Annotated in this window: 48 protein-coding genes and 1 tRNA gene; 17 read left to right on the top strand and 32 right to left on the bottom strand. The window is 70.2% G+C overall.

Annotated features, from left to right (window positions below):
* Both N5D62_RS23505 and N5D62_RS23500 read right to left on the bottom strand, forming a co-directional pair.
* Positions 1-142 (bottom strand): DUF3391 domain-containing protein (locus tag N5D62_RS23505; protein WP_279760379.1); only part of this gene is annotated, 142 nt, incomplete at its 3' end.
* Positions 143-276: 134 nt separating this feature from the next.
* Complete coding sequence (locus N5D62_RS23500; RefSeq protein ID WP_279760373.1) at positions 277-990, bottom strand: c-type cytochrome; 714 nt, start codon at positions 988-990, stop codon at positions 277-279.
* 87 nt (positions 991-1,077) lie between these two features.
* Between N5D62_RS23500 and N5D62_RS23495 the strand changes: the two genes are divergently transcribed.
* The 4 genes from N5D62_RS23495 to N5D62_RS23480 all read left to right on the top strand — a co-directional run bounded on the left by N5D62_RS23495 (position 1,078) and on the right by N5D62_RS23480 (position 4,982).
* The gene (locus N5D62_RS23495; RefSeq protein WP_279760372.1) at positions 1,078-1,920 is read left to right on the top strand and encodes a MoxR family ATPase; all 843 of its coding nucleotides are present in this window, start codon (positions 1,078-1,080) and stop codon (positions 1,918-1,920) included.
* A 10-nt stretch (positions 1,921-1,930) separates the two neighbouring features.
* The gene (locus tag N5D62_RS23490) at positions 1,931-2,155 is read left to right on the top strand and encodes a hypothetical protein (RefSeq protein WP_279760371.1); all 225 of its coding nucleotides are present in this window, start codon (positions 1,931-1,933) and stop codon (positions 2,153-2,155) included.
* Positions 2,156-2,217: 62 nt separating this feature from the next.
* The gene (locus tag N5D62_RS23485; protein WP_279760370.1) at positions 2,218-2,826 is read left to right on the top strand and encodes a GNAT family protein; all 609 of its coding nucleotides are present in this window, start codon (positions 2,218-2,220) and stop codon (positions 2,824-2,826) included.
* Positions 2,826-4,982: a S9 family peptidase gene (locus N5D62_RS23480; protein ID WP_279760369.1), complete on the top strand. Its 2,157-nt coding sequence runs from the start codon at positions 2,826-2,828 to the stop codon at positions 4,980-4,982. The genes N5D62_RS23485 and N5D62_RS23480 overlap by 1 nt, the downstream gene beginning before the upstream one ends.
* Here the strand turns inward: N5D62_RS23480 and N5D62_RS23475 are convergent.
* Together N5D62_RS23475 and N5D62_RS23470 are read right to left on the bottom strand one after the other, a co-directional pair.
* Positions 4,906-5,775 carry an MHFG family PEP-CTERM protein gene (locus tag N5D62_RS23475; RefSeq protein ID WP_279760368.1) on the bottom strand — a complete coding sequence of 290 codons (870 nt, stop codon included), beginning with the start codon at positions 5,773-5,775 and terminating at the stop codon, positions 4,906-4,908. The two genes, N5D62_RS23480 and N5D62_RS23475, sit on opposite strands and share 77 nt — an antisense overlap.
* A gap of 140 nt (positions 5,776-5,915) precedes the next feature.
* Positions 5,916-7,208 (bottom strand): EAL domain-containing protein, encoded by a 1,293-nt coding sequence (locus tag N5D62_RS23470; RefSeq protein ID WP_279760367.1) that lies wholly within the window; start codon positions 7,206-7,208, stop codon positions 5,916-5,918.
* Positions 7,209-7,340: 132 nt separating this feature from the next.
* On the opposite strand from N5D62_RS23470, the gene N5D62_RS23465 reads away from it, so the two are divergent.
* The 4 genes from N5D62_RS23465 to N5D62_RS23450 all read left to right on the top strand — a co-directional run bounded on the left by N5D62_RS23465 (position 7,341) and on the right by N5D62_RS23450 (position 14,880).
* On the top strand, positions 7,341-8,522 hold the full coding sequence (locus N5D62_RS23465; RefSeq protein ID WP_279760366.1) for a VWA domain-containing protein: 1,182 nt from the start codon (positions 7,341-7,343) through the stop codon (positions 8,520-8,522).
* Positions 8,519-10,450, top strand: coding sequence for a BamA/TamA family outer membrane protein (locus N5D62_RS23460; RefSeq protein WP_279760365.1), 1,932 nt, complete (start codon positions 8,519-8,521; stop codon positions 10,448-10,450). The genes N5D62_RS23465 and N5D62_RS23460 overlap by 4 nt, the downstream gene beginning before the upstream one ends.
* A gap of 4 nt (positions 10,451-10,454) precedes the next feature.
* Complete coding sequence (locus N5D62_RS23455; RefSeq protein WP_279760364.1) at positions 10,455-14,741, top strand: translocation/assembly module TamB domain-containing protein; 4,287 nt, start codon at positions 10,455-10,457, stop codon at positions 14,739-14,741.
* Between the two features lie 64 nt (positions 14,742-14,805).
* Positions 14,806-14,880: transfer RNA gene (locus tag N5D62_RS23450), tRNA-Arg, on the top strand.
* Positions 14,881-14,882: 2 nt separating this feature from the next.
* Here N5D62_RS23450 and N5D62_RS23445 read toward each other — a convergent pair.
* Positions 14,883-15,224, bottom strand: a complete 342-nt coding sequence (locus N5D62_RS23445) for a cupin domain-containing protein (protein WP_279760363.1) — start codon at positions 15,222-15,224, stop codon at positions 14,883-14,885.
* A gap of 321 nt (positions 15,225-15,545) precedes the next feature.
* Here N5D62_RS23445 and N5D62_RS23440 point away from each other — a divergent pair, with 321 nt between their 5' ends.
* A complete protein-coding gene (locus tag N5D62_RS23440) occupies positions 15,546-16,991 on the top strand; it encodes a S41 family peptidase (protein WP_279760362.1) in 1,446 nt (481 codons plus the stop codon).
* Between the two features lie 105 nt (positions 16,992-17,096).
* Here N5D62_RS23440 and tatC read toward each other — a convergent pair whose 3' ends face one another.
* From tatC to argB, 12 genes are all read right to left on the bottom strand, one after another.
* Positions 17,097-17,894 carry a twin-arginine translocase subunit TatC gene (tatC, locus tag N5D62_RS23435; protein WP_279760361.1) on the bottom strand — a complete coding sequence of 266 codons (798 nt, stop codon included), beginning with the start codon at positions 17,892-17,894 and terminating at the stop codon, positions 17,097-17,099.
* Entirely contained in the window at positions 17,891-18,379 is a 489-nt protein-coding gene (gene tatB / locus N5D62_RS23430) for a Sec-independent protein translocase protein TatB (protein WP_279760360.1), read from the bottom strand. The genes tatC and tatB overlap by 4 nt, the downstream gene beginning before the upstream one ends.
* Before the next feature lie 11 nt (positions 18,380-18,390).
* Entirely contained in the window at positions 18,391-18,618 is a 228-nt protein-coding gene (gene tatA / locus N5D62_RS23425; RefSeq protein WP_279760359.1) for a Sec-independent protein translocase subunit TatA, read from the bottom strand.
* 193 nt (positions 18,619-18,811) lie between these two features.
* Positions 18,812-19,159: a histidine triad nucleotide-binding protein gene (locus N5D62_RS23420; RefSeq protein ID WP_279760358.1), complete on the bottom strand. Its 348-nt coding sequence runs from the start codon at positions 19,157-19,159 to the stop codon at positions 18,812-18,814.
* A gap of 73 nt (positions 19,160-19,232) precedes the next feature.
* Positions 19,233-19,634, bottom strand: a complete 402-nt coding sequence (locus tag N5D62_RS23415) for a hypothetical protein (RefSeq protein WP_279760357.1) — start codon at positions 19,632-19,634, stop codon at positions 19,233-19,235.
* Positions 19,631-19,969: a phosphoribosyl-ATP diphosphatase gene (locus N5D62_RS23410; protein WP_279760378.1), complete on the bottom strand. Its 339-nt coding sequence runs from the start codon at positions 19,967-19,969 to the stop codon at positions 19,631-19,633. Before N5D62_RS23410 ends, N5D62_RS23415 begins: the two co-directional genes overlap by 4 nt.
* Before the next feature lie 83 nt (positions 19,970-20,052).
* Positions 20,053-20,445, bottom strand: coding sequence for a phosphoribosyl-AMP cyclohydrolase (gene hisI / locus N5D62_RS23405; protein WP_279760377.1), 393 nt, complete (start codon positions 20,443-20,445; stop codon positions 20,053-20,055).
* Positions 20,446-20,491: 46 nt separating this feature from the next.
* Complete coding sequence (locus tag N5D62_RS23400; RefSeq protein WP_279760356.1) at positions 20,492-20,974, bottom strand: NUDIX domain-containing protein; 483 nt, start codon at positions 20,972-20,974, stop codon at positions 20,492-20,494.
* Positions 20,967-21,923, bottom strand: coding sequence for an ATP-binding protein (locus N5D62_RS23395; RefSeq protein WP_279760355.1), 957 nt, complete (start codon positions 21,921-21,923; stop codon positions 20,967-20,969). The genes N5D62_RS23400 and N5D62_RS23395 overlap by 8 nt, the downstream gene beginning before the upstream one ends.
* Before the next feature lie 58 nt (positions 21,924-21,981).
* The gene (gene slmA / locus N5D62_RS23390) at positions 21,982-22,620 is read right to left on the bottom strand and encodes a nucleoid occlusion factor SlmA (protein WP_279760354.1); all 639 of its coding nucleotides are present in this window, start codon (positions 22,618-22,620) and stop codon (positions 21,982-21,984) included.
* Positions 22,621-22,732: 112 nt separating this feature from the next.
* Positions 22,733-23,422: a response regulator transcription factor gene (locus N5D62_RS23385; RefSeq protein WP_279760353.1), complete on the bottom strand. Its 690-nt coding sequence runs from the start codon at positions 23,420-23,422 to the stop codon at positions 22,733-22,735.
* Positions 23,423-23,648: 226 nt separating this feature from the next.
* Positions 23,649-24,563, bottom strand: a complete 915-nt coding sequence (gene argB / locus N5D62_RS23380) for an acetylglutamate kinase (RefSeq protein ID WP_099862824.1) — start codon at positions 24,561-24,563, stop codon at positions 23,649-23,651.
* Positions 24,564-24,637: 74 nt separating this feature from the next.
* Here argB and N5D62_RS23375 point away from each other — a divergent pair, with 74 nt between their 5' ends.
* The gene (locus N5D62_RS23375; protein ID WP_279760352.1) at positions 24,638-25,546 is read left to right on the top strand and encodes a cation diffusion facilitator family transporter; all 909 of its coding nucleotides are present in this window, start codon (positions 24,638-24,640) and stop codon (positions 25,544-25,546) included.
* On the top strand, positions 25,543-25,980 hold the full coding sequence (gene dtd / locus N5D62_RS23370) for a D-aminoacyl-tRNA deacylase (protein ID WP_279760351.1): 438 nt from the start codon (positions 25,543-25,545) through the stop codon (positions 25,978-25,980). The genes N5D62_RS23375 and dtd overlap by 4 nt, the downstream gene beginning before the upstream one ends.
* Here the strand turns inward: dtd and N5D62_RS23365 are convergent.
* Both N5D62_RS23365 and N5D62_RS23360 read right to left on the bottom strand, forming a co-directional pair.
* Positions 25,958-26,995, bottom strand: a complete 1,038-nt coding sequence (locus tag N5D62_RS23365; protein ID WP_279760350.1) for a hypothetical protein — start codon at positions 26,993-26,995, stop codon at positions 25,958-25,960. The genes dtd and N5D62_RS23365 overlap by 23 nt on opposite strands.
* Before the next feature lie 46 nt (positions 26,996-27,041).
* Positions 27,042-27,566 (bottom strand): hypothetical protein, encoded by a 525-nt coding sequence (locus tag N5D62_RS23360; protein ID WP_279760349.1) that lies wholly within the window; start codon positions 27,564-27,566, stop codon positions 27,042-27,044.
* A 135-nt stretch (positions 27,567-27,701) separates the two neighbouring features.
* Between N5D62_RS23360 and N5D62_RS23355 the strand changes: the two genes are divergently transcribed.
* Positions 27,702-28,085: a VOC family protein gene (locus N5D62_RS23355; protein WP_279760348.1), complete on the top strand. Its 384-nt coding sequence runs from the start codon at positions 27,702-27,704 to the stop codon at positions 28,083-28,085.
* 120 nt (positions 28,086-28,205) lie between these two features.
* On the opposite strand, the gene N5D62_RS23350 is transcribed toward N5D62_RS23355, so the two are convergent.
* From N5D62_RS23350 to N5D62_RS23305, 10 genes are all read right to left on the bottom strand, one after another.
* Positions 28,206-30,176 carry a hypothetical protein gene (locus N5D62_RS23350; RefSeq protein WP_279760347.1) on the bottom strand — a complete coding sequence of 657 codons (1,971 nt, stop codon included), beginning with the start codon at positions 30,174-30,176 and terminating at the stop codon, positions 28,206-28,208.
* A 251-nt stretch (positions 30,177-30,427) separates the two neighbouring features.
* Entirely contained in the window at positions 30,428-31,393 is a 966-nt protein-coding gene (locus N5D62_RS23345) for a tripartite tricarboxylate transporter substrate-binding protein (RefSeq protein ID WP_279760346.1), read from the bottom strand.
* A gap of 309 nt (positions 31,394-31,702) precedes the next feature.
* Entirely contained in the window at positions 31,703-32,986 is a 1,284-nt protein-coding gene (locus N5D62_RS23340; protein ID WP_279760345.1) for an AMP-binding protein, read from the bottom strand.
* A 27-nt stretch (positions 32,987-33,013) separates the two neighbouring features.
* A complete protein-coding gene (locus N5D62_RS23335; RefSeq protein ID WP_279760344.1) occupies positions 33,014-33,304 on the bottom strand; it encodes a hypothetical protein in 291 nt (96 codons plus the stop codon).
* Positions 33,305-33,399: 95 nt separating this feature from the next.
* Positions 33,400-34,248: an ABC transporter ATP-binding protein gene (locus N5D62_RS23330; protein ID WP_279760343.1), complete on the bottom strand. Its 849-nt coding sequence runs from the start codon at positions 34,246-34,248 to the stop codon at positions 33,400-33,402.
* A 41-nt stretch (positions 34,249-34,289) separates the two neighbouring features.
* Positions 34,290-35,543, bottom strand: coding sequence for an ABC transporter substrate-binding protein (locus N5D62_RS23325; protein ID WP_279760376.1), 1,254 nt, complete (start codon positions 35,541-35,543; stop codon positions 34,290-34,292).
* Between the two features lie 220 nt (positions 35,544-35,763).
* Positions 35,764-36,828 carry a branched-chain amino acid ABC transporter permease gene (locus tag N5D62_RS23320; protein WP_279760342.1) on the bottom strand — a complete coding sequence of 355 codons (1,065 nt, stop codon included), beginning with the start codon at positions 36,826-36,828 and terminating at the stop codon, positions 35,764-35,766.
* 13 nt (positions 36,829-36,841) lie between these two features.
* On the bottom strand, positions 36,842-37,771 hold the full coding sequence (locus N5D62_RS23315; protein WP_279760341.1) for a branched-chain amino acid ABC transporter permease: 930 nt from the start codon (positions 37,769-37,771) through the stop codon (positions 36,842-36,844).
* A 22-nt stretch (positions 37,772-37,793) separates the two neighbouring features.
* Positions 37,794-38,705, bottom strand: a complete 912-nt coding sequence (locus N5D62_RS23310) for an ABC transporter ATP-binding protein (RefSeq protein WP_279760340.1) — start codon at positions 38,703-38,705, stop codon at positions 37,794-37,796.
* Complete coding sequence (locus tag N5D62_RS23305; RefSeq protein ID WP_279760339.1) at positions 38,705-40,651, bottom strand: AMP-binding protein; 1,947 nt, start codon at positions 40,649-40,651, stop codon at positions 38,705-38,707. The genes N5D62_RS23310 and N5D62_RS23305 overlap by 1 nt, the downstream gene beginning before the upstream one ends.
* A 329-nt stretch (positions 40,652-40,980) precedes the next feature.
* Here N5D62_RS23305 and N5D62_RS23300 point away from each other — a divergent pair, with 329 nt between their 5' ends.
* Positions 40,981-41,637 (top strand): Crp/Fnr family transcriptional regulator, encoded by a 657-nt coding sequence (locus N5D62_RS23300; protein WP_279760375.1) that lies wholly within the window; start codon positions 40,981-40,983, stop codon positions 41,635-41,637.
* Here N5D62_RS23300 and N5D62_RS23295 read toward each other — a convergent pair.
* From N5D62_RS23295 to N5D62_RS23285, 3 genes are all read right to left on the bottom strand, one after another.
* Positions 41,591-41,932, bottom strand: coding sequence for a hypothetical protein (locus N5D62_RS23295; protein WP_279760338.1), 342 nt, complete (start codon positions 41,930-41,932; stop codon positions 41,591-41,593). The two genes, N5D62_RS23300 and N5D62_RS23295, sit on opposite strands and share 47 nt — an antisense overlap.
* A gap of 60 nt (positions 41,933-41,992) precedes the next feature.
* Positions 41,993-42,322 carry a class IIb bacteriocin, lactobin A/cerein 7B family gene (locus N5D62_RS23290; RefSeq protein WP_279760337.1) on the bottom strand — a complete coding sequence of 110 codons (330 nt, stop codon included), beginning with the start codon at positions 42,320-42,322 and terminating at the stop codon, positions 41,993-41,995.
* A gap of 214 nt (positions 42,323-42,536) precedes the next feature.
* Complete coding sequence (locus N5D62_RS23285) at positions 42,537-43,127, bottom strand: GNAT family N-acetyltransferase (protein ID WP_279760336.1); 591 nt, start codon at positions 43,125-43,127, stop codon at positions 42,537-42,539.
* A 351-nt stretch (positions 43,128-43,478) separates the two neighbouring features.
* Here N5D62_RS23285 and N5D62_RS23280 point away from each other — a divergent pair, with 351 nt between their 5' ends.
* The 4 genes from N5D62_RS23280 to N5D62_RS23265 form a co-directional block, all read left to right on the top strand.
* The gene (locus tag N5D62_RS23280; RefSeq protein ID WP_279760374.1) at positions 43,479-44,162 is read left to right on the top strand and encodes a response regulator transcription factor; all 684 of its coding nucleotides are present in this window, start codon (positions 43,479-43,481) and stop codon (positions 44,160-44,162) included.
* Positions 44,152-45,492: a HAMP domain-containing sensor histidine kinase gene (locus tag N5D62_RS23275; RefSeq protein ID WP_279760335.1), complete on the top strand. Its 1,341-nt coding sequence runs from the start codon at positions 44,152-44,154 to the stop codon at positions 45,490-45,492. Before N5D62_RS23280 ends, N5D62_RS23275 begins: the two co-directional genes overlap by 11 nt.
* 106 nt (positions 45,493-45,598) lie before the next feature.
* Positions 45,599-46,495 (top strand): translesion DNA synthesis-associated protein ImuA, encoded by an 897-nt coding sequence (gene imuA, locus N5D62_RS23270; protein WP_279760334.1) that lies wholly within the window; start codon positions 45,599-45,601, stop codon positions 46,493-46,495.
* Positions 46,446-47,414, top strand: a 969-nt coding sequence (locus tag N5D62_RS23265; RefSeq protein WP_279760333.1) for a DNA polymerase Y family protein, incomplete at its 3' end; no start/stop codon positions are given. The genes imuA and N5D62_RS23265, both read left to right, overlap by 50 nt.

The raw sequence follows: 47,414 nt of genomic DNA, 5'->3' as shown, positions 1-47,414 counted from the left end.
CGCTGGCCTGGAGCGCCTTCAGGTCCTCGGGATCGGTCAGGACGAACTTGGTCTTCCAGAAGGGATGAGACAGCCAGGACCCCTCCATCCCTTGCAGGTACATGCCCAGCTTGACCTCGGTCGTGGGGATCTTCTTCAGCATGGCTGGCGTCTTCGTCCAGGACATCACAGTATGGCGGCCTCTCCCGCTCTGGCAAACCGCCATGAAAAAACCGCCCGAGGGCGGTTTGGCTCCTTCGATCCGCTGCGCCCCGGTGGTTCGCAGCCTGCCACGATTCAGCGGAACCGGGATTGCGGGACTGTACGGAGTTCCGACGGCAGGCTCGCCAGGTATTGGGACAGCTGCTTGAGCTCCGCGTGGCTGAACTGCTTGACCTGGCCCGCCATCACCGCGTTGGCGCGACCCAGGTACGGCTGCTTGCCGTCGGCCTGGTAGGACTTGAGCGCCACGTACAGGTAGTCCGCGTGCTGGCCGGCGATCTTCGGATAGGTCCCGTCGATCGGCTTGCTGAAGTTGGCGCCGTGACAGCTCGCGCAGGCGCCCTTGTCCAGCAGCTTCTTGATGTCGGCCGGGGCCTCCGCCACCGCCGGCACCGCGTCGACCTTGGCCAGGCCGGCGTAGTACTCGGAGATCTCGGCGATGTCCTGGTCCGCCAGCGGCAGCGCGATGCCGCGCATCGTCGGATGCTTGCGGTCGCCCTTGGCGTACGCCGTCAGCGCCGCGGCGATGTACTTGGCGTTCTGGCCCGCGATCATCGGGACCTTGTGGACCTCGGGGAAGGTCGCCTGGTAGCCCTGGATGCCGTGGCAGCCGATGCACATGGCCACCTTGGACTGCACCGGCGCCTGGGGGCCAGGTGTTGCGGCGGGGGCGGTCGTCGACGACGCCTGTCCCGGCGCGGGCGACGAGGAGGCGTTGGACTGGGCCGATACAACAAAAGCGCTTCCAGCCAGCATCAACGCGAGGGAGATCTGCAGTTGTCTTCTCATGGTCCCGATCTTCGAGGATTTGGGGCGGCGCGATTATAGGGGGGCCCCTATATACTGGTTTTCACCGCTGCGCTAGAGAAGACCCTCATGAAATTCAAAGGTTCCCAGGACTACGTCGCCACGCCCGACCTGATGCTGGCGGTGAACGCGGCGATCACGCTCAAGCGGCCGCTGCTGGTCAAGGGCGAACCGGGCACCGGCAAGACGCTGCTGGCCGAGGAAGTCGCCAAGTCCCTGGACCTGCCGCTGCTGCAGTGGCACGTGAAGAGCACGACCAAGGCCCAGCAGGGCCTGTACGAGTACGACGCCGTCTCCCGGCTGCGCGACAGCCAGCTCGGCGACGACAAGGTCCGCGACATCCGCAACTACATCGTCCAGGGCACGCTGTGGCAGGCCTTCGCGTCGGACACGCCGGTGGCGCTGCTGATCGACGAGATCGACAAGGCGGACATCGAGTTCCCCAACGACCTGCTGCGCGAGCTCGACCGGATGGAGTTCTACGTCTACGAGACCCGCGAATGGGTCCGGGCCAAACACCGGCCGCTGGTGTTCATCACCTCCAACAACGAGAAGGAGCTGCCCGACGCCTTCCTGCGCCGCTGCTTCTTCCACTACATCAAGTTCCCCGAGGCCGACACGATGCAGGCCATCGTCGACGTCCACTTCCCCGGCCTCAAGCAGGAACTGCTGGCCGCCGCGCTGAAGACCTTCTACGACGTGCGCAAGCTGCCCGGGCTGAAGAAGAAGCCCTCGACCTCGGAACTGATCGACTGGCTCAAGCTGCTGCTGGCCGAGGACATCCCGCTCGAGGCGCTGCAGACGCAGGACGACAAGGTCGCCATCCCGCCGCTGGTGGGCGCGCTGCTGAAGAACGAGCAGGACCTGACCCTGTTCGAGAAGCTCGTGTACATGCAGAGCCGCAACCGCTGAGGCCCCGACGATGAGCCAGGACTTCAACGCCGCCTGGCGCGCCGCGCTGGCGGACGCGCTCGGATTCGTCGGCGGCGGCGTGATCGGCCTGCTGGTCGGCCGCGCGCTGGGCTGGGAGTTCATCGGCGCCCCCGGCTGGGGCACGCCGCAGATCCTGGGCCTGCTGCTGATCCTCGCCGGCATGGGCGGCTGCCGCTGGCTGCTGCGCCGGCTGCTGCTCGGCGGCAAGGGCTGAGCCCCGCCGCCCGCGCCGATTCCCGTTCCCCCCACTCCCGGCCGGTGGGCCGGCACGACCGAATGACCGCTCCCAACCCGTTCACCGCGCCGGTCACGCTGACCGGCCCGCACGCCCGGCTCGAGCCGCTGTCCCGCGAGCACCTCGCCGCCCTCGCCGAGGCCGCCGACGACGGCCAGCTCTGGCAGCTCTGGTACACCTCGGTCCCCGCGCCCGAGCGCATGGCCGCCGAGATCGACCGGCGCCTGGCGCTGCGCGAGGCCGGCTCGATGCACCCCTTCGTCGTGTTCGACGCCCAGGGCCGCGTCGCCGGCATGACGACCTACATGAACATCGACGCCACCAACCGCCGCGTCGAGATCGGCTCCACCTGGACCCGCGCCTCCTGCCAGCGCAGCGGGCTGAACACGCAGTGCAAGCTGCTGCTGCTGCGCCACGCGTTCGAGACGCTGGGGTGCATCGCTGTGGAGTTCCGCACCCACCGGCTGAACCAGCAGAGCCGCCGCGCGATCGAGCGGCTGGGCGCGCAGCTCGACGGCATCCTGCGCTCGCACCTGCGCATGCCCGACGGCACGCTGCGCGACACCTGCGTCTACAGCATCACCGCGGCCGAATGGCCGACCATCCAGACCCACCTGCAGTGGCAACTCGACAAACCCCGGAGCGCCTGATGCCCGCCGTGAAGAAAAAGACCGACAAGACCGCCCCGTCCGACAGCGCCGGCAAGGCCGGCAAGGCCGCCAAGGCCGCCAAGACGCGCGGCGACACGCCGTCCCGGACCTTGGACGTCGACGCGCTGTGGGCGCTGGCGCGGCTGGGCGCCCCGAGCCTGTCGCCCGACGGCGCGCAGGCCGTGGTGCCGGTGACGCGCTTCGACATGGACAAGAACAAGGGCAGCACCTCGCTGTGGCTGCTGTCGACGCTGGGCGGCGAGCCGCGCGCGCTGACCTCCGCCGGCGAGAAGGACGGCCAGCCGCGCTGGAGCCCGCAAGGCGACCAGGTCGCCTTCATCGCCCGGCGCGAGCAGGAAGGCGACAAGGACGAGGCGCCGCAGCTCTACGTGATCCCGCCCGACGGCGGCGAGGCGCGCCGCGTGACGCGCGTGCCCTTCGGCGTCGAGTCGTTCAAGTGGTTCCCCGACGGCAAGCGGCTGGCCTTCGTGTCCTGGGTCGACCCGGCCCTGCGCGGCCAGGCCGCGCAGACGGTGCGCCGCAAGGCGGAGAAGGACCGCAAGGAATCGGCCTACGTGACCGAGGAAGGCTTCTACCGCTTCTGGGACCATGCGCTGCCGATGAACCGCGTGCCGCACCTGCACGTGGTCGAGCTCGACGGCGGCGAGGTCCGCGACCTGTTCGAGGGCACCGAGTTCGAACTCAGCCGCGCCGAACCCGATGCCGACACCTTCGACATCTCGCCCGACGGCCGCCGCGTCGTGTTCAGCTTCGACCCGAACACGCCCAAGACGCTGGAACACCGCAACGCGCTGGCCGAGATCGACGTGCGCTCCGGCCGCGCGCAGGTGCTGCTGCAAGAACCCGGCTGGGACTTCGTCGCGCCGGTCTACAGCCACGCGGGCCACCACATCGCCTTCGTCGCCTGCCACCAGGGCCTCAAGCACACGATGCCGCAGCAGCTGGCCGTCCTCGACACCCACGGCCACTGGGCGGTGTTGTCCGAGGACTGGGACCAGGAGGTCGCCGCCCCGCTGCGCTGGGACGAGGACGACCTGGGCGTGCTGTTCTGCGCCGAGCTGCAGGGCCGCCGCCACCTCTACCGCTTCGACGTGAAGACGCTGCACGCCTTCCCGCTGTGCGAGGGCGGCCATGTCGGCGCCTTCGCGCTGGAGGCCGGCACGCTGGTCGTGCTGCACGACAGCGCCTCCTTCCCGCCGCGGCTGTCCGTCGTCGAGCACGAAGGCGACGCCCAGGAGCAGGTGCTGCATCGCATCGAGTCGTTCAACGACGAGGCGCTCGCGTCGCTGCGCTTCGGCCAGGTCGAGGAGCTCTGGTACGAAGGCGCGCTCGGCGAGCTGGTGCAGCTGTGGCTCTACCACCCGCCCGGCTTCGACCCGAAAAAGAAGACCAAGGCGCCGCTGATGCACCTGATCCACGGCGGCCCGCACACCGCCATGGGCGACAGCTGGCACTGGCGCTGGAACCACCAGGCGATGGCCGCCCAAGGCTATGTCGTCGCCTGCGTGAACTACCACGGCTCGTCGAGCTTCGGGAACCGCTTCGCCGACTCGATCACCGGGCGCTGGGGGGAACTCGAGCTCCAGGACATCGAGATCGCCACCGACCTGCTGCTCAAGCAGCCCTGGGCCGATCCGGACCGCGTCTTCGCCACCGGCGGCAGCTACGGCGGCTACATGGTCGCGTGGATGAACGGCCACGTGCCCGAAGGCCGCTACCAGGCCTACGTCTGCCACGCGGGCTGCTTCGACTGGACCGCGATGTACGCCAACGACGCCTACCTCTGGCACGCCAAGGAGCTCGGCACCTCGTACTGGCAGGACCCGGCGAAGGTCGCGGCCCAAAGCCCCATCGGCTACGCGCAGCACTTCAACACGCCCACGCTCGTCATCCACGGCCAGCTCGACTACCGCGTGCCGGACGCGCAGGGGCTCGCTTACTACAACACCCTCAAGGCGCAGGGCGTCGATGCGCGGCTCGTGTGGTTCCCGGATGAGAACCATTGGGTCATGAAGCCGCGCAACTCGAAACTCTGGTACGGGGAGTTCTTCGATTGGCTCAAGCGCCATGACGGCGGCGTCGGGGATGGCGGGAAGGCGAAGGGCAAGGCGAAGAAAGGACGAAAGACCCCGTGAGGCTTCGGGTGCGCAGCACCAACGACGCCAACAACAGGACGCCCGCGGCGCTCGTCCACAGCGTCGAGGGCTCCGGCACCGCCGGGACGGGCGGCTCCTCGAGCTTCGGCGGCAGCACGAACACCGGCGGCGTCGGGATCGACGTCGGCGGGCCCGCCGACGGCGGCCCGATGACCGCGCGCGGCGGCGTCAGCAACGCCCCCGGCGGCGTGACCGGCACGCCGGTCAACGGCACGGGCTCCGGCATCACGGGCATCTCGGGCGGCACGTCGCCCATCGGCACCGGCGTCGGCGCGCCCGCCCCCGGCGGATCGAAGGGCAGCTCGCCCTCGCCCGGCGGCGCACCGCCCCCCGGCACGCGCTGGATCCGGCTGACGTTGCGGCAGACCGTCGGCACCATCACGCAGTCGTTGCCCTCGCAGTAGACGAGCGCCCGCTCGACATGGTCCTCGGACCAGCGCTCGCGACTCACCGACGCGCAGACCCGGCCCTCGCCGAAATGCATGCCGCGGATCGACGATCCATACCCCGCGCGGCCCGCGATGCGATCGCGCGAGATCTCGACGACATCGTCGTAGTCGTGACGGCGCATCCGCGCCTTCAACCGCTCGCGCACGTCCGGCGCGAGGTCGACATACCGGTCGACCGCCGCCGGCACGTCGCCGGTGAAGCTGTCATGGCCCGGCCGGTCCCAGGAACAGGACGGGGCGGGGGCAGGCGTTGCCGCCCGGACGGACGGCGGGGCGAAAAGCGCACCCGCCACCCAGGCCAGGGCGGCCAGCGCGTGCAGCAATCGAGACATCGGCAGGGTGGCGGCCCTGGTGGACCTCGTCGAAGTGGACCCGAAGCGATGTCAGCAAATGCGATGCCCGGGGCCAGGACTTGCGTCCCAGGGCGAACGGATGGCGAACGGACGGCCCGCCTGACGGTGGCTCAGACCTCGTCCCAATCGAGGTCGCCGCAGAGCACCCGCAGCCGGCCGCCCTGCCAGTACGCGACCGAGACGGTCACGCACATGCGCGCGCCGTGCAGGCTCAGGTAGGGCCGCGTGGTCTGGACCTCGCCGACGCTCTCCACCGCGCGGCGGAAGTACGGGCGCCGCGCCCAGCGGGCGTCGCCGGCGCGCTCCATCGGCAGGAAGCGCGGATCGATCTCCGCCGGCCCGCTCGCCGGCACCGCCCGCGGTCCGATCTCGCGGCCGTCCTCGTCCAGCAGGTAGCACATCTGCGCGCCCTGCAGCGCCAGGAAGGCATGGCACGACTCGGCCAGCGGCCGGCTCTGCTGCAGCGGCTGGAGCGCCAGCGCGATCGCCGTGCGGAACGGCGTGAGCCGGTCCAGGTGGTCGCGCCGCAGCAGCGCCTGGCGCTCGTTGAACAGGGACCAGACGTCCTCCAGCGCGGAGACGCCCTCCTCGATCCGCAGGAACGGCGCCGGATGCCCGAACGCGAAGCCCTGCACCAGGTCCACGTCCGCGTCCATCGCCAGTTGCGCGTCCTCCGCGGTCTCGATGCCCTCCAGCAGCACCAGCGCGCCGCATTCATGCAGCAGCGCCACCATCTGCGACAGCACCCGCGCCATGCGCCGCGATCCGCGCGAGCGCCGCAGCAGCGAGCGGTCCAGCTTCACGATCTCCGGACGGATCCGCCAGATGCGGTCGAAGTTCGAATGCCCGACGCCGAAGTCGTCCAGCGCCAGCAGGCAGCCCGTCGCCCGCGCGGCCTCGACCGCGTCCTCGAAGCTGTCGTCCCGGGCCATGACGTCCTCGGTGACCTCGAAGACCAGCCGGTGCGTCGGCAGGCCCAGCTGGTGCACCACCTCCACCGCCCGCGCCAGCATGCGCACCTGCAGCGCCGCGTGCATGAAGACCGCCGGATGGATGTTCAGGAACAGCCAGCAGTCGGGCTGCCCCTGCGCGACGAAGTTGTGCACGTGCAGCAGCCGGCACAGCCGGTCCAGCCAGACCTGCTGGTCGAAGCTGCCCACGCCCTCGAAGGCGGTGACCGGGGCGACCGCCCGGCCGCGGTCGTCCTCGACCCGGATCAGGCCCTCGTAGCCGACCGGGCGCCGGTGCGGGAAGCTGTAGACCGGCTGGAACGCGCTGCTCAGCCGGTAGTGCTCGAAGCGCGCGATCCAGCGGCCGCGCTCCTCGCCGATCGCGCCGTAGAGCGCGCGCAGCATCGCCTCGACCTCGGCGTCGTCGCCGTCGTTGCCCAACCCGTGCTCCATGCGCCCGATCCCGACGTGTCTGTTATGCGCCGCCCCGCGACCGCGGGGTCGTGCTTGCCGCCGATGCTACGCCTGAGCCTCGCCAGGCGGCATGGATAATGGCCCGATGCCCCGAAGTTCAGGGGGAGGCCCATGCTGATCCAGTTCTTCTACACGCTGCGCGCCGCCAAGCTGCCGGTCTCCGTCAAGGAGTACCTGACCCTGCTCGAAGCGATGAAGTCGGGCGTGCTCGACGACGACGGCGGCCCCACCATCGACAAGTTCTACGCCCTGGCCCGCACCGCGCTGGTCAAGGACGAGGCGCTGTTCGACAAGTTCGACCGCGCGTTCGCCGCCTACTTCAAGGGCGTCGAGCTGATGGGCGACCTGTTCAAGGCGCTGCCCCAGGAATGGCTCACCAAGCAGCTCGAACGCGAGCTCTCGCCCGAGCAGCTCGCGCAACTCAAGGCGCTGGACTGGGATGAACTGATGGACACGCTGCGGCAGCGGCTCGAGGAACAGAAGGAACGCCACGAGGGCGGCAACCGCTGGATCGGCACCGGCGGCACCAGCCCGTTCGGCAACGGCGGCGTCAACCCGCGCGGCGTGCGCATCGGCGGCCCCGGCGGCCAGCGCAGCGCGGTGAAGGTCTGGGACCAGCGCGCCTACAAGGACTACGACGACGGCATCGAGCTCGGCACCCGCAACATCAAGGTCGCGCTGCGCCGGCTGCGCCGCTTCGCGCGCGAGGGCTCGGACCTGGAGCTCGACCTCGACGACACCATCCATAAGACCGCCGCCAACGCCGGCATGCTCGACATCCGGATGATCCCGGAGCGCCACAACAAGGTGAAGCTGCTGCTGTTGATGGACGTCGGCGGCACGATGGACGAACACGTGCACCGCGTCGAGGAACTCTTCTCCGCGGTCAAGAGCGAGTTCAAGCACCTGGAGTTCTTCTACTTCCACAACTGCGTCTACGACTTCGTGTGGAAGAACAACCGGCGCCGCTTCAGCGAGAAGACGCCGACCTGGGACCTGATCCACAAGTACAACCGCGACTACAAGCTGATCTTCGTCGGCGACGCGACGATGAGCCCCTACGAGATCCTGCAGCCCGGCGGCAGCGTCGAATACAACAACGAGGAAGCCGGCGCCGAATGGCTGCAACGGCTGACGAACCACTTCACCAAACACGTCTGGATCAACCCCGAGCCGGCCGGGGTCTGGCAATACCGCCAGAGCATCTCGCTGATCCAGCAGTTGATGCAGCAACGCATGATGCCGCTGACGATGGGCGGCCTCGAACAGGCGATGCGCGTGCTCAACCGATGACGTCGACGTTCCCGACGCCCCGCTTCCCCCACCTGCTGCGGCGCCTGCTGCCGATCCTGGCGATCGGCGCGGCGGGCGCGATGCTGGGCGGCTGCTCGCTGCTGCCCACCGACCGCAAGGCCGAGCTCAAGGTCGCCGCCCCGGAAGAGGCCGACACCGCCAACCCGAACGTCACGCGCCGGCGGATCTCCGCCTACGAGCTGACGATCGAGGCCCCGCCCGAGCTGCGCTCGCTGCTGATGGAGCACCTGGACCTGGCGCGCTTCCGCGACTCGCCCGAGGACATGCGGCTGACCGCGGCCGAGCTGCGCCGGCTCGCCGCCGTCGCGCCCGAGCAGGCGACCAAGCTGCTGGAGACGGCTGGCTACTTCAACGCCAAGGTGCGGACCGAGGAAGTCGGCGACCTGTCCGACGGCGTGCGCAACCTGCGCCTGATCGTCGACACCGGGCCCCGGGCGCTGGTGCGGCAGATGGACCTGCGCCTGGAAGGCCCGCTCAAGATCGCCGCCGAACGCGGCGACAAGCTCGCGGGCGCGCTCGAGCGCACGCTGACGCAGAGCTGGCTGCTGCAGCCGCAGACCGGCTTCAGCCAGGGCGACTGGTCCGCCGCGAAGAACGCGCTGCTGACCCGCGCTCGCGCGCAGGGCTACCCGCTGGCGCGGATGACGCACAGCGAGGCCGTCGTGCAGGCCGACGACAACCAGGTCGACATCGCGGTGACGCTGGAAAGCGGCCCGCTGTTCACGCTGGGCGAGCTGACGGTCGAGGGCCTGAAGCACCAGCCCGAGGACAGCGTGCGCCGGCTGGCCGGCTACAAGCTGCATCAGCCCTACAACGAGAAGCTGCTGCTGGACTTCCAGGAACGGCTGGTCGGCACGCAGCTGTTCGACAGCGCCAGTGTCGAGATCCAGCCCGAGAGCGTCACGCCGCCGCCCGGCGCGGAGACGGTCGAGGTGCCGGTGACGGTGAAGATCCGCGAGGCCGCGCGCCAGCAGGTGACGCTGGGCGTCGGCTACCGGACCGTCGACGGGCCCAGCGCCAGCGTCGAATACACGCACCGCAAGCCGTTCGGGCTGAACATCCGCGAGCGCACCAAGCTCGAGCTCGCCCGCAAACGGCAGGCGATCGACACGGAAATCAGCTCGCATCCGCAGCCCAACATGCAGCGCAGCCTGGTGCTGGTGAAGGCCGAGCGCGTGGACGACAACAACCAGGTCAACCTCAACCTCAGCACCCGGCTCGGCTACGCGAAGGAGAGCGAGCCCGAGGACCGGCTGAGCTACATCGAGGTGATCCGCGCCTGGGAACACAAGCCCGATCTGCCCACCACCGTGGCCGGCGCGGTGTCGCTGAACCAGCAGATGACCTGGCGCCGGCTGGACTCCCGCGTGCTGCCGACCAAGGGCTGGAGCGCGACGATGACCGTCGGCGGCGGCTGGGCCGACAGCACGACCGAGAAGAACGGTCCGTTCGCGCGGGCCACGGGCAAGTTCTACTGGTACTCGCCGCTGCCCGGGCGCTGGCTGCTGTCGACCCGGGTCGAGGGCGGCCAGATCCTGGCCAAGGGCAAGCTGGGCCTGCCCGAGGCGCTGCGCTTCCGCACCGGCGGCGACGACAGCGTGCGCGGCTACGGCTACAACGACCTGGGGCCGGTGGATTCCAACAACAACCAGATCGGCGGCCGCGTGATGCTCAACGGCAGCGTCGAGGTCTCGCATCCGTTGACGCCGCGCATCCCGCAGCTGATGGGCGCGCTGTTCGTCGACGCCGGCCAGGCCGCGCAGAACTGGGGCGGCTACGACCCCGCCTGGGCCGTCGGCACCGGCCTGCGCTACCGCAGCCCGGTCGGCGTGCTGCGCTTCGACTTCGCCAAGGGCAACCTGGTCGACAAATGGCGCCTGCACTTCAGCGTGGCGATCAGCCTGTGATCCGATGAGCGACCCGCGCGACACCCCCTCCCCGAGCCCGACCCCAACGTCGAGCCCGTCCACGTCGTCCGGCGCGCCGGCCACGCCCGCCGAGGCGGCCGTCCCCGCGTCCCGCCGGCGCCGCCGCGGCCGTGGCCTGCTGTGGGCGCTGCTGACGATCCCGCTGCTGGTGGGCGTGCTGCTGCTGGCGCTGACCTGGGCGCTGAAGACCGAGGGCGGCACCGCCTACGTGCTGGCCAAGGTGCCGGGCCTGTCGCTGCAGAACGCGCGCGGCCGGCTGCTCGGCGATTTCGACGTCGAGCGCGCGGAACTGGTGCTGCCCGGCACCGAGGACCGCCTCGTGCTGGAGCAGCTGCAGTGGCGCAACGTGCGCCTGGTCTGGAACCGCTCGCCGCTGCTGTGGGGCGAGGTGCGGGCGGACCGGCTCGCCGTCGCGCGGCTGCGCGTGCAGGTCGCGCCGAGCCCGACCGCCGAACCGGCCAAGCCGCCGCTGAGCCTGCTGTCGCCGGTCGCGCTGACGATCGCGGACCTGGAGATCGGCGAGCTGTTCGTCCCCGGCCTCGACCAACCGCTGCGCGGCCTGCGCGGCAGCGCGTCGCTGGGCGCCGACGGCGGCAAGCTGCACGAGCTCACCGTCAAGTCGCTGGGCTGGCAACAGCTGACGCTCGCCGGCCAGGCCCGCATCGCCACGCGGGACGACCTGAAGCTGGCCAGCCGCTGGACGCTGAGCCAGCCCACCGGCGAGCTGCCTTGGACCGCGCCGTTCCAGCTCGACGGACCGATCGCCGACCTGACGCTGCAGGGCGCGCTCGAGGCCGCGAAGCAGCGCCTGCAGGTGCGCGCGCGCCTGCAGCCCTTCGCGCCCTTCCCCGTCGCGCAGTTGGCGACGCAGGCCAGGGACCTGGACCTGGCCGCGCTGCTGCCCGGCACCGAGGGCGTGCCGCGCACCGGCCTGACCGGCACCGTCACGATGGTGCCGAACGCGGACAAGTCGCTCGGCGTCAAGGCGGACCTCGACAACAGCGCCGCCGGCCGGCTCGACCAGGACCGGCTGCCTCTGCGGGCGCTGGAACTGGACCTGCTGCTCGACCCGGCGAACTGGACCCGGCTGCGGCTGCCGCGGCTGGACGCGCAACTGGCCGGCGGCGGCCGGCTGCAGGCGGTCGGCCAGACCAGCCAGGCCGCCGGCAGCGTGCTGACGCTGCGCCTGAGCGGCCTGGACAGCCGCCAGATCGACGCCCGCTGGCCGCTGGTGCAGGCGCGCGGCGAGCTCAAGCTCAGCACGCAGGCCAACCTGACGAAGGCCTCGGCCGACCAGTCGCTGCAGGTCGAGGGCGAGCTCGCCGGCCAGCTCGGCCAGGGCAAGCTGCAGGCGCCGCTGGAGATGACGCTGGACGCCGAACTGCGCACGCAGTCGATCGCGCTGCGCCAGCTGCAGGCGCGCTCCGGCCCCGCCGCGCTGAAGGCCGAGGGCGAGTTCACGCTCAACCAGGCGCTGAGCCTGGCCGAGGGCTGGAAGACGCGGCTGGCCGCGTCGGTGCAAGGGCTGGATCCGCGCCGGCTGAGCGCCGAACCGTTGCCCGACGGCGCGCTGCCGCAGGCGGTCAACGCGAAGCTGCAGGCCGCGCTGCAATCGGTGCGCGGCAGCCTGTGGCCGCAGGGCAAGGCCGAGCTCGAGCTGCAGCCCAGCCAGTGGCAGGGCCTGCCGCTCAGCGGCCAGGTCCGGTATGCCCGTGCCGGCACCGCCGCGCCCGACCTGCAGGCGGACCTGCGCCTGGCGGACGCGACGCTGCAGGCCCGCAGCCGCATCAACGCCGCGGCCCGGCGCGAGCAGGTCGACCTCGCCATCGAGCTGAACGCGCCCAAGCTCGCCAGCCTGCAGCCGATGCTGCGCGCGCGCTTCCCGCAGGCGACGATCGTCGGCGGCGCGCAGGCGCAGGCCAGCGTCGTGCTGATCCAGCCCGGCGCGCGCCAGGCCCAGTACGGCAGCGACGGCAAATGGCGGCTGCAGGGCTTCGGGTTGTCCGGCGTGCCGGGCCTGCCGGCGAACTCGGGCAGCCGGCCCGCGCTGCAGGTCGAGAACGCCTCCGGCCAGTGGACGCTGTCGAGCCAACGCGACGCGAAGCTCGCCTGGACGACGCAGGTCCGCGGCCTGCGGCTGCCGCAGCAGAGCACCCGGCTGGACGAGGTCCAGATCGAGCTCGGCGGCAGCTGGGCGCAGCACACGCTGACGCTGTCGACGCAGGGCCAGGTGCCGCTGCCGCCGGTGCTGACGCAGCCCTCGCCGACCAAGGTCGTCGCGCGCGCGCAATCGGCCAGCGCCCCGTCGCTGCCGGGCGCGCAGACCGTGCCGCTGGACCCGCAGGGCGCGCGGGCGCGGCTCTCGCTGGACGGCGCGCTGGACGGCGATCCGCTGCGCGCCTGGCGCCAGGGCGGGCTGTGGCAGGCGCGCGGGCTGACCTTGGCGCTGGAGGCCAGCCAGCAGCCGGTGCCGCTGCTCAAGGCCGGCCCGCTGGCGCTGGCGCTGCGGCTCGATCCCGGGCTGGCGCCGCGCCAGGCGACGCTGGCGCCGGGACGGATCGAGCTGCTCGGCGCCGGCGTGCGCTGGGACCGGATGATGTGGCAGAGCTCGACGCTGCCGGCGCTCGAGTCGGGCGAGTGGGACGTGCAGGCGGTGCTGGAGCCGCTGGCCGCGTCGCCGGTGCTGGCCAAGCTGCAGCCGGACTTCGGCTGGGGCGGCGACCTGCAGATCGAGGGCCGGCTGAAGTCGCGCCGCGATGCCCGCGGCCTGACGCTGGACGCGATGATCGAACGCACCCGCGGCGACCTGACGGTGACCGACGAAGTCAGCACGCAGCGCCTGGCGCTGACCGACCTGCGGCTGGGCGTGCTCGCCGACCAGGGCGTGTGGCACCTGGTGCAGGGCGTGGCCGGCGAGAACATGGGCGCGGTCGGCGGCGCGGTGACCTTCCGCAGCGCCAACGCGCACGCGCTGCCGACACCGGGCGCGAAGCTCGAGGGCGGCATCGAGGCCAAGGTCGACAACATCGGCAACTGGGGTCCGTGGCTGCCGGCGGGCTGGCGCGCCGGCGGCAGCCTGGCGGCGACGCTGCAGCTCGGCGGCACGCTGGGCGCGCCGGAGGTCCGGGGCCAGGCGGGCGCGCAGAAGCTCTCGCTGCGCAATCCGCTGTTGGGCGTCGACATGCAGCAGGGCGAGCTGGCGCTGACGATGAGCGGCCGCGAGGCCAAGCTGGAGAAATTCACCGCGCGGGCCGGCAACGGCACGGTCAGCCTGGACGGCACACTGCGCCTGGGCGCCCAGCCCAGCGCCGAGCTGTCGCTGAAGGCGGACACCTTCGCGCTGCTGCAGCGGGTGGACCGGCGCATCGTCGCCACCGGCGCGGCGCAGCTCAAGGCCAGCGCGCAGCTGCTGGACCTGAAGGGCCAGTTCGTCGTCGTCGAGGGGCTGTTCGACTTCTCGCGCGGCGACGCGCCGCAGCTCGACAGCGACGTGCAGGTGGTGCGCCAGAGCGCGCCGCCCAAGGCCGTCGACGGCAGCGGCAAGCCGATGCGGCTCAAGCTGGACCTCGACCTGGACCTGGGCCGGCGGCTGCAGCTCAAGGGCTACGGCATCGACACCAAGCTGCGCGGCGTGCTGCACCTGGCGCAGGACGGCCAGCCGCGGCCGCAGATGACCGGCGAGGTCCGCAGCGAGGGCGGCACCTTCAACGCCTACGGCCAGAAGCTGGTGGTGGAGCGCGGCGTGTTCAGCTTCGTCGGCCCGCTGGACAACCCGCGGCTGGACGTGCTGGCGATCCGCTCCGGCATGGAGAACGACAACGTGCGCGTCGGCGTGACCGTCACCGGCACGGCCGGCAGCCCGCGCATCCGGCTGTATTCCGAACCGGACATGAGCGAGACCAACAAGCTGTCGTGGCTGGTGCTGGGCCGCGCGCCTGAGAACCTCGGCCGCACCGACACCGCGCTGATGCAGCGCGCGGCGATGGCGCTGATCTCCGGCGACGGCGAGAGCGCCAGCGACAAGCTGATCCACAACATCGGCCTGGACGAGCTCTCGTTCAGCGGCGAAGGCGACGACGCCCGCGGCACGGTGGTGCGGCTGGGCAAGCAGGTGAGCCGCAACGTGTTCGTCGCCTACGAGCGCGGCCTGAACGCCACCACCGGCACCTGGCAGCTGATGTACAAGGTCGCGCAGCGCTTCACGCTGCGGGCGCAGGCCAATGACGTCCAGCAAGGGCTGGACGTCATCTGGCAATGGAAGTGGGAGTAGCGCGGAGAGCCGTGCGAGAATCCGCCGCTTTCGCGGGCCGGCGCCACTGAGCCGGCCGCGCGGGCTCTCCGTAGTTCAATGGATAGAACGGCCGCCTCCTAAGCGGCAAATACAGGTTCGATTCCTGTCGGAGGGACCAGCTCAGCGCTTCAGCACGATCGTCACCAGCGCCGACGCGTCCACCACGCCGGCCACGCCGTGCATCACCCCGCCGTCCAGGTAGCAGAGTTGTCCGGCGCCCAGCCGCTGGCGTTGCTCCGCGCCGTCGCGCTGCACGCTCAGCTCGATTTCGCCCTCGAGGCACTGGATGGTGATCTCGCCCTCGACCTTGTGCGGCGGCAGCGCCTTGCCCGCCGGCAGCACCAGCCGCATCACTTCCAGGCCCTGCGACTTGAACAGCGCGGACGACGGCGTGGCGGACAGCGCGGCACCGAGCGGCGCGACGTCGATCGGCTGGGCGGGGGCGGCATGCGGCAGGGCCATGGAACTGCTCCTGGTGGAAGGACGACTTCGGCGCCTCGACGGAATCGCGCGCCGGCATCGATGGATCATGGCACCGACGGCCCGTGCCCGCACCCCCGCCGCGAACCGCCCCTGCCGGAAGTCACCGCCTCGTCCCCCCACCGCCGCGCCAGGCGCCAGCAATCCACGCGATACGCGTAAATGAGGGGTAAACCGCCGCGTCATGCCGGGCCGGGTTTTTGCCCGACGCATATACTGGGAACGCCATTGTTCCGTCCCGCGCAACAGGGACGGGCATCCGGCGCCAAGCAGCCAGGCTGTACTGATTCAAGGTTTTTCATCATGGGCGCCAAACTGAAAGTCGCGGGCTGGGTCGCATTGGGTGCGATGGCCGGCGTCATGACGACGATGCAGCTGCAGGCCAACGCGCGCAGCACCGCCAGCCCCCTTCCGCTCGAGGAACTGCAGCAGCTCGCCGCGGTCTTCGGGATCGTGAAATCGGACTACGTCGAATCCGTCGACGAGAAGAAGCTGATCAACGACGCCATCTCCGGCATGGTCAGCGGCCTGGACCCCCACTCCCAGTTCTTCGACAAGAAGAGCTTCAAGGAATTCCGCGAGAGCACCTCCGGCAAGTTCGTCGGCGTGGGCATCGAGATCGGCATGGAGGACGGCCTGGTCAAGATCGTCTCCCCGATCGAAGGCAGCCCCGCCTTCCGCGCCGGCCTCAAGAGCGGCGACCTGATCAGCAAGATCGACGACACGGCGGTCCGCGGCCTGACGCTGGACCAGGCCGTCAAGAAGATGCGCGGCGAACCCAACACCAAGGTGATGCTGTCCATCTACCGCAAGTCGGAGAGCCGCACCTTCCCCATCACGATCACGCGCGAGGAAATCCGCGTCCAGAGCGTGCGCGCCAAGCTGGTCGAACCGGGCTACGCCTGGATCCGCGTCAGCCAGTTCCAGGACCGCACCGTCGACGACTTCGCGCAGAAGCTCGGCGACCTCTACAAGCAGGACCCCAAGATCAAGGGCGTCGTGCTGGACCTGCGCAACGACCCGGGCGGCCTGCTCGAGGGCGCGGTGGCGATCTCCGCGGCCTTCCTGCCCAAGGGCGTCGAGGTGGTCTCGACCAACGGCCAGCTGGCCGAGTCCAAGGCCAGCTACCGCGCCGATCCTGACTTCTACGCCCGCCGCGGCGCCGGCGATCCGCTGCGCAAGCTGCCCGACGCGCTGAAGAACGTGCCGATGGTGGTGCTGGTCAACGAAGGCTCGGCCTCGGCCAGCGAGATCGTCGCCGGCGCGCTGCAGGACCACAAGCGCGCCACGGTGATGGGCCTGCAGACCTTCGGCAAGGGCTCGGTGCAGACGGTCCGCCAGCTCGGCCCGGACACCGCGGTCAAGCTGACCACCGCCCGTTACTACACGCCCAGCGGCCGCTCCATCCAGGCCAAGGGCATCGTCCCCGACATCCCGCTGGACGAGACCGCCGAAGGCAACATCTTCGCCGAGCTGCGCATGCGCGAAGCCGACCTCGAGAAGCACCTGAACGCCAGCGACGAGAAGGCCGAGGAATCGCGCACCAAGGAACTCGAGAAGATCCGCGAGGAGCGCCGCCAGAAGCTGGAAGCCGACTACGCCAAGCGCGGCGAGCCGCTCAAGCCGCTGCCCGAGTTCGGCAGCGCCGAGGACTTCCCGCTGCGCCAGGCACTGAACCAGTTGCAAGGCAAGCCGGTCGCGGTATCCAAGGTCGCGCAGGAGCGCAAGGCGGAAGCCAAGACCGAATAAGCGATCCAGCCCGGGGATTCCGGTCCCTCAATGACAAACGCCCGATGCATGCATCGGGCGTTTTGCTTTGGGATCGGACGTTCCGCCTTGGGGCTTGTCGACTGCTCAGCTCGCGGCGCTGCCGTTGCCTTCTTCCGATTCCGCCTCCGGGGAGCGCGTGTAGCGGGCGAAGGCGCCGGCGGCCCACAGGCCCACCTCGTACAGCAGGCACATCGGGATCGCCAGCGCGAGCTGCGACACGATGTCCGGCGGCGTGATGACCGCCGCGATGACGAAGGCCAGGACGATGAAGTAGCCGCGGAACTGCTTGAGCTGCTGCACCGAGACGATGCCCATGCGCGCCAGCACCACCACCACCACCGGCACCTCGAACGCGGCGCCGAAAGCGATGAACATGTTCATCACGAAGCCCAGGTAGGCCTCGACGTCGGGCGTGGCCGCGATGCTCTTGGGCGCGAAGCTCTGGATGAAGGTGAAGACCTTGCCGAACACGAAGAAGTAGCAGAACGCCACCCCGCCGAAGAACAGCAGCGTGCTCGACACCACCAGCGGCATCACCAGCCGCTTCTCATGCGAGTACAGGCCCGGCGCCACGAAGGCCCAGACCTGGTACAGCACCACCGGGAGGGCCAGCAGGAAGGCGGCCAGCAAGGTGACCTTCAGCGGGACCAGGAAGGGCGACAGCACATTGGTCGCGATCAGCGAGCCGCCCTGCGGCAGGTGCGCCACCAGCGGCTTCGCGAGCAGGTCGAACAGACCGCTCGTGCCCGGCCAGATGCACAGCAGGCCGAAGGCGACCACCACGGCCAGCAGCGCCCGGATCAACCGGTCGCGCAGCTCCATCAGGTGGGACACGAAGGGCTGTTCGGTGCCGGCCAGTTCGTCTTCTTGGGGAGGGCTCATGAGGCTCGGCGAGGGGGACGGAAGCGCGCCACGCGGGCCGCGCCGGATTGGGCGTGGCGGCGCACGCCCTGCCGCTGCTTGTACCAGACCGGGGTCGCGCCGCGCTTGAGGCGCCAGTTCTTCTTCGGATGCGCATAGACGGGCACCGGACCGCCATGGCCGCCGATGAGCCCGCCCTCGGCCGTCGTGCCGTCGACTGACACGTCGTTCCACGTCGACTGCAGCGACTGGTTGGCGGCGTCCACGTGCTCCTGCACGCTGGACTGCACGTCGCTGACGGCGGTCTCGAACTGGCCCTTCATCTTCTGGAGTTCCTCCAGCTCGATGGACCGGTTCACCTCCGCCTTCACGTCGGACACGTAGCGCTGCGCCTTGCCCAGCAGCGTGCCGACCGTGCGGGCGACGCGCGGCAGGCGCTCAGGACCGAGCACGACCAGCGCCACGCCGCCGATCAGCAGCAGCTTGTCGAAACCGAAATCGACCATGCGGGTCGCGCTCAGCTACGGGTCTTGGCGTCGACGTCGACGGTGTTGGGGTCCGCGGCCTTGTTGGCGTTGGCCACCTGCTGCGGCGGCGTGTCGGACGTGCCGTCCTTCATGCCGTCCTTGAAGCCCTTGACCGCGGCGCCCAGGTCGCCGCCGACATTGCGCAGCTTCTTGGTGCCGAACACGGCGATCACGACCACCAGCACGATCAGCCAGTGCCAGATGCTCAAACTACCCATGACATTCTCCAGAGTCGGAAGCCGAAATTCTAAGGTCCGCGCATGACAGGCATCTCGGCGATCAAAGCCCATCCCTGCCCGCATTAGCGGCTTATCCGCCCGATCACGCCCGTTGGACGAACGCCGGCGTACGACATCCGGCGGATCGGGCGCTCCGCCGGACGGCCGGGCGGCGCGAAGGTGGGGCCGGCGTTCAGCCCTTCAACCAGGGGCGCGGGCCGCCGATCGCGTGCATGTGGAGGTGGAAGACCTCCTGCCCGCCGTCCGCGCCGGTGTTGACCACGGTGCGGAAGCCGTTGGTGACGCCCAGTTCCTTCATCAGCCGGGGCACCAGCACCGACATGCGACCCAGCAGCGGCGCATGCTCGGGCTGCAGGTCGGCCATGCTGGCGATGTGCTGCTTGGGGATCAGCAGGAAATGCACCGGCGCCCACGGGTGGATGTCGTGGAAGCCGATCAGCTCGTCGTCCTCGTAGACCTTCTTGGCGGGAATCTGGCCCTGGACGATCTTGCAGAAGATGCAGTTGGGGTCGTGGCTCATGATGGACGGGGCGTCGGGTCGGCGAAGGAAGGTTCGGAAATCCGGAAGCGGCGGGATCGGGATCCCGTCGCGCTCAGGTCGGCATCGGTCGGCGGTCGTTCATCGCCAGCCAGCCGCGCACGATGCGGTACAGGAACCAGATCGAGATCCCGCACCAGGCGATCCAGCCCGGGATGACGAACAGGAACCACAGCGGGATCGTGACGACGTACAGGATGCCGCACCACAGCACGCTGCGCAGGCGCCACGAGAAGTGGCTGGCCTGCCAGCTGCCGGCGGCGTCGTCGCGCTTCACCAGGTCGACGATGACCGCCACGACCAGCAGCACGATGCTGGCCTGCACGCCGGGCAGCAGCGCGCCGATCGCCACGATCGCATGCAGCACGTAGCTGATGATGCCCACGGTGCGCAGGTTGGCCTCGCGCTCCGGATCGAGCACCACCGCCGGCGGTTGCGGTTCGAACGTTTCGGTCATGCCTGCTCCTTCTTGCTTCTGTTGGCGAATTCCTCGAGGCCGGACAGCCCCTCCCGGCGCGCGAGTTCGGCCAGCACCCGCTCGGGCCGCACGTCGAGCGCGGCCAGCGCGACGATCGTGTGGAACCACAGGTCGGCGACCTCGTAGACCAGCGCGTCCGGCGCGCCGTCCTTGGCGGCGATGACGACCTCGGTCGCTTCCTCGCCGACCTTCTTGAGGATCTGGTCCAGGCCCTTGGCGAACAGCTTGGCGACGTAGCTCTTGTCCGGATCGCCCTCGGCGCGGCGCTGCGCGATCACGTCGCCCAGGTGCGCCAGGACATCGGTCCCGGTCAGCGGCGCGGGCGGCGGCGCCGTCACCGCGGGGGACGGGCTGTCGGGAGACTGGATGTCGGCGGGAACCGGCGTGTCCATGGCGTTCATGCCTTGTAGATGCTGGCCGGGTCCTTCAGGACCGGCTCCACCGTCGTCCACTGGCCGCCCTCGAGCTTCTGGAAGAAGCAGCTGTGGCGGCCGGTGTGGCAGGCGATGCCGGGCTCGTGGCCGTGCTGGGTGACGCTCAGCAGCACGACGTCGTTGTCGCAGTCCAGCCGGATGCCGTGCACCTGCTGCACGTGGCCGGACTCCTCGCCCTTGTGCCACAGCTTCTGGCGCGAGCGGCTCCAGTACACCGCCTCGCCGAGCTCGGCGGTGCGCGCCAGCGCCGCGCGGTTCATCCACGCGAACATCAGGATGTCGTTCGAGCCCTGCTCCTGGGCGATGACGGGCACCAGCCCGTCGCGGTCCCACTTGATCTGATCCAGCCAGTCCATCGCGGCAGTGTAGTCCGCGCCCACCGCCGAAGCCCCGCTCATGCCTTCAGACGACATGGGTGAGGCCGACATGGAAGCGCTCGGCCGCGAACCACTGCAGCACCGGGATCGTGCCCGGCAGCACCGGCTGGACCTGCACCGGCAGTTGCTGCCAGCTCATCGCCTGGCCTTCGCGCATCTCGAACTCGCCGGACCACTCGTGGACCTTGCAGAAATGCAGCCGCACCTTCGCGTGCGGGTACTCCATCAACTCGATCTTCCAGGGGAACGCGGCGCCGATGGTGATGCCGAGTTCCTCGTGCAGCTCGCGCCGCAGCGCCTGCTCGACCGTCTCGCCGGCCTCGAGCTTGCCGCCCGGGAATTCCCAGTAGCCGGCGTAGACCTTGCCCTCGGGGCGGGAGGTCAGCAGGAACTCGGTCTCGCGGCCGCGGGGATCGCGGCGCACCAGCACGCCGACGGCCACGTCCACCGGCTCGCGGTCGGTGGCGGCGGAGGGGCTGTGGGGATTGGCCTTGAGCGGCTCAGACATGGTCGAGTCCTTCCGGCGCGTCGCCGTCCTGGGAGATGACCGGCGCCGCGTCGGCGGCGCCGCCGCGGCCGGCCAGGTCGCGCGCGAACTGGTAGGCGACGCGGCCCGACCGCGAACCGCGCTCCAGCGCCCAGACCAGCGCCGGCTGGCGCGCGGCCTCGATGCGGGCGGCGTCCAGGCCGAAGTGCGTCAGCCACTGCGCGACGATCGCCAGGTATTCCTGCTGGCTGAAGCTGTAGAAGCTGATCCACAGGCCGAAGCGCTCGGACAGCGAGATCTTCTCCTCGACCGCCTCGCCCGGATGCACCTCGACGTTGCCGTCGCGCTCGCCGTGGGTGTAGCCGAGGTTGTCCTTCATCTGCTCGGGCAGCAGGTGGCGGCGGTTGCTGGTCGCGTAGATCAGCAGGTTGTCGGTGGCGGCGGCGACCGAGCCGTCCAGCATCGACTTCAGCGCCTTGTAGCCGGCCTCCCCTTCGTCGAAGCTGAGGTCGTCGCAGAAGATCACGAAGCGCTCCGGCCGGTCGGCGACCAGGTCGGCGAGGTCCGGCAGGTCGACCAGGTCGGCCTTGTCGACCTCGATCAGCCGCAGGCCCCGGTCGGCGAACTCGTTGAGGCAGGCCTTGATCAGCGAGCTCTTGCCGGTGCCGCGCGCGCCGGTCAGCAGCACGTTGTTGGCGGGCTGGCCCTGGACGAACTGGCGGGTGTTGCGCAGCAGGCGTTCCTTCTGCGGCTCGACCTCCTTGAGGTCGCCCAGCCGAATCGCCGACAGGTGCCGGACCGGTTCCAGCCGGGCGCTGGCGCCGCGCTTGCGGTAGCGGAAGGCGACGGTGGCGTCCCAGTCGGGCGGCGTCAGGGGCTGGGGCAGCACCGCCTCCAGGCGGCTCAGCAGGGTGTCGGCGCGCCGCAGCAGCGCTTCCAGGGCGTTGGGGGCGTCAGGGGCTTGGGACATAGGGGCCGAGTGTAGGCGGCCCCCTGGCCGGATCAGGGGCGCGGGACGTCGCGAAGCCTCAAGCGAGCATTCGCATGGCCGCGTCCAGCTGCTCGGTGGGCAGCCGCTTGAAGCCCGAGCGCGCGTAGCGCTGCAGCCGGCCGATGATGAAGCTCGCCAGCACCGAGGCCTGCGCCTGCGCCTCGACGGTCGGGGTGCTGGAGCCCGAGGCCTCCGCGGCGGTCCGCAGCGCCTGGCGCAGCGAGGACTCGACCTTGTCGAAGAACTGGTTCATGCGCGCGACCAGGCGCTCGTTCTCGTAGACCAGCGCGTCGCCGACCATCACGCGGGCCATGCCCGGGTTGCGCTCGCCGAACTGCAGCAGCACCGCGACGATGCGCTGCGCCTGGGCCAGGCCGTCGGTCTCGCGCTCGGCGATCTGGTTGAGCAGTGAGAAGATGCTGGTCTCGATGAATTCGATGAGGCCCTCGAACATCTGGGCCTTGCTGGCGAAGTGGCGGTAGAGCGCAGCTTCGCTGACCTCCAGCCGCGCGGCCAGCGCGGCGGTGGTGACGCGCTCGGCGCCGGGCTGCTCCAGCATGCTGGCCAGCGTCTGCAGGATCTGCACGCGGCGCTCGCCCGGCTTGAGCCGCTTGCGCGGGAGTTCCGCCGGCTTGGCAGCGGCGGAATCCGTGGTGTCCGGGGGGCTGGTGTGCATGGGAGGGGCCGAAGTGTGCGGCGATTCTGGCACACCCGGAACGCCGTCTTGACGGCGATGCCGCACGCCGTACGGCAGCCGCCTGGCCGCCCCCTCGTTGCCCGCGCGCCGCTCAGTCGCGCAACCAGCCCAGGCGGCGCGCCTCGTAGATCGCCTCGACCTTGGAGCGCACCTGCAGCTTGCGGTAGGTGCGTTTCACGTAGGTCATGATCGTGTGCGGCGACACGTTCATGAACTGCGCGATCTCGTCGAAGGTGAAGCCCTTGGCGGCCAGGTGCAGCACGCGCGATTCCTGCTCGGACAGCGCGACGACCTGCTCGTCCACCAGCGGCATCGGGGCGGAGTCGCCGAAGCCGCGCGGATGCGCGCCGCCGCCCTGCGGCGCCAGGCGCAGCAGCAGCCGGCGGGCGATCACCGGCGAGATCGGGCTGCCGCCCGCGCGCAGCGAGCGCAGCTGGCCCGGCAGATCTAGCGCCAGCGAGTCCTTGAGCAGGTAGCCGGTCGCGCCGGCCTCGATGCTCGAGAGCACGTGCTGCTCGTCGCCGAAGACGGAGATGACCATCACCTCGCATTCCGGGGCGACGTGGGCGGCGTGGCGGATCAGTTCGATCCCGCTGCCGCCGGGCAGGTCCAGGTCGACCAGCAGCACGTCCGGACGTGTCTGGTCGAACATCTTGCGACCCTGCTGGAGATCGGTGGCCATGCCCACCAGACGGATGTCCGGCGCTTTTTCCAGGGCATGGGCGAACGCTTCGCGGAAACGAAGCTGATCCTCGACGATCAAGACGCTGAACAGTGACATGCAATCCCTCACGGCTATGGAGCCGTTCCGGGGCGCATTCTGGGATGTCGCGTGTTTCAGCGGCAATCCCCAGCTTGCAGTGGTATGACCTTCGACCACCCCCGCGGTCCAGAGGGGTGCCGGAGGCAAATGACGCTCCCGGAAACAAACGAGCCCCCTCGTTTGGAGGGGGCTCGCAGGGGGTCGGGGCCGGTCGCGGGGGGGTTGCCCCCCGCGCGGGCGACGCTCAGTGGGAGCGGATCATCGTGCCGTAGGCCTGCTCGGAGAGGATCTCCAGCAGCATCGCGTGGGGGACGCGGCCGTCGATGATGTGCACGGCCTTGACGCCGCTGCGGGCGGCGTCCAGCGCCGAGGCGATCTTGGGCAGCATGCCGCCCGAGAGCGTGCCGTCGGCGAAGAGTTCGTCGATCTCGCGCGCGGACAGGTCGGTCAGCAGGTTGCCCTGCTTGTCGAGCACGCCCGGGGTGTTGGTCAGCAGCACGAGCTTCTCGGCCTTGAGGACCTCGGCCAGCTTGCCGGCGACGACGTCGGCGTTGATGTTGTAGCTCTCGTTGCTCTCGCCGAAGCCGATCGGGCTGATGACGGGGATGAACTGGTCGTCCTGCAGCGCCTTCACGACGCTGGGGTCGATGGCGACGATGTCGCCGACGGAGCCGACGTCGTGTTCCTTGGACGGGTCGTCCTTGTCGACCATCTTGAGCTTCTTGGCGCGGATCATGCCGCCGTCGCGGCCGGTCAGGCCCACGGCCTTGCCGCCGGCGACGTTGATCAGGCCGACGATGTCCTGCTGCACCTCGCCGGCGAGCACCCATTCGACGACGCTCATCGTCTCCTCGTCGGTGACGCGCATGCCCTGGATGAAGTGGCCCTTCTTGCCGAGCTTGTTGAGCGCGTCCTCGATCTGCGGGCCGCCGCCGTGCACCACCACCGGGTTCAGGCCGACCAGCTTGAGCAGCACCACGTCCTCGGCGAAGTCCTGCTGCAGCGCGGGGTCGGTCATCGCGTTGCCGCCGTACTTGATGACGATGGTCTTGCCGTGGTACTTGCGGATGTAGGGCAGCGCCTGGGACAGCAACTCGGCCTTGTCGCGCGGCGGGATGTGGCTGAGGTCGGCGTCGTGGACGGGCGGGGTATTGCTCATGGTGCTGTCCGGCTGGAGTGGGTGGAAGGAAATCGGCGGCGATTGTAGGAGGAGCACCGGCAAAATCCCGGCCCATGCAAGTCCAGCAATACATGAAGCTCTCGGCCGGCGTGGCGATGGCGACGATCGCCCTGAAGACGGCCGCCTGGTGGTGGACCGGCTCGGTCGGCCTGCTGTCGGACGCGCTGGAGTCGGGGGTGAACCTGGCCGGGGCGCTGTTCGGGCTGGCGATGGTCACGATCGCGCGGCGCCCGCCCGACGAGGACCACCCCTTCGGCCACCACAAGGCGGAGTACTTCTCCAGCGCGTTCGAGGGCGCGCTGATCCTGATCGCGGCGTTGGGCATCGGCTGGGCGGCGATCGACCGGCTGCGCGCGCCGCAGCCGCTGGAGTCGCTGGGCCTGGGCCTGGCGCTGTCGCTGGTGAGCACGGCGATCAACGGCTGGCTGGCGATGGCGATGCTCAAGGCGGCGCGGGCGCACCGCTCGATCGCGCTGGAGGCGGACGCGCGGCATCTGTTCACCGACGTGTGGACCTCGGTGGGCGTGGTCGCCGGGCTGATCGGGGTCTGGCTGACCGGCTGGACCTGGCTGGACCCGCTGCTGGCGATCCTGGTGGCGCTGAACATCCTGCGCGAGGCGATGCACCTGATGTGGCGCTCCACCGGCGGGCTGATGGACATGGCGCTCGATCCGGAGGACCAGCTCGCGATCGCCGCGGTGCTGCAGCGCTTCGAGTCGCCGGAGCTTCGCTTCGACCATGTGGCCACGCGGGTGGCGGGGCAGCGGCGCTACGTGGACTTCCACCTGCACGTGCCCGCGCGCTGGACGCTGGGCGAGGCGGCCCGGCTGCGCGGCGAGGTGGAGCAGGCGCTGATGCGCGCCCTGCCCGGCATCCGCGCCAGCATCCAGCTGCTGCCGGTCAACGTCGAGACGCGCTTCGCCGAGCAGGCGGCGCGGGAGAACGAGGAGGAACGCGGATGATCGCGCTGCTGCAACGCGTGAAGGAGGCCCGGGTCGATGTCGGTGACCGCTGCACCGGGCGCATCGGCCAGGGGCTGCTGCTGTTGATTTGCGCCGAGCCGCAGGACGACGAGGCGGTGGCGGAGAAGCTGCTGGCGAAGATCCTGAAGCTGCGGATCTTCAGCGACGAGGCCGGGAAGATGAACCGCAGCGTGCAGGATGTGGGCGGCGGCTTGCTGATCGTCTCGCAGTTCACGCTGGCGGCGGACACCTCGGGCGGCAACCGCCCGAGCTTCACCGGCGCAGCGCCGGCGGCGCTGGGCCGCCGGCTCTACGACCACGCGGTGGCGTTCGCGCGGGCGCAGCACCCGTTGGTCGAGACCGGGGAGTTCGGTGCCGACATGCGGGTGAGCCTGGTCAACGACGGGCCGGTCACGATTCCGATGCGGATGTGACCGAGGCGGCTTTCCGTTCGGCCTTCACCCAGTTCAGGCCGACCGCGCACATGTTTTCCAGCTGCTTGAACTTTTCCGTGCGCTCGTCGTCCGTGTAGGACGCCCAATTCCGCTCGATCGGCAGCGAGAACGCCCAATAGTTCTCGCGGTCCTCGAGGAACGGTTCCTCCTCGGGGTAGGGATTGGCCTTGATCAGGCTTCGGACCTCGTTCAGCCCGGCCGGACCGCCGGCCGTATCCACGTCGAACGCCCGGATCTGCTCGGCCATGCTCGACAGGGTCAGGTGGTCTTGGATGACCATTTCATTCGTCTCGCGCTGACGCAGCGCCGTCCCGGTCGCGTGCGGATCGACCGCGAAACCCGAGTGCTCGCTAGGTCGAGGTTTCACCGGTTCGGGCTTCACGGTCGACGCCTGCTTCGACGCGTCACGCGGCGCGTTCGCGGCACCGCCGATCCAGGCGCGCGGGCGTTGCGCGATCGACGGCGTGGGCATCCGCGCCGCGGGCGCGCTGCTCGCCGGGCCGACGATCACGTCGTCGCTGCCGATGTCATCGGCCGGCGGGGCTGGGTTGCGCGACACGCAAATGGACATTTGGATTCTCTTGGTTTCCGTCGTGGTTTCGGTGGTGGAAAAGAGGACTGGGGCTTTGCCGTCGAGCAGCGATTCGACCCTCTTCGCGGCGCGCTCGATCCGCTCGACCAACTGGTGGGGAAACGCGTCCGCGATCAGTTTCCCAGTCTCGATCTGGCGCGTGAGCTTCCGGAACATGCCAGCGGCGCGGTCCGCGTGCTTCTGGGCAGTCGCCAGGTGCTCCGCGTTGCCGCTCGCCCGCGCCCGGCCCACGAGTTCATCCAGCCGCTGGCAGCCGGCCGCGGCATCGGCGCGGAGCTTGTCGAACGGGACCTCCACCATCTGCCCGTCAGGGGACCTCACCAGGAGCTTGTTCTTGAAATAGTGGTTGTCGACGTTGTGGAAGTTGATCGACAAGCCGCTGCTCGATGTCATGTTGAACATGGGGTTCCTTTCGTGAATGCGGGGGGTGGAGCGGGTGCGCTGGCCGTCAGGCCTGTTTCGGATCCGGCGAGGGCTTCGGGGTCTTCTTCCGCACGCGGCTGAAGTCGGGCGTGACGACGAACACGCCGTGCTCGCTGAACGAGACCATGTCCACCTTGTCGAGCACCGTTCCCGGCGCCACGCGCGTGTACGTCAGCGGCACTTCCCTGCTTGAGACGCGCCGGCCGGCACGGGTGTCGGGCGGCTCCAACTCGCGGATGCGCGCCTTCGTGGCCGAGAGCAGATCGGCGATCGCCTCGGCGGCGAGCCTGGCGAGGTCGCCACCGTCCTTCGACTGCGCCTGGGACAGCAGCTTCCCGCTGCGCTCCGCGGCCGCGCGCCAGCAGTCGCGCTGTTCGTCCGTCCTGCACGTGCCGAACAGGTCCAGCAGCGCGTGATGCCGTTCGAGCGCCTTCGCGGCGACCTTTTCGAGGCTTGGAGCGCATCCCGATCGGGTGATCGACTTGTCCGGACCGATGACCTGGTGGCCGCCGATCTGGACCCCTTCCATCGAATCGATTTGGAAGAACATGGCCGTCCTGACGAGTTGAGGAAGCCGGTTCAGTGGCCGGGAGGCGAGCGTCGTTCTCCAGGAGGGCTGGTGATTCAGGTCAGCCGAACTGACGAGAATGCGGGATCCCCCATCGCAATGACAGAGGAGCGATTGATGATCAGCTATGTGACCCTGGGCAGTAACGACCGCCGCGCGGCCAAGGAGTTCTACGACGCCGTGCTCGCCCCGCTGGGGTTGAAGGCCGGGTATTCGGACGACGAGATGGTCGGCTACGGCCCCGAGGGCGGCGAGACGCAGCTTTGGGTGGTCGCGCCCTTCAATGGGTTGGCGGCGACGGTCGGAAACGGCGTGATGCTGGCGCTGGCGGCGTCGACGCGGGCGCAGGTCGATGCGGCGCATGCGGCGGCGCTGGCCGGCGGCGGGCGCGACGAGGGCCGGCCGGGGCCTCGCGAGCAGTACGGGCCGAACTTCTACGCGGCGTACTTCCGCGACCTGGACGGCAACAAGGTGGGTGTGGTGTGCCGCTCGCCGGGCTGACGCGCGAGGCGGCGGCGGGCGTTGCGCTCGCGCCCGCCGGGAGTGGGTTGGGGGCGTGCCAGCGCCCATGAAAAAACGCCGCGATCACGCGGCGTTTTTCGTTGAGGGGAGATCGCTGGGTCAGATCACCGAGTTCCCGCCCGGCGGCAGCAGCGGCGGCTGGACCAGCGTGAACTCGAAGGGCTGGACCTTGCTGTCGTTGCCCGCCAGATCGGTCTGGATCACCTGCACCGACTGCGCACCCGCCGCGGTGAAGACGGTGCCCGACAGCTCGTTGCCCGTGCCCTTGTCCCAGGTCTTGCCACCGTCCAGGCTGTACTTCCAGCTGGCTTCCTTCTCCAGGCCGGTGATCACCAAGGTCCCGTCGGAGGTGAGCTTGTCGGTGGAGGACGCGCCGTCGTCGTGCTTCAGCGCGATGGTGGGGGCGTCGGGGGCGAGGGTGTCGTAGATGAAGGTGTAGCGGCGGAACTCAGAGGTGTCAGAAACGTGAGTCACAAAGACATCGAGGGTATTGACGCCTTGCTTCAAGACACCACCCTGCGCCTGGAACTCCACCTCCTTCAAGCTAAATTCCAATGGGTGGTCCGCTTTGGCGGGACGGTCAGAGAACCGAAGATAGGTCCCGGCGTCCGAGTTCAGTCGCAACATGGCAATCGCCCCGTCCTCCAGCCCCTCGATCAGCAATTTGCTTCCGTTGGTCACCAACTGACCATCCGCGATCTTGCTGACTCGATCGAACGTGATCGAGTTTGGCGCGACGACCCGGTCCAGCGTGAACTCGAACGACGCGATCGTGCCGTCGTTGCCCGCCACGTCGGTCTGCTTGACTTGAACGGTATGCAGCCCCTCCTTCGCGAAGGCGCCGTTCGGGATCTGACTGCCGACACCAGGCACCCACGCTCCACCATCAATGCTGTAGGACCAAGGGGTTGAGGCATTCAACCCGCCGATGTTCAGCGTGCCGTCGCTTGTGATGCGATCAGGAATGTTGGCAGGGAATGCCCAGTTGAACGTGTCATTTGCCAGGACAACCACGGGTTGTCCCTCCGGACCGGTGCGATCCAGGTGGAACGGCAGCTCGCCCACCTCGCTGGGCTGCCCGTACGCATCGAACTGCATGACCTGCACGCGTTGCTCGCCATCGGTCGGGAAGCTGGCGCCGGGCACCCGGTGATCCTCACCGCCGGTCACCCAGGTCGCGCCGCCATCCACGCTGTACTTCCAGGTGTTGCCGGGCAGGATGCCGTCGACCTGGATCGTGCCGTCCTTCGTGAGCCCATCGGTGGCGCTGATGCCGGTGTCATTCACCAGCGCGAGCGCGGGCTTGGCAGGCGGCGTGGGCAGCGTGACATCGGGGCCGGGACCGGGACCGGGCGTCTGGCCGCCAGGGGTCTGGCCATCCGACTGCGGGGGATTCGGCGTCTGGCCGCCGGGTTGTTGGCCATCGGGCGTCTGCCCGCCAGGGGTTTGACCGCCAGGTTGCTGTGGGTCTGGCGTCTGGCCGCCGGGTTGTTGGCCTTCGGGCGTCTGCCCGCCAGGGGTCTGACCGCCGGGTTGCTGTGCGTCCGGCATTTGGCCGCCCGGTTGCTGGCCATCAGGCTTCGTGCCATCGGGCTTCGCGCCGTCGGGCGACTGCCCTTCGGGCGGGCGCTGCTCCGGCGTCGGCGAGGGGGTTGGGGCGGGAGCGGGTGCAGGGGGAATCGCGGCACCGGCGCTCCCGATCGAACCGCCGCCTCCGCCTGCTGCTGCGCCGACGACCGTCAGCCCCAGCAGGCCCAGGCCAGCGACCTGCAGCTTGTTGTTGGCCAGGCCACCGCCGAGGCCGGCATCGACCGGCAGATCGGCCGCAGCAGCGGCGTCGGGAGCCGCTTCGGCCGCGACGTCCGGCGAGGCGGACGCCTGTGCTACTTCGGCGGCGGTGGACGCCTTGTCGACCTCGGCCGCTTCAGCGCGCGCGCCGTGTGCCGGGTCGTCGGTCGGGTGCTCCGACGGGACTTGATCTCCGTCACGCCGCAGCCGGCGCGGGGTGACGGTCGTGGACTTGGCCGCCGGTTCCGGAACCGGCCGCGCGCGGGTGTGCGAGGTGCTCATCTGCTGTTTCCTTGCTCGACAAAAGAACCAGCGAGTCTCCAAATCCCCGCCCCTTCCCGCACTGCCGCATCCAAGTCAGATTCACCTCGAGTGCCAGCCATCCAAGGCAGTACCACCACCGATGCAGGTCAGCTCCGCACCGTTCATTGATCACCACCCCCGCCAATGACAAAGCCCGCCGAGTGGCGGGCTTCGAGGTCGCGGCGCGAGCCGCGGGCCGGGCCGGCGAGCCGCCGGCGTTCAGCGATCGATCAGTCGGCGTACTGGCCGGCGGCCTTGATCACCGGCGTCCACTTGTTGATCTCCGACTCGACGAACTTCTTGTGCTCGGCCGGGTTGACGCGGTTGTCGGTCACGATCACGGCGCCCAGCGCTTCCTCGCGCTTGTGGAACTCGGCGTCCTTCAGGGCCGTCTTCAGCGCGGTGTTGATCTTGTCCAGCACTGCCTTGGGCGTGCCCTTGGGCGCGTACATGCCGTGCCAGATCGTCACGTTGAAGCCCTTCAGGCCGGACTCGTCCAGCGTCGGCAGCTTGGACAGCGAACCGCCCAGGCGCTTGGGCGTCGACACCGCGAACGCCTTGACCTTGCCGCCGTCGATCTGCGACGTCGTGTTGGTGGTCTGGTCGCACATCAGGTCGACCTGGCCGCCGATCAGGTCGGTCATCGCCGGGCCGGTGCCCTTGTACGGCACGGTCGTCATGTCGATCTTCACCGTGCTCATGTACAGCAGGCCGCACAGGTGCGAGGCGGACCCCAGGCCGGCGTTGGCCAGGTTGATCTTGCCCTTGTTGGCGCCCAGCCACTTCACCAGGTCGGCGTAGTTGGCGGCCGGCAGCGTCGGACGCGCGATCAGCGTCATCGGCACTTCGTTGATCAGGCCCAGGTACTCGAAGTCGTCCAGCGTCTTGTATTGCAGGTTGCGGTACAGGGCCGGCGAGGTCGACATGCCGATGTGGTGCAGCAGCAGCGTGTAGCCGTCCGGCGCGGCCTTGGACACCTTGGTGGCGCCCAGCGTGCCGCCGGCGCCGCCGACGTTCTCGATCACGATCGTCGCGTTGAGCGGCTTGCGCAGCGCTTCGGCCAGGTCGCGCGCGACCTTGTCGGTCGGTCCGCCCGCGGCGAACGGGACGACGATGGTCACCGGCTTGTCCGGGTATTCGGCCCAGGCGGCGCCAACGCTCAGCGCCGCGGCACAGGCGAGCAGGATCTTCTTCATGGTGTCTCTTCCTCGATGGAGGTGTGGGTGATGGCGCGGATGCTAGGTCGACGCCCTCCCCCGCGACTTACGGAAACTACGTAAGGCGGGATACCCCGCCCCCCCGCCACGCCCGATGGCACCGGTGCCATGCCCCACCCGCATCCCAAGGCCCGCACGCACCGATGTCACTGGGGCCGGAGTGATGCGAGGGGGTCCAGGAGGGAGCCCCCTCGCGTCGCGCAGAGCCCGCGCTGGGCGGAGGCAGTCGGCGTTCCCACCGCGCAGCCCCCCCGCGCTGGATGGGGGCAGTCGGCGTTCCCCGACGGATCAATCGAACTTCCGAAGATCCTCGATGACTTTCCCGTCGTTGGGCAGCGCCCCGGCGGCGACGAACGCGATCTCCCCGCGCAGCTTGGTGACCTCGCGCAGCGCGCCGGCCAGGCGTTCGGCGAGTCCTTCCGGCGGCGCCTCTTCGGTCTCGACCTTCAGCGTCATCCGGTCCTGCGCCATTTCCCCTTCGACGACCAGCCGTCCCCGCCGCGCTTCCGGGAAGCGCCGCAGCACGTCGGCCACCTGGCCGGCGTGGACGAACATCCCGCGCACCTTGGCGCTCTGGTCGGCCCGGCCCATCCAGCCGCGGATGCGCACGTTGGTCCGTCCGGTCGGGCACGGTCCGGGGAGCACCGCCGACAGGTCGCCGGTGCCGAAGCGGATCAGCGGGTAGTCCGGGTTGAGCGTCGTGACGACGACCTCGCCCACCTCCCCGTCCGGCACCGGGTCGCCGGTGCCCGGGCGCACGATCTCGAGGATCACCCCTTCGTCGACGACCAGTCCCTGCCGCGCCGCCGTCTCGTAGGCGATCAGCCCGAGGTCCGCGGTCGCGTAGCACTGGAAGCCGGCCACGCCGCGCTCCCCGCACCAGTCGCGCAGCGCCGGCGGGAAGGCCTCGCCGCTGACCAGCGCCTTGCGCACCGACAGCGGCTGGCCCTGCTCCGCCGCCTTGTCCAGCAGGATCTTGAGGAAGCTGGGCGTGCCGATGTAGGCATGCGGCCGCAGCTCGGCCATCGCCTGCAGCTGCAGCTCGGTGTTGCCGACGCCGCCGGCGAAGACGGTGCAGCCCAGCGCCTCGGCGCCGCCTTCCATCATGGCGCCGGCCGGCGTCAGGTGATAGCTGAACGAGTTGTGGACCAGGTCCCCCGCCCGCAGCCCGGCGGCGTGCAGCGCCCGTCCGACGCGCCAGTAGTCGCGGCCCTGCCCTTCGGGCTCGTAGATCGAGCCCGGCGACTGGAACACGCGCCGCGCGCCGCCGTCGCGCTTCAGGCCGCGCCAGCCGATCGTCGAGAACCCGCCGAAGGGCTCGTACGGCGTGCGCGACGCGTCGGCGCGCACCGCCTGCTGGCGCGCCAGCAGTTCCGACTTGCGCGTCACCGGCAACCGCGCCAGCGCCGCGCGGGTGCGCACCAGGTCGGGCTCGACCTCCTCCAGCAGCGCCCCGAAGGCCTCGGTGTTCTGCCGCGCGTTGGCCACCTGGTGCGGCAGCGCCGCCATCAGCGCGGCCTCCCGCGCGGCCGGGTCGCGGGTCTCGAGCGTGTCGTAGAACTCGGCGCTCATCGCTTGTTCCTTTTCACGCGGGTCTCCTCACTCGTCGGCCCATTGCGCCAGCCGGCGCTTGAGCTCGTCCTGCAGCTTGCGCACGTCGGCCGCGTTGCGCAGCGTCCGTGCCTCCCAGTCGGGACTGCGCGCCGGCTTCTTCGCCAGCCTCGCGTCGATGACGCCGTCGCCGGCGGCCAGCGTCAGGACCTCCTGGTTCTCGAAGCTCCAGCCGGTGCCGCGCTCCGTCAGCGCACGCAGGTCGCGCAACGCGCGCTTGAGCTGCACGAGCGCCTCCTCGGCCTTGAACGGCGGCGGCGCGAAGAAGTCGTTGTCCATGAACTGCTCCCAAAGAATTCCGATTCGATCCCCCGGCGGCCCCGCGGCACCCGCGACCGGGCGACGCTCGCGGCCCGACGCGGTCGCGCCTGCCCTCAGGCCAACCAGCGCTTGCGGCGCTTGTAGCTCTTGACGTCGCGGAAGCTCTTGCGGTCCCCGCCGCCCATGCCGAGGTAGAACTCGCGCACGTCCTCGTTGTCGCGCAGCGCCTTGGCCTCGCCGTCCATGACGACGCGGCCGTTCTCGAGGATGTAGCCGTAGTCGGCGTAGCGCAGCGCCATGTTGGTGTTCTGCTCGGCCAGCAGGAAGGTGGTGCCCTCCTTGTGGTTGAGGTCGCGGACGATCTCGAACACCTCCTCGACGATCTGCGGCGCCAGACCCATCGACGGCTCGTCCAGCAGCACCATCTTCGGATTGGCCATCAGCGCCCGCCCGATCGCGCACATCTGCTGCTCGCCGCCCGAGGTGTAGGCCGCCTGCGAGCCCCGCCGCGTCTTGAGCCGCGGGAAGTAGGCGTAGACCTTCTCCAGCGTCTGGGCCACGGCGGCCTTGCCGTCGGTGCGGGTGTACGCGCCGGCCAGCAGGTTTTCCTCGATGGTCAGGTGCGCGAAGCAGTGCCGGCCCTCCATCACCTGCACCACGCCGCGGTGCACCAGGTCCGCCGGCGAGAGCCGCTCGATGCGCTCGCCGCGCAGCTCGATCGAGCCCTTGGTGACCTCGCCGCGCTCGCCGGCCAGCAGGTTGGAGATGGCGCGCAGCGTGGTGGTCTTGCCCGCGCCGTTGCCGCCGAGCAGGGCCACCACCTTCCCCTCGGGCACGCGCAGCGAGACGCCCTTGAGCACCAGGATCACGTGGTGATAGATGACCTCGATGCCGTTGACGTCGAGCAGCGGCGCGACGGCGGCGGAGGCCGCCGGCGGTGAGGAGACGGAGGTGGCATGCATGGCGGCTTTCCCGTTCAGCAGTCGGTTCGGCGGTCGACGCTTCAGCTGCAGCTGCGCGGCTTCAGGTTCTTGGCCTGGGCGTACTTGGCGGCGTACTCCTTGACCATCGGATCGATGTGGGTCTTGTCCGACTGGTACCAGTCGGACACGATGTTCCACTTCGCGCCGTCCCACTGGACGATGCGCGCCCAGTCCGTGCCCATGTGGTTGGCGCAGCTGGTCTGCACCGGGCGCATCACCTCGCCGAAGCCCAGCGCCTTGAGCCGGTCGGCGGTCAGGTTCAGGTTCTCGAAGCCCCAGCGCACCTGCTCCGGCGTCATGACCTTGCCCTTGCCGAACTTCTCCTGCGCGGCGCGGATCGCCTCGACCTGCAGCATCGAGATCATCATGCCCCGCGTGTGCGCCAGCGTGCCCACGCCGGTGGCCGGGCCGGTGCCCTGGCCCTTGTCGTAGACGAACTTCTTCAGCTCGTCGTGGACCTTGTCCTTGGCGGCGCTGTTGTGCAGCGTGATCGCGTTGTAGCCCTTGGCGCCGGCGCCGATGTCCTTGACGTCGTGGTCCGAGCCGGCCCACCAGATCGCGTAGATCTTCTCGCGCGGATACCCGCTGGCCTGGGCCTCGCGGATGCCGGCCGGGGTCATCACGCCGGCGGACCAGAACAGCACGTAGTCCGGGCGCTGCTGGCGGATCTGCAGCCAGGTCGACTTCTGCTCCACGCCGGGGGGCGTGACCGGGTACAGCAGCACCTCGAAGCCCTCGGCCGCGGCGCGCTTCTGGATCAGCGGGATCGGTTCCTTGCCGTAGGGGCTGTCGTGGTAGACCAGCGCGATCTTCTTGCCCTTGAGCGAGCCCTTCTCCTTCTTCGCGATGTCCTGGAGCATCACGTCCGCGGCGGTCCAGTAGGTGCCCAGCAGCGGGAAATTCCATTCGAAGACGGTGCCGTCGGCCGACTGCGACAGGCCGTACCCCGGGGTCTCGACGACGACCTTGTCGACGAAGGCCTTGTCGGTCACCGCGAAGGTGATGCCGGTGGACTGCGTGTCGAAGCCCGACGCGCCGCCGCCCTTGCCCTTGAGCCGCTCGTAGCACTCGACGCCCTTGGCGGCGTCGTAGGCGGTCTCGCATTCCTCGAAGGACAGCTTCACGCCGTTGACGCCGCCGTCGCGCGCGTTGACCAGCTTCAGGTAGTCCTGCTTGCCGTCGGCCCAGGGCATGCCCAGCGGCGCGAACTGGCCGGTGCGGTAGACCAGCAGCGGGATGAACTGCTCGTTGGCGGCTTGCGCCTGCGCCGTCATGGGTAGCAATGCGCCGGCCAAGGCCGCCACAGACAGAAGGATCTTGAAGTTCATGTCTTGTCTCCTGTTATGAGCATCGGGTACTACGCTGGACATCCCGCGGCCGCCGCGGCTCCGATTCGGGATGGGCCGCTAGGCGCAGACCGGAGCCATAGCGACGCTATGGCGAGGATCTGCAACAACGCGGACCGCCCGAAGCGGGGCTGCGGCGGCTGCGGGATCAGTGGGGGAAGGGCCATAGCCGCAGCTTTTGGCGGGCCGTGGACCACAGGCGCGCGAGCCCGTGCGGCTCGACGATCAGGAAGAACACGATCAGCGCGCCGAAGATCATGTGCTCCAGGTGCGAGGCCGTGCCCGTGGACAGCGGCAGGCCCAGCCAGTGCGGGACGTAGTTCAGCAGCAGCGGCAGCAACACGATGAACGCGGCGCCGAAGAAGCTGCCGGCGATCGAGCCCAGCCCGCCGATGATGATCATGAACAGCAGCTGGAACGACTTGTCGATGCCGAAGGCCGCCGGCTCCCACGCGCCCAGGTGGATGAAGCCCCACAGCGCGCCGGCCACGCCGACGATGAAGCTGCTCACCGCGAAGGCGGTCAGCTTCGCGTGCACCGGCCGGATGCCGATGACGGCGGCGGCGACGTCCATGTCGCGCATCGCCATCCACTCCCGGCCGATGGCGCCGCGCACCAGGTTCTTGGTCACGACGCCGCACACGACCACCAGCGACAGGCACAGCAGGTAGCGCTGCGCCGGCGTCTCCAGCGGCAGCCCGAAGACCTGCAGCGCGCCCACGCTGACCGAGCCCGAGGACGAGTTGTTCGTCACCCACGGCACGCGGTTGACGAACCAGTCGATGAAGAACTGCGCCGCCAGCGTCGCCACCGCCAGGTACAGGCCGCGGATGCGCAGGCTGGGCAGCCCGAACAGCACGCCGCACACCGTCGACGCCAGCCCGCCGCCAATGAGCGCCAGCAGCAGCGGCATGCCCTCGACGCGCACCAGCAGGTTGTAGGCCGCGTAGGCGCCCACCGCCATGAAGGCGCCGGTGCCCAGCGAGATCTGCCCGCAGTAGCCCACCAGCACGTTCAGGCCCAGCGCCGCCAGCGACAGCACCAGGAACGGGATCAGCACGGCGCGGAAGGTGTAGTCGCTGGCCAGCCAGGGCACCGCGACGAAGGCCACCAGCGCGAGCGCGAGCATCGCGACGCGGTCCTGCGCGACCGGGAACAGCCCCAGGTCCGCGCGGTAGGAGGCCTTGAACTGGCCGTTTTCACGATAGAGCACGGTCGTTCCCCCTTCAGACGCGGTCGATGATCTTGTCGCCGAACAGGCCCTGCGGCCGCACCAGCAGGAACCCCAGGGCGAGCACGTAGGCGAACCAGTTCTCGATGCCGCCGCCGACCGCCGGGCCGAGGTAGATCTCGGAGAGCTTCTCGCCCACGCCGATGATCAGCCCGCCCACGATCGCGCCCGGCACCGAGGTCAGGCCGCCCAGGATCACCACCGGGAAGGCCTTGAGCGCCACCAGCGAGATCGAGTACTGCACGCCCAGCTTGCTGCCCCAGATGATCCCGGCCACCAGCGCCACCAGCCCGCCGACCGACCACACGATCACCCAGATGCGCGACAGCGGGATGCCGATCGACTGCGCCGCCTGGTGGTCGTCGGCGACCGCGCGCAGCGCGCGCCCGGTGCGGGTCTTCTGGAAGAACAGCGACAGCAGGGCGACCAGCAGCGCCGCGATCACCGCGGAGTACAGGTCCTCCTTGTTGAGCAGCAGGCCGCCGGGGAAGGTGTCCTCGAGCACGAACATCGGGTCCTTGGGCAGGCCGACATCGATCTTGTAGGTCGCGCTGCCGAAGATCAGCTGGCCCGCGCCGTCCAGGAAGTAGCTGATGCCCAGCGTGGCCATCAGCAGCGTGATCGCGGGCTGGTTGACCAGGCCGCGCAGCGCCAGCCGCTCGACCAGCCAGGCCACGACGACCAGGCAGGCCGCCGCGGCCGCCAGCGCCAGCACGTTGGCCAGCAGCGCGCTCTCGAAGCCGAGCCACTGCGGGAACCATTCGGCGAAGCGCGCCATCGCCAGCGCCGCGAACAGCACCATCGCGCCCTGCGAGAAGTTGAAGACGCCCGAGGCCTTGAAGATCAGCACGAATCCCAGCGCCACCAGCGCGTAGAGCATGCCGGCCATCAGGCCGCCGAAGACGGTTTCGAGGAAGAAGCCCATGGTCGTGTCCTTCGCCGCCGGGTTATTCGCCGGCGCCCAGGTAGGCGCGGATGACTTCGGGGTTGGCGCGCACCTCGTCGGGCGTGCCGTCGCCGATCTTCTTGCCGTAGTCCAGCACCACGACGCGGTCGCTGATGTCCATGACCACGCCCATGTCGTGCTCGATCAGCACGATGGTGGTGCCGAACTCGTCGTTCACGTCCAGGATGAAGCGGCACATGTCCTGCTTCTCCTCGACGTTCATGCCGGCCATCGGCTCGTCCAGCAGCAGCACCTTGGGCTCCATCGCCAGCGCGCGGCCCAGGTCCACGCGCTTCTGCAGCCCGTAGGGCAGCCCGCCCACCGGCGTCTTGCGGTAGGCCTGGATTTCGAGGAAATCGATGATGCGCTCGACCTGCTCGCGGTGGGCGATCTCCTCCTGGAGCGCCGGTCCGAGGCGCAGCGCCTGCCACAGCAGGTTGCGCTTCATGTGCAGGTTGCGGCCGGACATGATGTTGTCCAGCACGCTCATGCCCTTGAACAGCGCCAGGTTCTGGAAGGTGCGCGCCACGCCCATCTCGGCCATGCGGCGCTGGCGGGTGCGGGGGCTGAGCCGGCGCACGTCCTCGCCGCGGAACATCACCCGGCCCTGCTGCGGCTGGTAGACGCCGTTGATGCAGTTCAGCATCGAGCTCTTGCCCGCGCCGTTGGGGCCGATGATGGCGCGGATCTCGTGCTCGCGGACGTCGAAGCTGATCTCGTTGAGCGCCTTCACGCCGCCGAAGGACAGCGTGATGTCATGCACCGACAGGATCACGCCGCCGGTGCGCCGGCGCGGCGAGAGGCCCTCCGAAGAGCCGTCGGCGCTGCCCGGCGCGGCCAGGCCCGGCGTGGCGGCGGTGTCCTGGAACAGCGCCGGGGCGGACGCCGCGGACGCGGTGAGGCTGGCGCTCATCAGGCGGCCCTCCGGGTGGGGGAGAAGGTGTCGGCCTCCTCGATGCGCAGGTCGGCGGCGACCTTGCCGGCGCGGCCGTCCTCGAAGCGGACCGCCGTCTCGATGAACTGCGAGGTCTTGCCGTCGTAGAGCGCGTCGATCAGCACGCGGTACTTGTCGGCGATCGCGCCGCGGCGGACCTTGCGGGTGCGGGTGAGCTCGCCGTCGTCGGCGTCGAGTTCCTTGTGCAGCACCAGGAAGCGGGTGACCTGGCTGCCGGCCAGGCGCTCGTCCTGTGCCAGGTCGGCGTTGACCTTCTGCACGCAGTCCCGGATCAGCGCGTAGACCTCGGGCTTGGCCGCCAGGTCGGTGTAGCCGGCATAGGGCAGGTTGCGGCGCTCGGCCCAGTTGCCCACGGCCTCGAAGTCGATGTTGACGAAGGCGCAGACGCGGTCGCGGCCGTCGCCGAAGGCCACCGCCTCCTTCACGAAGGAGAAGAACTTCAGCTTGTTCTCGACGTACTTGGGCGCGAACATCGCGCCGTCGAAGGCGCCGCCGCGCAGCCGGCCGACGTCCTTGGCGCGGTCGATGATCTTCAGATGCCCGCCGGCATCGAGGAACCCGGCGTCGCCGGTGCGGTACCAGCCGTCGGCGCCCAGCACCTCGGCGGTCGCCTCGGGGTTCTTGTAGTAGCCCTTGAGCAGGCCGGGCGAGCGCACCAGGATCTCGCCGCTGTCGGCCAGGCGGATCTCCACGCCGTCGATCGGCACGCCGACGGTGTCGGACTTGGCTTCGTGGTCGGGCTGCAGGCAGACGAAGACCGCGGTCTCGGTCGAGCCGTAGAGCTGCTTGAGGTTGATGCCGATCGAGCGGTAGAAGCTGAACAGGTCGGGGCCGATCGCCTCGCCCGCGGTGTAGGCGACGCGCACCCGCGAGAAACCCAGCGAGTTGCGCAGCGGGCCGTAGATCGCGAGGTCGCCGAGCCGGTACTTGAAGCGGTCCCAGCCGCTGACCGGCTTGCCGTCCATCAGCGTGGGGCCGACGCGATGGGCCAGCGCCATGCAGCGCGCGAACAGCCAGCGCTTGGGCGCGCCGGCGTCCTCCATGCGGATCATCACGCTGGTGAGCAGGCCCTCGAAGACGCGCGGCGGCGCGAAGTAGTAGGTCGGGCCGATCTCCTTGAGGTCGATGCTGACGGTGCTGGCGGACTCGGGGCAGTTCACCACGTAGCCGCAGGCCAGCCACTGGGCGTAGCTGAAGATGTTCTGGCCGATCCAGGCGCACGGCAGGTAGGCCAGGACCTCCTCGTCGGCGGTGAGCCGGTCGAAGCGCGCGCCGGCCTGCGCGCGGTCGAGCAGCGTCGCGTGGGTGTGGACGACGCCCTTGGGATGGCCGGTGGTGCCGGAGGTGAAGAACATCGCCGCCACGTCGTCGGCGCGGCCGGCCTCGACCTCGCGCTCGAAGGCGCCGGGATGGCGCAGCGCGTGGGCGCGGCCGTCGTCGCGCAGGCCGTCGAGCGAGGCCAGGCCGTCGGCCGCGTAATGGCGCAGGCCGCGCGGGTCGTCGAACCAGATGCGCCCGAGCGCGGGGCACTGGTCGCGGATCTCGAGCAGCTTGTCGACCTGCTCCTGGTCCTCGACGACGGCGAAGGCGACCTCGGCGTTCTGCAGCGGGAAGACGAATTCGGCGGCGACCGCGTCCTGGTACAGCGGGACCGGGATCGCGCCGAGCGACTGCGCGGCCAGCATCGACGCGTAGAGCCGCGGGCGGTTCTCGCCGATGACGACCAGGTGCTGGCCGCGTTGCAGGCCGGCGGCGGCGAAGCCATGCGCGAGCTCGCGCACCAGCGCCGCGAGCGCGGACCAGGTCAGCGTCTGCCAGATGCCGAGTTCCTTCTCGCGCAGCGCGGGAGCGTCGGGACGCTGCCGGGCATGGGCGAGCAACCAGCGGGGGAAGGTCTGCTCCACCGTCGTCTCCTTGTGGGGCCCTCGCGGTCGCCCCTCTGACGGGGGCGCTCGTGGTGCGGGGTTGGATGGACTGTAGGCTGGCTCATTGACGTCGTGTTGTCGTTGCGACGACATTCCTAGGGAGAGTTCGGGGAAGCGTTTTCCCCAGGGGGTCGCGTCAGGTTGATGTCAAGCGCGGGCGCGATGAATGGGGGATGGCCGCCACCCCCGACTCCGCCGTCCACGCCGCGCTGGGTTCGCCCACCCCGGTGCCCCTGCGTCCGCTCCCGTCCGGCACGGTGCCGACGCAGCCGATCCGCTTGCGCGCGCGGGCCGCGACGGCGCAGGAGATGGCGGCGATCCCCTGGCTGAAGGCGCTGGAGCCGGAGCGGCGCGAGCGGGTCGCGTCGAGCATCCAGGTGGCGGAGGTGGAGGTCGGCGAGCGGATCTGCCGGCTGGGGCGCGAGGCCAATTTCTGGTTCGGCGTGATCGACGGGTTGCTCAAGATGAGCAACGACGACGCGGCGGCGCGGCCGGTGACCTTCACCGGGGTGCCGCCGGGGGGCTGGTTCGGCGAGGGCACGCTGCTCAAGCGCGAGTGCTACCGCTACAACATCCAGGCGCTGCGGCGCAGCGTGGTGGCGGGCTTGCCGCTGGAGAGCTTCCACGAGTTGCTGGAGACCAGCCTGGGTTTCAACCGCTACGTGCTGAACCAGCTCAACGAGCGGCTGGGGCAGTTCATCGCGGCGCGCGAGATCGACCGCCAGAGCGATCCGGACCTGCGGGTGGCGCGCAACCTGGCGGCGCTGTTCCATCCGATGCTGTACCCGGGGGTGAACGGGCTGCTGCGGATCACGCAGCAGGAGCTGGGGCACCTGGTGGGGCTCTCGCGCCAGCGCGTCAACGAGGCGCTGCGCCACCTGCAGGAGCAGCGCCTCATCGCGGTCGAGTACGGCGGCCTCAGGGTGCTGGACCTGGCGGGGCTGCGGGTGTATCCGCAGCAGTAGCCGAAGTGGCGCCGCGGGGCGCGGCGCTTGCCTTCTTCATGCGGCGCCATTCGTTGTAGCGGGCCAGCGCGAGGGTGCACACGGCGACGACCGCGGCATTTCCTGCTCCTCGCACGATGGCCTCCCACGGCGCGAACCGGTCCAGGTTCAACACGGCATTGCTGGCGAAGACGACCGCCAGGAATCCAATCAATGACAGGCGGCCCGCCCTTGAAGCAAATCGGTCCGCGTGACTGACCATGATGACGACGAAGGTGACGCTATTGAGGCCGAACTGAATGTCGAAGTTGTTCATCGTTGGGCTCTTGGAGTGAGGTCGGCACGGCTGACACCGTGCCGACCATTCATCGGGCTTTTAGCGCTGCGTGTACCTGTTCGTGCTGCTGGTGGCGAACGTGCCCATGGCGGCCACCGTTGCCGAACTGGCGTACATCCCCACGCCGCAGAAGAAGCCGGCGACGCCACCGAAGATCGCTGCGGCGGCGACTTGACCAGCGTTGCCTCCCGTCAAGTACGAGCCCACGCCAGCGCCCACCGCTCCCGCCAGGGCTCCAGCGGGCCCGAACCCGCCATGCACCTGCTCGATCTCCTCCAAGGTCAATTCCTGAATGCCGACCGGCTCCCCGGCGTCGGCGCGCCACGCGCCGGCATGGACGGGGGTCGGATTGGCAATGAATGCAGTCATGAAAGTCTCCAGTTGGATGGAGGAGGCGCGGCGACATGCCCGCCTCCGTCCCCTGACGGCGTTCGTCAATGGGACGACTTCATTGCATTCATTTCCCGCCCTGGCTTCGATGACCGATGCACACCCAAACTCGTGCATCTTCCAAACGAATGGGTAGGACTTCAGCCTGTTTTGCTGGAAGACGTCGATCGAGGGCGCCGCTCGCGCCCCGCCCTCACGCCCCGAACGGCGTCGCTTCCGGCTGTTGGCGCGGCAGGGCCGCGTACTGCGCGGCGTTGATCTCGTAGAGCAGGCTCGCGGCTTCCCCGGGGTGTTCGGCAACCGAGCCGGTCAGCCGCAGCCCCACCCGCTCCAGCGTCTTGCGCGCCGCCGTGTTGCTCGCCCCGAGCAGGGCCTGCACCGACCCCGCGTGCAGGCTGTCGAAGGCCAGCGACAACGCCGCCAGCGACATCTCCGCCGCATACCCCCGTCCCCAGTGATCGGACAGGAAGTGGAACTCCAGCAGCAGCGCCGGCACGCCGCAGATCCTGCCCCGGCTCAGCCCGCCGAAACCGATCGAGCCCAGCGACGGCTGCTCCCGCAGCGCCACCGCCCACGGCCCCAGCCCGTCCCGCGCCCACAGCGCGCGCCACAGCTCCAGCCGCTCCGACGCGGCCGGACCGCCCGCGTCGAACCGGCGGTTCGCGGGATCGGTCAGCAGCTCGCGGAACGTCCGGGCATCGGCCGCCTCGGGCGGGCGAAGCGTCAGCCGGCGGGTCTCGGTGAGCCGCTCGACCGCCGGGATGGAAAAGGCAGGTGCAAACATAAGGGTTAACCCGCACATTATGCGCCTGGACAAGATTTCAAGGTCCAGCCCCTCGAGATCGCCGAACCACGGACCGGACTTGCATCACGCTCGCCCCACGTCCGACGCCCGGTGGCCGGGGCACCGGCGTCTCACCGCGTCGCATGCCGGACGGCGCCGGTGCGCGCTGTACGCCCGCGAAACATGGCGCGCCTCCCCTGACGGGGCGAGGGCGACAGCCCGCCGACAGGTCCGCCGCCCCCTGCTGGCATAGCATTCCCAGCTTCCGCGGGCTCCTGGCGAACACTCGCCGCCGGGCCCGCATCCGTCGGACGACGCGGCCCCTGGGCGCCGCAGAACGTGAGCCTCGTGATGAAGCTGCTGGTCATCGAAGACAACCCGGACATCGTCGCCAACCTGTTCGCCTACCTGGAGCCGATGGGCTACCAGCTCGACGTGGCCCGCAACGGCCTGGGCGGCCTGGCGCAGGCCGCCGCCGGCTCCTACGACGCGATCGTGCTGGACCTGACCCTGCCGGGGCTGGACGGCCTGGACGTCGCCCGGCGCCTGCGCAAGGACTTCCGCCGCCCCACCCCGATCCTGATGCTGACCGCCCGCGACACCATCGCCGACAAGGTCAACGGCTTCGAGAACGGCGCCGACGATTACCTGGTCAAGCCCTTCTCGCTGGTCGAGCTGGAGATCCGGCTCAAGGCGCTGATGCGGCGCTCCCACGGGCTGAACCTCAGCTCCGCGGTCAGCTACGCCGACGTCAGCTTCGACCCCGACACGCTGGAGGCCACCCGCGCCGGCAAGCCGATCCAACTGACCCCCACCGGCTACAAGCTGCTGGCGGCGCTGCTGCGCGAGGCGCCCAAGCTGGTCCGCCGCGAGGACCTCGAGCGCGAGGTCTGGGGCAACGACCCGCCCGACAGCGACGCGCTGCGCACCCACATCCACGCGCTGCGCGCCGCGCTGGACAAGCCCTTCCCCGTCCCGCTGCTCAAGACCCATCCGGGCATCGGCTACCGGCTGGTGTCGCCCGATGCGGGATGACGGCGGCGAGGTCCGGCGCGCGCGCTCGACCGCCGCGCCGACCACGCTGCGCACCCGCGTCGCCGCGGCCTTCCTGCTGCTGACGCTGCTGGTGTGCGGCGCCTTCGCGGTCGCCGCGGTGCGCATCGCATCCAGCATCGAGGACCGGCTGATCGACCAGCGCCTGAGCCGCACCGCCGACGAGCTCGTCGCGCGCGAGCGCCAGGGCCTGCCGCCCGACCTGCCGCCCAGCGTCACGCTGTACCGCGGCGCCGAGATCCCGGCCTCGCTGCGCGGCCAGCCCGCGGGCAAGTACACGCTCCCGCAGGACGGCGTCGAGGTCAACGTGCTGGTCCGCGACGACCTCGGCGCGCCCTTCGTGCTGACCGACCGCGACGAGGACTTCGCCAAGATCGAGGCCGGCGTCTACGGCCTGCTCGGCCTGGCCTTCGTCTGCTGCCTGGGCCTGGCGCTGCTGCTGGCGCAGCTGACCGCCAGCCGCATCGTCGCGCCGGTGACCGCGCTGGCCCGCGCCGTGGAGACCGGCGCCGCGCCGCGCGAGTACCCGCTGCAGGAATCGACCGACGAGCTGGGCGTGCTCTCGCGCGCCTTCGCCGCCAAGACCGAGGCCCAGCAGCGCTACCTGGACCGCGAGCGCTGGTTCACCGGCGACGTCAGCCATGAGCTGCGCACCCCGCTGGCCGTCATGCTGGGCGCCGCCGAGGTGCTCAAGGCGCGGCTGCACGGCCGCGACGACATGGTCGAGCTGGCCGAGCGCATCCGCCGCACCGCCGCCGACACCAGCGAGCGCGTCGTGGCGATGCTGCTGCTGTCGCGCGACCCGGCCAGCATCGGCGCCCCGCCGACCGCCGTGCTGCCGCTGCTGCGCCAGGAGATGGACCGCTGCCGCCCGCTGCTGCGCGGCAAGGACGTCGAGATGACGCTGCACGCCGATCCGGACGCCGCGGCGCTGGAGGTCCCGGCGCGGCCGGAGCTGGCCGCCATCGCCGTGGGCAACCTGATCCGCAACGCCTGCCAGTTCACCGAGCAGGGCCGGGTCGACATCCGGCTCGAGGCCGGCCGCGTCGTCATCGAGGACACCGGCATCGGCATCCCGCCGGCGGTGCGCGACCGCATCTTCGACCGCTTCATGCAGGTCGACCCCGCCGGCGCCGGCAGCGCCGGGCTGGGCCTGGCCATCGTCAAGCGCGTCGCCGAGCACCTGGACTGGACCGTCAGCCTGGAGGCGCCGGCCCGCGGGGGCACGCGCTTCGTGCTGAGCTTCGCGCCCGCGCCGGCCCCGACGGCACCGCCGCCCCGCGATCCGGGAGATTCTCCCCACTCGAGTTGAAACAGCCCCTGGACGAGTCGATCGCCAACCTATACTGTATGCACATACAGTAAATCCACGCCGGTTCGACAACCGGCGTTTTTGTCTCTCCATCGACCGACTCGCCATGATTCCCCTGCCCACGCCCCTGCCCCCGGCGGTGGCCGAGGCGCTCTGGCGCGGCGACGCGCTGGGCCGCGGCACCGACACCGTCTGGCCCAGCGGCTTCGACGCGCTCGACGCCGAGCTGCCCGGCGGCGGCTGGCCCGGCCGCCAGCTGACCGAAGTGCTGATGCCGCAGTTCTCGCTCGCCGAATGGCGGCTGGCGGGTCCGGCGCTGCGCCGCGTCGTCGCCGACGGCGCCGCGGTGGCGCTGGTCGGCCCGCCCAAGCGCCCCCACCTGCCCGGCTTGCTGCACCTGGGGCTGGACGAGCGCCACCTGGTCTGGATCCAGGCCCAGGCGCCGTCGGAGCGGCTCTGGTGCGCCGAGCAGCTGATCAAGTCCAACGCCGCCGGCGCGGTGCTGGCCTGGATGCCGCAGGCCTCGCCCGAGCAGCTGCGGCGGCTGCAGGTGCTGGCGCAGTCGTTCGAGGGCCCGGTGTTCCTGTTCCGGCCGCTGGCCGCGCGCCACGATCCGTCGCCCGCGCCGCTGCGGGTGGAGGTGACGGTCGACATCGACTGGGCGCTGAACGTCCGCATCCTCAAGCGCAAGGGCCCCGCCCACGAGACGCCGCTGCGGCTGGCGTCGATCCCGGGCGGGCTGGCGCGGGTGCTGACGCCGCGCACGATGCAGCCCGGCACGATGCGCCCGGTGGCGCCGGTGCCCGAGGCCGTGCCTGCCCCGGCGACCGCGTCCGCGCCCGAAGCCCTCGAGACCCTCGGGTCCCTCGAAGCCGCCCTCCAGGCCGCTCCCCCGGCCTCGACCGAATCCCCCCGCGCGCGCGTCGCGCTCGCCCTGTTCCCGGAGTCGCCCGATGTTGTGGGTCGCGCTGATCCTGCCGCCTCGTCCGCCGGCGCCGTTTGAGGACCCGGCCACCGCGCCGCCGCCGCATCCCTGGGGGGTGTGCGCCGAGGCGCAGGCGGGGCTGGCGGTCTGGTGCCTGCAGTTCACGCCGCGCGTGGCGCTGATGGAGGACGCCGTCGTCCTGGAGGTCGAGGCCAGCCTGCGGCTGTTCCGCGGCCTGGCCGCGCTGAAGGCGCGCATCGGCGAGGAGGCGCCCGACCTGGGCGCGGTGGGCATCGGCTGGGCGCCGACGGCCACCGCCGCGCTGGTGCTGGCGCGCTGCGGCGTGACGGACCTGGGCGGCCGGCTGCTGCAGGCGGTGCTGGATCCGCTGCCGCTGCAGGCGCTGAGCGCCGCGGCCGAGCACGCGGAGCCGCTCAGCCGCGCCGGCATCAACACGCTGGGCCAGCTGCGGGCGCTGCCGCGCGGCGGCATCGGCCGGCGCTTCGGCGCGGCGCTGCTGACGATGCTGGACCAGGCCTACGGGCTGCGGCCGGAGGCGCACCGCTGGGAACTGCTGCCGGAGGAATTCCTCGCCCGCGTCGAGCTGCCCAGCCGCGAGGACCACGGCCCGGCGCTGCTGATGGGCGCGCGGCCGCTGCTGATGCGGCTGTGCGGCTGGCTGGCCGCGCGCCATGCCGGCGCGACCGGCGTGACGCTGCACTGGGTGCACGACTCGATGCGCGCCAAGGACGCCGGCGACGGCGGCGCGCTGACGATCCGCACCGCCGAGCCGATCCGCGAGCTCGAGCACTTCTGCCGGCTGATGGCCGAGCACCTGGCCAAGACGACGCTGCGCGCGCCGGTCGGCGAGCTGCGGCTGACGGCGATCGGCGTGCAGGCGCTGACCGAGGACAGCGCCTCGCTGCTGCCCGACGTGGTGCGCACCGGCGAGACGCTGTACCTGACGCTGGAGCGCATCGCCGCGCGGCTCGGGCCG

The organism is Mitsuaria sp. GD03876 (assembly GCF_029840635.1).
Lineage (GTDB): Bacteria > Pseudomonadota > Gammaproteobacteria > Burkholderiales > Burkholderiaceae_C > Roseateles.
The sequence above is the reverse complement of the archived record's forward strand: the minus strand, read 5'-3'. Positions and strand labels throughout refer to the sequence as shown.

Excerpts from the sequence above, each read along its gene's own strand:
- N5D62_RS23500 (WP_279760373.1), bottom strand. The coding sequence starts at position 990 with ATGAGAAGACAACTGCAGATCTCCCTCGCGTTGATGCTGGCTGGAAGC.
- N5D62_RS23495 (WP_279760372.1), top strand. The coding sequence starts at position 1,078 with ATGAAATTCAAAGGTTCCCAGGACTACGTCGCCACGCCCGACCTGATG.
- N5D62_RS23490 (WP_279760371.1), top strand. The coding sequence starts at position 1,931 with ATGAGCCAGGACTTCAACGCCGCCTGGCGCGCCGCGCTGGCGGACGCG.
- N5D62_RS23485 (WP_279760370.1), top strand. The coding sequence starts at position 2,218 with ATGACCGCTCCCAACCCGTTCACCGCGCCGGTCACGCTGACCGGCCCG.
- N5D62_RS23480 (WP_279760369.1), top strand. The coding sequence starts at position 2,826 with ATGCCCGCCGTGAAGAAAAAGACCGACAAGACCGCCCCGTCCGACAGC.
- N5D62_RS23470 (WP_279760367.1), bottom strand. The coding sequence starts at position 7,208 with ATGGAGCACGGGTTGGGCAACGACGGCGACGACGCCGAGGTCGAGGCG.
- N5D62_RS23465 (WP_279760366.1), top strand. The coding sequence starts at position 7,341 with ATGCTGATCCAGTTCTTCTACACGCTGCGCGCCGCCAAGCTGCCGGTC.
- N5D62_RS23460 (WP_279760365.1), top strand. The coding sequence starts at position 8,519 with ATGACGTCGACGTTCCCGACGCCCCGCTTCCCCCACCTGCTGCGGCGC.
- N5D62_RS23455 (WP_279760364.1), top strand. The coding sequence starts at position 10,455 with ATGAGCGACCCGCGCGACACCCCCTCCCCGAGCCCGACCCCAACGTCG.
- N5D62_RS23445 (WP_279760363.1), bottom strand. The coding sequence starts at position 15,224 with ATGGCCCTGCCGCATGCCGCCCCCGCCCAGCCGATCGACGTCGCGCCG.
- N5D62_RS23440 (WP_279760362.1), top strand. The coding sequence starts at position 15,546 with ATGGGCGCCAAACTGAAAGTCGCGGGCTGGGTCGCATTGGGTGCGATG.
- tatC (WP_279760361.1), bottom strand. The coding sequence starts at position 17,894 with ATGAGCCCTCCCCAAGAAGACGAACTGGCCGGCACCGAACAGCCCTTC.
- tatB (WP_279760360.1), bottom strand. The coding sequence starts at position 18,379 with ATGGTCGATTTCGGTTTCGACAAGCTGCTGCTGATCGGCGGCGTGGCG.
- tatA (WP_279760359.1), bottom strand. The coding sequence starts at position 18,618 with ATGGGTAGTTTGAGCATCTGGCACTGGCTGATCGTGCTGGTGGTCGTG.
- N5D62_RS23420 (WP_279760358.1), bottom strand. The coding sequence starts at position 19,159 with ATGAGCCACGACCCCAACTGCATCTTCTGCAAGATCGTCCAGGGCCAG.
- N5D62_RS23415 (WP_279760357.1), bottom strand. The coding sequence starts at position 19,634 with ATGACCGAAACGTTCGAACCGCAACCGCCGGCGGTGGTGCTCGATCCG.
- hisI (WP_279760377.1), bottom strand. The coding sequence starts at position 20,445 with ATGGACTGGCTGGATCAGATCAAGTGGGACCGCGACGGGCTGGTGCCC.
- N5D62_RS23400 (WP_279760356.1), bottom strand. The coding sequence starts at position 20,974 with ATGTCTGAGCCGCTCAAGGCCAATCCCCACAGCCCCTCCGCCGCCACC.
- N5D62_RS23395 (WP_279760355.1), bottom strand. The coding sequence starts at position 21,923 with ATGTCCCAAGCCCCTGACGCCCCCAACGCCCTGGAAGCGCTGCTGCGG.
- slmA (WP_279760354.1), bottom strand. The coding sequence starts at position 22,620 with ATGCACACCAGCCCCCCGGACACCACGGATTCCGCCGCTGCCAAGCCG.
- N5D62_RS23385 (WP_279760353.1), bottom strand. The coding sequence starts at position 23,422 with ATGTCACTGTTCAGCGTCTTGATCGTCGAGGATCAGCTTCGTTTCCGC.
- argB (WP_099862824.1), bottom strand. The coding sequence starts at position 24,563 with ATGAGCAATACCCCGCCCGTCCACGACGCCGACCTCAGCCACATCCCG.
- N5D62_RS23375 (WP_279760352.1), top strand. The coding sequence starts at position 24,638 with ATGCAAGTCCAGCAATACATGAAGCTCTCGGCCGGCGTGGCGATGGCG.
- dtd (WP_279760351.1), top strand. The coding sequence starts at position 25,543 with ATGATCGCGCTGCTGCAACGCGTGAAGGAGGCCCGGGTCGATGTCGGT.
- N5D62_RS23365 (WP_279760350.1), bottom strand. The coding sequence starts at position 26,995 with ATGTTCAACATGACATCGAGCAGCGGCTTGTCGATCAACTTCCACAAC.
- N5D62_RS23360 (WP_279760349.1), bottom strand. The coding sequence starts at position 27,566 with ATGTTCTTCCAAATCGATTCGATGGAAGGGGTCCAGATCGGCGGCCAC.
- N5D62_RS23355 (WP_279760348.1), top strand. The coding sequence starts at position 27,702 with ATGATCAGCTATGTGACCCTGGGCAGTAACGACCGCCGCGCGGCCAAG.
- N5D62_RS23350 (WP_279760347.1), bottom strand. The coding sequence starts at position 30,176 with ATGAGCACCTCGCACACCCGCGCGCGGCCGGTTCCGGAACCGGCGGCC.
- N5D62_RS23345 (WP_279760346.1), bottom strand. The coding sequence starts at position 31,393 with ATGAAGAAGATCCTGCTCGCCTGTGCCGCGGCGCTGAGCGTTGGCGCC.
- N5D62_RS23340 (WP_279760345.1), bottom strand. The coding sequence starts at position 32,986 with ATGAGCGCCGAGTTCTACGACACGCTCGAGACCCGCGACCCGGCCGCG.
- N5D62_RS23335 (WP_279760344.1), bottom strand. The coding sequence starts at position 33,304 with ATGGACAACGACTTCTTCGCGCCGCCGCCGTTCAAGGCCGAGGAGGCG.
- N5D62_RS23330 (WP_279760343.1), bottom strand. The coding sequence starts at position 34,248 with ATGCATGCCACCTCCGTCTCCTCACCGCCGGCGGCCTCCGCCGCCGTC.
- N5D62_RS23325 (WP_279760376.1), bottom strand. The coding sequence starts at position 35,543 with ATGACGGCGCAGGCGCAAGCCGCCAACGAGCAGTTCATCCCGCTGCTG.
- N5D62_RS23315 (WP_279760341.1), bottom strand. The coding sequence starts at position 37,771 with ATGGGCTTCTTCCTCGAAACCGTCTTCGGCGGCCTGATGGCCGGCATG.
- N5D62_RS23310 (WP_279760340.1), bottom strand. The coding sequence starts at position 38,705 with ATGAGCGCCAGCCTCACCGCGTCCGCGGCGTCCGCCCCGGCGCTGTTC.
- N5D62_RS23300 (WP_279760375.1), top strand. The coding sequence starts at position 40,981 with ATGGCGGCGATCCCCTGGCTGAAGGCGCTGGAGCCGGAGCGGCGCGAG.
- N5D62_RS23295 (WP_279760338.1), bottom strand. The coding sequence starts at position 41,932 with ATGAACAACTTCGACATTCAGTTCGGCCTCAATAGCGTCACCTTCGTC.
- N5D62_RS23290 (WP_279760337.1), bottom strand. The coding sequence starts at position 42,322 with ATGACTGCATTCATTGCCAATCCGACCCCCGTCCATGCCGGCGCGTGG.
- N5D62_RS23285 (WP_279760336.1), bottom strand. The coding sequence starts at position 43,127 with ATGTTTGCACCTGCCTTTTCCATCCCGGCGGTCGAGCGGCTCACCGAG.
- N5D62_RS23280 (WP_279760374.1), top strand. The coding sequence starts at position 43,479 with ATGAAGCTGCTGGTCATCGAAGACAACCCGGACATCGTCGCCAACCTG.
- N5D62_RS23275 (WP_279760335.1), top strand. The coding sequence starts at position 44,152 with ATGCGGGATGACGGCGGCGAGGTCCGGCGCGCGCGCTCGACCGCCGCG.
- imuA (WP_279760334.1), top strand. The coding sequence starts at position 45,599 with ATGATTCCCCTGCCCACGCCCCTGCCCCCGGCGGTGGCCGAGGCGCTC.